This window comes from Streptomyces diastatochromogenes (genome assembly GCF_002242805.1).
In the GTDB taxonomy this organism is placed as follows: Bacteria; Actinomycetota; Actinomycetes; order Streptomycetales; family Streptomycetaceae; genus Streptomyces; species Streptomyces diastatochromogenes.
This window is the reverse complement of the sequence record NZ_MCGQ01000009.1, coordinates 171,118-226,277: the sequence shown is the minus strand read 5'-3', so window position 1 is coordinate 226,277 and position 55,160 is coordinate 171,118. Positions and strand designations below refer to the sequence as shown.

Annotated in this window: 57 protein-coding genes (1 of these 57 running past the window's edge); 31 read left to right on the top strand and 26 right to left on the bottom strand. The window is 71.5% G+C overall.

The window, feature by feature from the left end; genetic code table 11:
- Window positions 1-116: the start of a WhiB family transcriptional regulator gene (locus BEK98_RS10685; RefSeq protein ID WP_016639615.1), read on the bottom strand. It extends 142 nt beyond the left edge of the window; the window shows 116 of its 258 coding nt (coding positions 1-116); its start codon is at window positions 114-116; its stop codon lies off the left edge, out of view.
- A gap of 320 nt (window positions 117-436) precedes the next feature.
- Window positions 437-1,405 (bottom strand): diacylglycerol/lipid kinase family protein, encoded by a 969-nt coding sequence (locus tag BEK98_RS10680; RefSeq protein ID WP_094216190.1) that lies wholly within the window; start codon window positions 1,403-1,405, stop codon window positions 437-439.
- Between the two features lie 146 nt (window positions 1,406-1,551).
- On the opposite strand from BEK98_RS10680, the gene BEK98_RS10675 reads away from it, so the two are divergent.
- Window positions 1,552-1,995 carry a hypothetical protein gene (locus tag BEK98_RS10675; RefSeq protein WP_094216189.1) on the top strand — a complete coding sequence of 148 codons (444 nt, stop codon included), beginning with the start codon at window positions 1,552-1,554 and terminating at the stop codon, window positions 1,993-1,995.
- A gap of 3 nt (window positions 1,996-1,998) precedes the next feature.
- Here BEK98_RS10675 and BEK98_RS10670 read toward each other — a convergent pair whose 3' ends face one another.
- The 3 genes from BEK98_RS10670 to BEK98_RS10660 form a co-directional block, all read right to left on the bottom strand.
- A complete protein-coding gene (locus BEK98_RS10670) occupies window positions 1,999-3,069 on the bottom strand; it encodes an RNA polymerase sigma factor SigF (protein WP_425276600.1) in 1,071 nt (356 codons plus the stop codon).
- A 17-nt stretch (window positions 3,070-3,086) separates the two neighbouring features.
- Entirely contained in the window at window positions 3,087-3,500 is a 414-nt protein-coding gene (locus BEK98_RS10665) for an ATP-binding protein (RefSeq protein WP_004925829.1), read from the bottom strand.
- A 272-nt stretch (window positions 3,501-3,772) separates the two neighbouring features.
- Entirely contained in the window at window positions 3,773-4,033 is a 261-nt protein-coding gene (locus tag BEK98_RS10660) for a UBP-type zinc finger domain-containing protein (RefSeq protein WP_094216187.1), read from the bottom strand.
- Window positions 4,034-4,095: 62 nt separating this feature from the next.
- Between BEK98_RS10660 and BEK98_RS10655 the strand changes: the two genes are divergently transcribed.
- Window positions 4,096-5,688 (top strand): Na+/H+ antiporter, encoded by a 1,593-nt coding sequence (locus BEK98_RS10655; RefSeq protein ID WP_094216186.1) that lies wholly within the window; start codon window positions 4,096-4,098, stop codon window positions 5,686-5,688.
- On the opposite strand, the gene BEK98_RS10650 is transcribed toward BEK98_RS10655, so the two are convergent.
- Entirely contained in the window at window positions 5,685-6,584 is a 900-nt protein-coding gene (locus BEK98_RS10650; protein WP_094216185.1) for a 1-aminocyclopropane-1-carboxylate deaminase/D-cysteine desulfhydrase, read from the bottom strand. The genes BEK98_RS10655 and BEK98_RS10650 overlap by 4 nt on opposite strands.
- A 43-nt stretch (window positions 6,585-6,627) precedes the next feature.
- On the bottom strand, window positions 6,628-7,221 hold the full coding sequence (locus BEK98_RS10645) for an N-acetylmuramoyl-L-alanine amidase (protein ID WP_094216184.1): 594 nt from the start codon (window positions 7,219-7,221) through the stop codon (window positions 6,628-6,630).
- A 301-nt stretch (window positions 7,222-7,522) separates the two neighbouring features.
- On the opposite strand from BEK98_RS10645, the gene BEK98_RS10640 reads away from it, so the two are divergent.
- Both BEK98_RS10640 and BEK98_RS10635 read left to right on the top strand, forming a co-directional pair.
- Complete coding sequence (locus BEK98_RS10640; RefSeq protein WP_094216183.1) at window positions 7,523-8,929, top strand: family 2B encapsulin nanocompartment shell protein; 1,407 nt, start codon at window positions 7,523-7,525, stop codon at window positions 8,927-8,929.
- A 124-nt stretch (window positions 8,930-9,053) separates the two neighbouring features.
- Window positions 9,054-10,172: a family 2 encapsulin nanocompartment cargo protein polyprenyl transferase gene (locus tag BEK98_RS10635; RefSeq protein ID WP_094216251.1), complete on the top strand. Its 1,119-nt coding sequence runs from the start codon at window positions 9,054-9,056 to the stop codon at window positions 10,170-10,172.
- Window positions 10,173-10,339: 167 nt separating this feature from the next.
- On the opposite strand, the gene BEK98_RS10630 is transcribed toward BEK98_RS10635, so the two are convergent.
- A complete protein-coding gene (locus tag BEK98_RS10630) occupies window positions 10,340-10,930 on the bottom strand; it encodes a TetR/AcrR family transcriptional regulator (RefSeq protein ID WP_094216182.1) in 591 nt (196 codons plus the stop codon).
- 142 nt (window positions 10,931-11,072) lie between these two features.
- Here BEK98_RS10630 and BEK98_RS10625 point away from each other — a divergent pair, with 142 nt between their 5' ends.
- From BEK98_RS10625 to BEK98_RS10605, 5 genes are all read left to right on the top strand, one after another.
- Complete coding sequence (locus tag BEK98_RS10625) at window positions 11,073-11,657, top strand: dihydrofolate reductase family protein (protein WP_094216181.1); 585 nt, start codon at window positions 11,073-11,075, stop codon at window positions 11,655-11,657.
- A 26-nt stretch (window positions 11,658-11,683) separates the two neighbouring features.
- Complete coding sequence (locus tag BEK98_RS10620; protein ID WP_094216180.1) at window positions 11,684-11,881, top strand: hypothetical protein; 198 nt, start codon at window positions 11,684-11,686, stop codon at window positions 11,879-11,881.
- 85 nt (window positions 11,882-11,966) lie between these two features.
- Window positions 11,967-12,389 carry a YciI family protein gene (locus BEK98_RS10615; protein ID WP_094216179.1) on the top strand — a complete coding sequence of 141 codons (423 nt, stop codon included), beginning with the start codon at window positions 11,967-11,969 and terminating at the stop codon, window positions 12,387-12,389.
- A 30-nt stretch (window positions 12,390-12,419) separates the two neighbouring features.
- Window positions 12,420-12,752: a DUF952 domain-containing protein gene (locus BEK98_RS10610; protein ID WP_094216178.1), complete on the top strand. Its 333-nt coding sequence runs from the start codon at window positions 12,420-12,422 to the stop codon at window positions 12,750-12,752.
- Complete coding sequence (locus BEK98_RS10605; protein ID WP_094216177.1) at window positions 12,749-13,012, top strand: hypothetical protein; 264 nt, start codon at window positions 12,749-12,751, stop codon at window positions 13,010-13,012. Before BEK98_RS10610 ends, BEK98_RS10605 begins: the two co-directional genes overlap by 4 nt.
- Here BEK98_RS10605 and BEK98_RS10600 read toward each other — a convergent pair.
- Genes BEK98_RS10600 through BEK98_RS10590 form a run of 3 tightly spaced genes read right to left on the bottom strand, consistent with a single transcriptional unit; the run spans window position 12,999 to window position 14,641 of the window.
- Complete coding sequence (locus BEK98_RS10600) at window positions 12,999-13,748, bottom strand: VOC family protein (protein WP_094216176.1); 750 nt, start codon at window positions 13,746-13,748, stop codon at window positions 12,999-13,001. The genes BEK98_RS10605 and BEK98_RS10600 overlap by 14 nt on opposite strands.
- Window positions 13,749-13,791: 43 nt before the next feature.
- A complete protein-coding gene (locus BEK98_RS10595) occupies window positions 13,792-14,208 on the bottom strand; it encodes a VOC family protein (RefSeq protein ID WP_094216175.1) in 417 nt (138 codons plus the stop codon).
- Window positions 14,209-14,242: 34 nt separating this feature from the next.
- Window positions 14,243-14,641, bottom strand: a complete 399-nt coding sequence (locus BEK98_RS10590) for a helix-turn-helix transcriptional regulator (RefSeq protein WP_094216174.1) — start codon at window positions 14,639-14,641, stop codon at window positions 14,243-14,245.
- Window positions 14,642-14,778: 137 nt separating this feature from the next.
- On the opposite strand from BEK98_RS10590, the gene BEK98_RS10585 reads away from it, so the two are divergent.
- From BEK98_RS10585 to BEK98_RS10565, 5 genes are all read left to right on the top strand, one after another.
- Window positions 14,779-15,933 (top strand): inorganic phosphate transporter, encoded by a 1,155-nt coding sequence (locus BEK98_RS10585; protein WP_094216173.1) that lies wholly within the window; start codon window positions 14,779-14,781, stop codon window positions 15,931-15,933.
- Window positions 15,934-15,949: 16 nt separating this feature from the next.
- Window positions 15,950-16,183, top strand: coding sequence for a hypothetical protein (locus tag BEK98_RS10580; RefSeq protein WP_094216172.1), 234 nt, complete (start codon window positions 15,950-15,952; stop codon window positions 16,181-16,183).
- Window positions 16,184-16,238: 55 nt separating this feature from the next.
- A complete protein-coding gene (gene ppk2 / locus BEK98_RS10575) occupies window positions 16,239-17,165 on the top strand; it encodes a polyphosphate kinase 2 (RefSeq protein ID WP_244201825.1) in 927 nt (308 codons plus the stop codon).
- 321 nt (window positions 17,166-17,486) lie between these two features.
- Window positions 17,487-17,696 (top strand): hypothetical protein, encoded by a 210-nt coding sequence (locus BEK98_RS10570; protein WP_094216171.1) that lies wholly within the window; start codon window positions 17,487-17,489, stop codon window positions 17,694-17,696.
- Between the two features lie 43 nt (window positions 17,697-17,739).
- Window positions 17,740-18,012: a hypothetical protein gene (locus BEK98_RS10565; protein ID WP_094216170.1), complete on the top strand. Its 273-nt coding sequence runs from the start codon at window positions 17,740-17,742 to the stop codon at window positions 18,010-18,012.
- Window positions 18,013-18,197: 185 nt separating this feature from the next.
- Here BEK98_RS10565 and BEK98_RS10560 read toward each other — a convergent pair whose 3' ends face one another.
- The 4 genes from BEK98_RS10560 to BEK98_RS10545 all read right to left on the bottom strand — a co-directional run bounded on the left by BEK98_RS10560 (window position 18,198) and on the right by BEK98_RS10545 (window position 21,470).
- On the bottom strand, window positions 18,198-19,466 hold the full coding sequence (locus BEK98_RS10560) for an ATP-binding protein (RefSeq protein WP_094216169.1): 1,269 nt from the start codon (window positions 19,464-19,466) through the stop codon (window positions 18,198-18,200).
- Between the two features lie 113 nt (window positions 19,467-19,579).
- Complete coding sequence (locus tag BEK98_RS10555; RefSeq protein WP_094216168.1) at window positions 19,580-20,434, bottom strand: slipin family protein; 855 nt, start codon at window positions 20,432-20,434, stop codon at window positions 19,580-19,582.
- A 150-nt stretch (window positions 20,435-20,584) separates the two neighbouring features.
- Window positions 20,585-20,770: a hypothetical protein gene (locus BEK98_RS10550; RefSeq protein WP_094216167.1), complete on the bottom strand. Its 186-nt coding sequence runs from the start codon at window positions 20,768-20,770 to the stop codon at window positions 20,585-20,587.
- A gap of 10 nt (window positions 20,771-20,780) precedes the next feature.
- Entirely contained in the window at window positions 20,781-21,470 is a 690-nt protein-coding gene (locus BEK98_RS10545; protein ID WP_094216166.1) for a DUF5994 family protein, read from the bottom strand.
- A gap of 191 nt (window positions 21,471-21,661) precedes the next feature.
- Between BEK98_RS10545 and BEK98_RS10540 the strand changes: the two genes are divergently transcribed.
- Both BEK98_RS10540 and BEK98_RS48925 read left to right on the top strand, forming a co-directional pair.
- Entirely contained in the window at window positions 21,662-22,267 is a 606-nt protein-coding gene (locus BEK98_RS10540; protein WP_094216165.1) for a DUF5994 family protein, read from the top strand.
- 5 nt (window positions 22,268-22,272) lie between these two features.
- Window positions 22,273-22,434 (top strand): hypothetical protein, encoded by a 162-nt coding sequence (locus BEK98_RS48925; protein WP_167444126.1) that lies wholly within the window; start codon window positions 22,273-22,275, stop codon window positions 22,432-22,434.
- Window positions 22,435-22,617: 183 nt separating this feature from the next.
- Here the strand turns inward: BEK98_RS48925 and sodN are convergent, their stop codons facing one another.
- Window positions 22,618-23,013, bottom strand: a complete 396-nt coding sequence (gene sodN, locus BEK98_RS10535) for a superoxide dismutase, Ni (protein WP_019075224.1) — start codon at window positions 23,011-23,013, stop codon at window positions 22,618-22,620.
- A gap of 145 nt (window positions 23,014-23,158) precedes the next feature.
- Here sodN and sodX point away from each other — a divergent pair, with 145 nt between their 5' ends.
- On the top strand, window positions 23,159-23,593 hold the full coding sequence (gene sodX, locus BEK98_RS10530) for a nickel-type superoxide dismutase maturation protease (protein ID WP_094216250.1): 435 nt from the start codon (window positions 23,159-23,161) through the stop codon (window positions 23,591-23,593).
- On the opposite strand, the gene BEK98_RS10525 is transcribed toward sodX, so the two are convergent.
- Window positions 23,497-24,126, bottom strand: coding sequence for a CGNR zinc finger domain-containing protein (locus BEK98_RS10525; protein ID WP_094216164.1), 630 nt, complete (start codon window positions 24,124-24,126; stop codon window positions 23,497-23,499). The two genes, sodX and BEK98_RS10525, sit on opposite strands and share 97 nt — an antisense overlap.
- Before the next feature lie 100 nt (window positions 24,127-24,226).
- On the opposite strand from BEK98_RS10525, the gene BEK98_RS10520 reads away from it, so the two are divergent.
- Window positions 24,227-24,985: a class I SAM-dependent methyltransferase gene (locus BEK98_RS10520; RefSeq protein WP_094216163.1), complete on the top strand. Its 759-nt coding sequence runs from the start codon at window positions 24,227-24,229 to the stop codon at window positions 24,983-24,985.
- A 73-nt stretch (window positions 24,986-25,058) separates the two neighbouring features.
- Here BEK98_RS10520 and BEK98_RS10515 read toward each other — a convergent pair whose 3' ends face one another.
- Genes BEK98_RS10515 through BEK98_RS10505 form a run of 3 tightly spaced genes read right to left on the bottom strand, consistent with a single transcriptional unit; the run spans window position 25,059 to window position 27,794 of the window.
- Window positions 25,059-25,811, bottom strand: a complete 753-nt coding sequence (locus tag BEK98_RS10515) for an amino acid ABC transporter ATP-binding protein (RefSeq protein ID WP_094216249.1) — start codon at window positions 25,809-25,811, stop codon at window positions 25,059-25,061.
- Between the two features lie 50 nt (window positions 25,812-25,861).
- Window positions 25,862-26,797, bottom strand: coding sequence for an amino acid ABC transporter permease (locus BEK98_RS10510; RefSeq protein ID WP_094216162.1), 936 nt, complete (start codon window positions 26,795-26,797; stop codon window positions 25,862-25,864).
- Window positions 26,798-26,834: 37 nt separating this feature from the next.
- The gene (locus tag BEK98_RS10505) at window positions 26,835-27,794 is read right to left on the bottom strand and encodes an ABC transporter substrate-binding protein (RefSeq protein ID WP_094216161.1); all 960 of its coding nucleotides are present in this window, start codon (window positions 27,792-27,794) and stop codon (window positions 26,835-26,837) included.
- Between the two features lie 572 nt (window positions 27,795-28,366).
- On the opposite strand from BEK98_RS10505, the gene BEK98_RS10500 reads away from it, so the two are divergent.
- Window positions 28,367-29,587 carry an NAD(P)-dependent malic enzyme gene (locus BEK98_RS10500; protein ID WP_094216160.1) on the top strand — a complete coding sequence of 407 codons (1,221 nt, stop codon included), beginning with the start codon at window positions 28,367-28,369 and terminating at the stop codon, window positions 29,585-29,587.
- Window positions 29,588-29,831: 244 nt separating this feature from the next.
- Window positions 29,832-30,797: a zinc-binding dehydrogenase gene (locus BEK98_RS10495; RefSeq protein ID WP_094216159.1), complete on the top strand. Its 966-nt coding sequence runs from the start codon at window positions 29,832-29,834 to the stop codon at window positions 30,795-30,797.
- A gap of 69 nt (window positions 30,798-30,866) precedes the next feature.
- On the opposite strand, the gene BEK98_RS10490 is transcribed toward BEK98_RS10495, so the two are convergent.
- Entirely contained in the window at window positions 30,867-31,943 is a 1,077-nt protein-coding gene (locus BEK98_RS10490) for a PadR family transcriptional regulator (protein WP_094216158.1), read from the bottom strand.
- Between the two features lies 1 nt (window position 31,944).
- Window positions 31,945-32,901, bottom strand: coding sequence for a DUF4097 family beta strand repeat-containing protein (locus tag BEK98_RS10485; protein ID WP_094216157.1), 957 nt, complete (start codon window positions 32,899-32,901; stop codon window positions 31,945-31,947).
- A gap of 164 nt (window positions 32,902-33,065) precedes the next feature.
- Here BEK98_RS10485 and BEK98_RS10480 point away from each other — a divergent pair, with 164 nt between their 5' ends.
- From BEK98_RS10480 to fxsT, 9 genes are all read left to right on the top strand, one after another.
- Entirely contained in the window at window positions 33,066-33,947 is an 882-nt protein-coding gene (locus BEK98_RS10480; protein ID WP_094216156.1) for a hypothetical protein, read from the top strand.
- A gap of 309 nt (window positions 33,948-34,256) precedes the next feature.
- Complete coding sequence (locus BEK98_RS10475; RefSeq protein ID WP_003992906.1) at window positions 34,257-34,436, top strand: DUF6104 family protein; 180 nt, start codon at window positions 34,257-34,259, stop codon at window positions 34,434-34,436.
- 125 nt (window positions 34,437-34,561) lie between these two features.
- Window positions 34,562-34,972 (top strand): CU044_2847 family protein, encoded by a 411-nt coding sequence (locus tag BEK98_RS10470; protein ID WP_244201824.1) that lies wholly within the window; start codon window positions 34,562-34,564, stop codon window positions 34,970-34,972.
- On the top strand, window positions 34,969-37,131 hold the full coding sequence (locus BEK98_RS10465) for a VMAP-C domain-containing protein (RefSeq protein WP_094216155.1): 2,163 nt from the start codon (window positions 34,969-34,971) through the stop codon (window positions 37,129-37,131). Before BEK98_RS10470 ends, BEK98_RS10465 begins: the two co-directional genes overlap by 4 nt.
- A gap of 178 nt (window positions 37,132-37,309) precedes the next feature.
- Window positions 37,310-38,323, top strand: a complete 1,014-nt coding sequence (locus BEK98_RS10460) for an AAA family ATPase (protein WP_094216154.1) — start codon at window positions 37,310-37,312, stop codon at window positions 38,321-38,323.
- 7 nt (window positions 38,324-38,330) lie between these two features.
- Window positions 38,331-42,026, top strand: a complete 3,696-nt coding sequence (locus BEK98_RS49920) for an SAV_2336 N-terminal domain-related protein (RefSeq protein ID WP_244201823.1) — start codon at window positions 38,331-38,333, stop codon at window positions 42,024-42,026.
- A gap of 91 nt (window positions 42,027-42,117) precedes the next feature.
- Window positions 42,118-42,390, top strand: coding sequence for a hypothetical protein (locus tag BEK98_RS10445; RefSeq protein ID WP_143690585.1), 273 nt, complete (start codon window positions 42,118-42,120; stop codon window positions 42,388-42,390).
- On the top strand, window positions 42,387-43,676 hold the full coding sequence (locus tag BEK98_RS10440) for an aKG-HExxH-type peptide beta-hydroxylase (protein WP_094216152.1): 1,290 nt from the start codon (window positions 42,387-42,389) through the stop codon (window positions 43,674-43,676). Before BEK98_RS10445 ends, BEK98_RS10440 begins: the two co-directional genes overlap by 4 nt.
- 78 nt (window positions 43,677-43,754) lie before the next feature.
- Window positions 43,755-46,757, top strand: a complete 3,003-nt coding sequence (gene fxsT / locus BEK98_RS10435; protein WP_094216151.1) for an FxSxx-COOH system tetratricopeptide repeat protein — start codon at window positions 43,755-43,757, stop codon at window positions 46,755-46,757.
- Between the two features lie 181 nt (window positions 46,758-46,938).
- Here fxsT and BEK98_RS10430 read toward each other — a convergent pair whose 3' ends face one another.
- From BEK98_RS10430 to BEK98_RS10415, 4 genes are all read right to left on the bottom strand, one after another.
- Window positions 46,939-50,757 carry a multifunctional oxoglutarate decarboxylase/oxoglutarate dehydrogenase thiamine pyrophosphate-binding subunit/dihydrolipoyllysine-residue succinyltransferase subunit gene (locus tag BEK98_RS10430; RefSeq protein WP_094216247.1) on the bottom strand — a complete coding sequence of 1,273 codons (3,819 nt, stop codon included), beginning with the start codon at window positions 50,755-50,757 and terminating at the stop codon, window positions 46,939-46,941.
- A 302-nt stretch (window positions 50,758-51,059) separates the two neighbouring features.
- The gene (locus tag BEK98_RS10425; protein WP_094216150.1) at window positions 51,060-52,172 is read right to left on the bottom strand and encodes a HAMP domain-containing sensor histidine kinase; all 1,113 of its coding nucleotides are present in this window, start codon (window positions 52,170-52,172) and stop codon (window positions 51,060-51,062) included.
- On the bottom strand, window positions 52,169-52,909 hold the full coding sequence (locus tag BEK98_RS10420; protein WP_094216149.1) for a response regulator transcription factor: 741 nt from the start codon (window positions 52,907-52,909) through the stop codon (window positions 52,169-52,171). Before BEK98_RS10420 ends, BEK98_RS10425 begins: the two co-directional genes overlap by 4 nt.
- 109 nt (window positions 52,910-53,018) lie before the next feature.
- The gene (locus tag BEK98_RS10415; protein WP_094216148.1) at window positions 53,019-53,702 is read right to left on the bottom strand and encodes a spermine/spermidine synthase domain-containing protein; all 684 of its coding nucleotides are present in this window, start codon (window positions 53,700-53,702) and stop codon (window positions 53,019-53,021) included.
- A gap of 266 nt (window positions 53,703-53,968) precedes the next feature.
- On the opposite strand from BEK98_RS10415, the gene BEK98_RS10410 reads away from it, so the two are divergent.
- Window positions 53,969-54,202: a hypothetical protein gene (locus BEK98_RS10410; protein ID WP_094216147.1), complete on the top strand. Its 234-nt coding sequence runs from the start codon at window positions 53,969-53,971 to the stop codon at window positions 54,200-54,202.
- 127 nt (window positions 54,203-54,329) lie between these two features.
- Window positions 54,330-55,103, top strand: coding sequence for a rhomboid-like protein (locus tag BEK98_RS10405; RefSeq protein WP_094216146.1), 774 nt, complete (start codon window positions 54,330-54,332; stop codon window positions 55,101-55,103).
- Window positions 55,104-55,160: the final 57 nt, after the last annotated feature.

The window sequence follows — 55,160 nt, the reverse complement described above, 5'->3', positions numbered from 1 at the left end:
CGACGGCAGACGGCCTTGGCTTCCTCGATCTGCAGCAGCGCAGGACCGGTGTTGCCGATGGGGAAGAAGAGCTCGGGGTCTTCCTCGCGGCAAACGGCGTTGTGACGCCAGTCCATGGCTGCTACCTCTCCTTGGTATTACGTGCAAGTTGCTTGTGAATGTGAACGCTTTCACGAATCCCTCAACAAGTGAAGGGCCGACCGCCGAGTCTTCCCCGGCGTGGTCCTTGGTTTGAAGAGGGGTTCCGGTGATCAGTGGAGGCCGGTGTTGCGGGCCGTCCCGATCGCCACGTAGAGACTCGCAAACCTCAGCGGCGGATACAACCCCTTCCGGAAAGTTTTTTTTGATTCCTCGGTGTCGACTGGGTCACAGCCGTACTTCCATGGGGTGGATCCTGGCCTAAACGTTCGAGTGAAAGGACTTTGGCCCGTTCCGCTCACACAATCACACGCAGTGCGCGGCGTACGCCTGTGAACGTCACGCTCGTACGCAGTCCGAGGTGGTCGCCGTCCATCTGAAGGGGGAGGGGGGCCTTCGAATGCAAGGTGAACTGGTCCAGGTCGTGCAGCGACACCGCATGCCTGCCATGGGGTCCCCGCTCGGGGGACGAAGTGAGCAACTGGGTGCCATATCGGGCAACCGCGGCCGTCGACAGACGGCTGAGACCGAGCACGTCGATGCCCGTATCGAACGACGCCTTAGGTGACGTGTACATCGGGCGATTGCCGAGATACGTCCAAGGGGACGTGTTCGAGACTATGGCGACAACAAGATCCTTGATCGCGTCGGCGCCGGGCCGCTCCAGAGTGATCGCGCCGTGCCGGCGGTGCTGCTCGCCGAGGAACTGCCGGACCACCTGCCGCACGTACAGCCCGTGGGTCGACTTCTTGCCGCGCTCGCGCTGCTGCTCGACCCGGCCTACCACGCCCGCGTCGAAGCCGAGTCCGGCGTTGAAGGTGAACCAGCGGTCCGGCACCGCCTCGTCGTCGGTGCCGGGCGTGCCCGAGGTCAGGCCGAGCCCGACCACCCGCTCGGTTCCGTCGCGCAGCGCGTCCAGCAGGGCGCCGGTGGCCTCGACCGGGTCGTTGGGCAGGCCCAGGGCGCGGGCGAAGACATTGGTGGAGCCGCCGGGGACCACGGCCAGGCCCGGCAGACGGTCCAGGTCGGGGCCGGCGTGCAGGAGGCCGTTGACGACCTCGTTGACGGTGCCGTCGCCGCCGAGGGCCACGACCAGGTCGATGTCGTCGCTCTCCGCGGCCTGCCGGCCCAGGTCGCGCGCATGGCCGCGGTACTCGGTGGTGACCGCCTCCAGCTTCATCTCGCTGGCGAGCGCATGGATCAGGACGTCACGCCTGCGTGCGCTTGTGGTGGTTGCCGCCGGATTGACCACGAGAAGTGCACGCATGGATGGCAGCGTACCTACTGGGGGGTACCCGGCCCAGACCGAGGTAGGGATCCGGTAAGAGACCAGGGCGTGAGCCTGGACACCCACGACCGCGCTGCGCGCGGGGCGGAGGCGGCCGCCGTACGGTGCGGGGCTACGATTCTGGGGTGAGCAGTGAGCAGAAATCCGCCCCCGAAACGGCCGAAGCCGCCGAGCCCCGTCCGCGTCGGCTGACGTACGCGGCGGTGCTGGCCGCGCTGGAGGGGGCCGCCCTGGTGATCGGCGGCGTCTGGATCCTCGTCCTCGGACTCACGGGCGACCCCGACGACCGGCAGCAGGCCGTGACCGGCGGGATCACCCTGGTGGTGCTCGGGCTGCTGCCGCTGCTCGCCGCGCGTGGTCTGCTGCTCAGGCGCAGCTGGAGCCGTGGCCCCGCCGTGATCACGCAGATCATGGCGCTGCCGGTGGCCTACAACCTGCTCAAGGCCGACAGCATGGCCATCCCGGGCGGTATCGCCCTGGCCGTCGTGGCCGTCGCCGCGCTGGTGCTGCTGGTGAACCCGGCGACGACCCGGGCCCTCGGGATCAAGGGACCGGGCCGGGCCGAGTAGGGCTCACTCCTCGACGAGCAGCTTCTCGCGCAGCTGGGCGAGGGTCCGGGCGAGCAGCCGGGAGACGTGCATCTGCGAGATGCCGACCTCCTGCGCGATCTGCGACTGGGTCATGTTCCCGAAGAAGCGCAGCAGCAGGATCCGCTTCTCGCGCGGCGGCAGGTCCTCCAGCAGCGGCTTGAGGGACTCGCGGTACTCCACGCCCTCCAGCGCCTCGTCCTCGGCGCCGAGGGTGTCGGCGACCGCCGGGGACTCGTCGTCGGTGTCGGGGACGTCCAGGGACAGCGTGGAGTACGCGTTGGCGGACTCCAGGCCCTCCAGGACCTCCTCCTCGGAGATGGCGAGCTTCTCGGCCAGCTCGTGGACCGTGGGGGAGCGGCCGTGCTGCTGGGACAGCTCGGCCGTCGCCGTCGTCAGCGCGAGACGCAGCTCCTGCAGCCTGCGCGGCACGCGGACCGCCCAGCCCTTGTCGCGGAAGTGCCGCTTGATCTCGCCGACGACGGTCGGGGTGGCGTACGTGGAGAACTCCACGCCGCGCTCCGGGTCGAAGCGGTCGACCGACTTGATCAGGCCGATCGTGGCGACCTGGGTGAGGTCGTCCAGCGGCTCGCCGCGGTTGCGGAAGCGGCGCGCCAGGTGCTCGACGAGCGGCAGGTGCATACGGACCAGCTGGTTGCGCAGCTCCGCGTACTCCGGGCTGCCCTGGTTCAGCTTGCGCAGCTCGACGAACATCGCACGCGCCCCGCTGCGGTCCTGGGGGTCGTGCCGGGTGGCCTGCACGGCCTCCGCGCCCAGCGCGGCGTCCTCGGCGTGTCGCTCGTGCTCGCTCATCGTCCCGCCCGTAGCCCTTCCCCGAGCCCTCGCCTCCGCGCGGGCGGCGGATCCGATCCCGCCTCCCTGCGAAGACGCGCTCTGCATGGCACCGTCGCTGCCGGCCTCAGCGGAGTCCTCCTCCGGATGCGGCCTGGCCTGCTCGGGGATGCCGTCGATGCCGTCCGCCATGCGTCGGGAACCGTCCGTGGGGCCTGCGTCCCCCGTCGGCAGCTCCCGTGTGCCGCGCTCTTCGTCCCGCACCGGCCCGTCCCCGTTCCTCACGCCGGCCCGGGGCCCGCGCCGCGCTGTTTGTAGAGGCTGATCGACACGGTTTTGTCCTCGTCGACGGCGGACGAGACCTTGCCCGCGAGGGCGGAGAGGACCGTCCAGGCGAAGGTGTCCCGCGAGGGGGCGTGGCCGTCGGTGGTCGGCGCCGACACCGTGACCTCCAGCGAGTCGTCGACGAGCCGGAAGACGCAGCTGAGCACGGAGCCGGGCACGGCCTGCTGCAGCAGGATCGCGCAGGCCTCGTCCACGGCGATGCGCAGGTCCTCGATCTCGTCCAGGGTGAAGTCCAAGCGGGCGGCGAGACCGGCCGTGGCCGTCCGCAGCACCGACAGGTAGGCACCCGCAGCCGGCAGCCGGACTTCCACGAAGTCCTGGGTCGCGGGCTCGCCTGCGATCTGGGACACCCTCACCTCCATGGTGGTACAAGCTTTACGGGGCCGAGGGTCGCCCCCCGGGGTAACGGATACGTGGTTCCGCGGTGACGCTATCGCGCTCCGAACGGTCCTGTCCCCGGGACCCCAACCCCCTGGCGTCACTCACAGTAAAGCTGTGGATACGCTCCGTGTCTAGAGGGTTTGCGGGCCCAAATGGGAAGAGCGCGCGCCGGGTTGACGTACCCCGGTGTCAGGCGCTCGAACCGTCGACCGCCGCGGCCGTATGCCGTGTCAGTGCAGTGTCACACGAGAACGTGGTCGACGAAGCACCACCGCCAGTCCTCACCGGGTTCGAAAGTCCGCATCACCGGGTGACCTGACGTCTCGTGGTGCTCCGTCGCGTGTCTGCCGGGTGAGGAGTCGCAGCAGCCGACGTGGCCACACGACAGGCAGAGCCGCAGCTGCACCGGATGCGTCCCGCGCGCGAGACACTCCGGGCAGGTCTCGCTCAGCGCCTCAGGCTCCGGGTGCGGCAGCGCGTCGGCGTGCGTGCACTGTTTCATGATTGCCAGATTACGACGGGTGTGCGGGTGGCCGCGCGGAAAAACGAGGGTGGGCGAAGACCATGGACGTATTGCCCCTGCTGTTGCTGGTGGCGGGCAGTGCCGCGGTGGCGGGGGCCGCCCGGCGCACACCGGTGCCGGCGCCGCTGCTGCTGGTCGCGGTGGCCCTGGCGATCTCCTACGTCCCCGGGGTGCCGGACTACACCCTCGACCCCAAGATCGTCCTGCCGCTGCTGCTGCCCCCGCTGCTGTACACCTCGGCGACCGACAGCTCCTACCTCGACCTGCGGGCCCAGTTCAGGCCCGTGGCGCTGCTGTCGGTGGGCTATGTGCTCTTCGCGACCGTCGTCGTCGGCTGGGCCGCCTATGTGCTCATCCCCGGGATGCCGCTGACCGCCGCCCTGGTGCTCGGCGCGGTGGTGGCGCCGCCGGACGCGGTGGCCGCCACGGCGGTCGCGCGCCGGGTCGGCCTGCCGTCCCGGATCACGACGATCCTGCAGGGCGAGTCGCTGCTGAACGACGCCACCGCGATCACCGCCTACAAGGTGGCCGTCGCCGCGGTCGTCGGCGAGGGCGCCACCTGGGCGGGCGGGATCCGCGAGTTCCTGCTCGCGGCGGTCGGCGGCGTCGGCGTCGGCCTCGTCCTCATGGCACCCCTGCACTGGCTGCGCACCCACCTGACGGAACCCCTGCTGCAGAACACCCTCTCCCTGCTGATCCCGTTCGTCGCCTACGGCGTCGCCGAGCAGCTGCACGCCTCCGGAGTCCTCGCGGTCGTGGTCGTCGCCCTCTACCTCGGCCACCGCGCGTGGGAGGTCGACTTCGCCACCCGGCTGCAGGAGGAGGCGGTGTGGAAGATGGTCGCCTTCATCCTGGAGTCGGCGGTCTTCGCCCTGATCGGCCTGCAGCTGCCGGTCGTCCTCAAGGGGCTGGGGGGCTACGAGGGCGCCAAGGCGACCTGGTACGCCGTCGCCCTCTTCCTCGTCGTCGTCCTCGCCCGGTTCGTCTGGGTGTATCCGGCAACCTTCCTGCCCCGCGTGCTGTCGGCGCGCATCAGGGAACGCGAGGAGGACCCCACCTGGCGGGGCGCGATGGTCACCTCGTGGGCCGGTATGCGCGGTGTGGTCTCCCTGGCCATCGCCTTCTCCATCCCGACCGTGCACGACGGCCACCCCTTCCCGCAGCGCAACCTGATCCTGTTCCTGACCTTCACCACCGTCATCGGCACCCTGGTCGTGCAGGGCCTGTCCCTGCCCCCGCTGATCGGCCTGCTGAAGTTCCCCGGCCGCGACCGGCAGGCCGAGACGCTCGCCGAGGCCAACGCCCAGGCGCAGGCATCCCGGGCCGCCGAGAGCCGCCTGGACGAACTCCTCTCCGACGAGCGCAACGCCCTGCCCCCGCCGCTCGCCGACCGCCTGCGCACGGTCCTGGAGCGCCGCCGCAACGCCGTCTGGGAACGGCTCGGCCAGGTCAACCCGGTCACCGGCGAGTCCGTGGACGACACCTACCGCCGCCTGTCCCGCGAGATGATCGGCGCCGAACGCGAGGTCTTCGTGCGGCTCCGCGACCACCGCTACATCGACGACGAGATGCTTCGCGCCCTGCTCCGCAGACTCGACCTGGAGGAGGCGGCGGCCTACCGGGAGGCCGGTTAGGCCTCGGGGAAGGGCCGCCCGGTGACGACCGCCGCGATCGAGGTCCCGGGCGTGAAGGCGCCCTCCTCGGCCAGGGCGACAAGGGCGTACAGCAACTTGGCGACATAGAGACGTTCGACGGGCAGGCCGTGCCGGTGTTCGAAGCGCTCGGCGAAGGTGTCGAGTTCGGGGGTCGTACGGGCGTAGCCGCCGAAGTGGAAGCGGTCGTCGAGGGACCAGGTGCCGGTGCGGGCGCCGAAGGCGTGCTCCTGGAGGGCCTGTATGTCGGCCTCCAGGAAGCCGCCCTTGAGCACCGGTACGCCGAGCGCGCGCTGTCCGGGGGCCAGCCCGGCGGCGAGTCCGGCGAGGGTGCCGCCGGTGCCGCAGGCCACCGCGATGACGTCGGCGCGGCCGCGCAGTTCCTCACCGAGGGCCCGGCAGCCGCGTACGGCCGCGGCGTTGCTGCCGCCCTCCGGGACGACGTACGCCCCCTCGGCGCCGGCCGCGCGCAGGATCGCGGCCAGGGTCTCCGGCTCGCTCTTGTGCCGGTACGTCGATCTGTCGACGAAATGCAGCCGCATGCCGTCGGCCGCGCAGCGGGACAGGGACGGGTTGAGCGGGCGGTCGGCCAGCTCCTGGCCGCGGACCACGCCGACCGTGGGCAGACCCAGGAGGCGGCCCGCGGCGGCGGTGGCCCGCAGATGGTTGGAGTAGGCCCCGCCGAACGTGACCACCTGCCGCCCCGCCGCCGCCTCCAGGTTCGGCGCCAGCTTGCGCCACTTGTTGCCGATCAGCTGCGGGTGGATCAGGTCGTCCCGCTTGAGCAGCAGGCGCAGGCCGTGCCGCACGAACCGGCCGTCCCGGATCTCCACCAGCGGAGAGGGAAGGCGCGGGGCGAGCGGGCCGGTGCTGGTCACTGCCTCATTGTCGCCCGGCTCCGGCCCGGTCCGGCAACAACTCCTACGCCTTCAGGCGCTCCTCGACCCGCTCCCGCAGCCACGCCATCGAGAATCCGCGCGGGTCCACCTTGCCCGGCTGCCACTCCAGGTGGCCGACGACCGAGTGCTCCGTCCAGCCGTGGTGGCGGCACACCGCCGCGGCTGCGCGCACGATCGCGTCCAGCTGCGCCTCGGGCCAGGGATCCTCGTCGTCGCCCATGTTCTCGCACTCGAAGCCGTAGAAGTGCCGGTTGCCGTCGGTGTTCGCCTCGTTCTCCGGCGGCAGCCGCTTCTCGGCGATCACCGCGCGCAGGACGTCGTCGTCGCCGAGGCCGGCGTGGTTGGCGCGGCCGTAGCCGACCAGGTGGACCGTGCCGTCCTTGGTGATCACCCCATGGCACAGCGGGCCCGGCAGCTCCGCGTGGCCGGTGCGGCAGAGCTCCACGGTGGGGGCGCTGCCCCGGGTCACCGTGTGGTGGATCATCACGCCGTGGACGGGGCCCCAGGGGCCCTTGTGATTGCGGTTGTGGTTCTGCCAGTCGCCGACCTCCACGACCTCGACGCCCTCCGCTCGGAGCGCGTCCAGGAACCCGTTCGCGGACATGGGTGGGGCCATGACCGCCTCCTTCGTGCCGTGCCCGTGGCCGCAGGTCGCGGCCCTGTCGTACCGGTGCTTCTACCGAAACCGGACCGCCCGGACTACATCGTTCGCACGCTGTGCGAGCCGATCCGGACAGGCCGCGCGAGGCGGGGCACCGGACGCGGGGCACTGGACAAGGTCCCTCTTTCTGCCCACTAGTCCGATGATCCATTCCCGCTCTTTCGGGTAATGGCGCGAGCACTTTCCGTAATGGAAGGCTCGCTCGCGAGACCGGTGTGCGATTCGGCGCCGGACATACAGGAGAGGGCATTTTCTTATGTCGGTAGGCGAAGAGATCCGCACGTCGCAGGAGAAGCCGCAGCAGTCTCTCGGCACGGCGGCGGCGCGGAACCTGGCCACCACGACCAAGTCCGCCCCGCAGATGCAGGAGATCACCTCCCGCTGGCTGCTGCGGACGCTGCCCTGGGTGGATGTACAGGGCGGCACGTACCGCGTGAACCGGCGACTGACGTTCGCCGTCGGCGACGGCCGTATCACCTTCGTGAAGACCGGGGACCAGGTGGAGGTGATCCCCGCCGAACTCGGCGAGCTCCCGGCGCTGCGCTCGTACGAGGACGAGGAGGTGCTGACCGAGCTGGCCCGGCGCTGCCGCCAGCGGGACTTCGCGCCCGGCGAGGTCATCGCGTCCTTCGGCAACCAGACCGACGAGGTGTACCTGCTGGCCCACGGCAGGGTCGAGAAGATCGGCACGGGCCCGTACGGCGACGACGCGGTCCTCGGTGTGCTCGCCGACGGCGCCTACTTCGGCGAGGCATCGCTGCTCGACCCGGACGCCATCTGGGAGTACACGGCCCGCGCGGACACCGCCTGCACGGTGCTGATCCTCGGCCGCCAGGACTTCGAGCAGGTCGCGGAGCGCTCCGACTCGCTGCGCGCCCACGTCCAGCAGCTGCGCGCGCTCCCGGAGCAGGCGACCAACAAGTACGGCGAGAAGGAGGTCGCGCTGGCGGCCGGCCACAGCGGCGAGCCGGACATCCCGCACACCTTCGTCGACTACGACGCCCGGCCGCGCGAGTACGAGCTGAGCATCGCCCAGACCGTGCTGCGCATCCACACGCGCGTGGCCGACCTGTACAACCAGCCGATGAACCAGACCGAGCACCAGCTGCGGCTCACGGTCGAGGCGCTGAAGGAGCGCCAGGAGCACGAGCTGGTCAACAACCGCGAGTTCGGGCTGCTGAACAACTGCGAGTACGACCAGCGGCTCCAGCCGCACGACGGCGTGCCCAGCCCGGACGACATGGACGAGCTGCTCAGCCGCCGGCGTGGCACCAAGCTCTTCCTCGCCCACCCGCGCGCGATCGCCGCGTTCGGGCGCGAGCTGAACAAGCGCGGACTGGTCCCGGAGACCGTCGAGATCGGCGGCAACCGCATCCCCACCTGGCGCGGGGTGCCGATCTACCCCTGCAACAAGATCCCCGTCACCCCGGAGCGCACGACCTCGATCATCGCCATGCGTACCGGCGAGGACGAGCAGGGCGTCATCGGCCTGCGGCAGTCCGGCATCCCGGACGAGATCGAGCCGAGCCTGTCCGTGCGGTTCATGGGCATCAACGAACAGGCCGTCATCAACTACCTGGTGACGGCGTACTACTCGGCCGCCGTGCTGGTGCCCGACGCGCTCGGTGTGCTGGAGAACGTCGAGATCGGCCGGTGGAGGTGACGTTTCCGCACTTCGCGGCCGTGTTCCCGCCCTTCGGGGCGGGTAGTCCCTCGGGGTATGCGTCCAGCCGGAGCGGAAGCACCACCGTCCGCGGACTGTGCGAGGGGGACTCGTGGCCGAGTTCATGACGGAGACCAAACAGCGCTCACCCGCGACGGGTGAGCGGCGGGGGCCCGCCGGTGACGCCGGGGCCGGCCCCTTCGACGGGCAGGAGGCGGCAGCACTGCTGGAGCGGACCCGGGCCCTCGTCGACCCGGAGCTGCGTGCGGCGGTCGAGTCGCTGCCCGGCTCGATGCGCCGGATCGCGCTCTACCACTTCGGGTGGGAGCACGCGGACGGCACTCCGGCGACGGGCAACGCGGGCAAGGCCATAAGGCCCGCGCTGGTCCTGGCCGCGGCCGCCGCGCTCGGCGGCCCGCGGGCGCGGAAGGCGGCCGTCCGGGCGGCCGTGGCGGTCGAACTGGTCCACAACTTCACACTGCTGCACGACGACGTGATGGACCGGGACACCTCCCGCAGGCACCGGCCCACGGCCTGGACCGTCTTCGGTGACGCGGACGCCATCCTCGCCGGGGACGCCCTGCAGGCGCTGGCCCTGCGGCTGCTCGCCGAGGATCCGCACCCGGCCTCCGGCGCGGCCGCGGTCCGGCTCGCCGACTGTGTCATGGAGCTGTGCGCCGGACAGCACACCGACACGGCGATGGAGCACCGAGCGCCGGACGAGGTCACGCTGGACGAGGTGCTGGCCATGGCCGAGGCGAAGACCGGTGCGCTGCTGGGCTGCGCCTGTGCGCTCGGCGCGCTGTACGCGGGCGCCGGAGCGCAGGAGGTGGCGGCGCTGGACGGCTTCGGGCGGCAGGCGGGGCTCGCCTTCCAGCTGATCGACGACGTGATCGGCATATGGGGGGATCCGCGGCGCACCGGCAAGCCGGCCGGGGCGGATCTCGCGGTCCGCAAGAAGTCCCTGCCGGTGGTGGCCGCGCTGGCGTCCGGCACCCCGGCGGCGGCGGAACTCGCCGCGCTGTACGGGAAGCCGTACGTGAAGGGGGAGCCCGGGGACGGCGCGGAGATCGCGCGGACGGCCCTGGCCGTGGAGCAGGCCGGCGGCCGGGACTGGGCGCAGGCCGAGGCGGCCGACCGCATGGCCCGGGCCATGCAGGAGCTGGCCCGCGCCGTGCCCGTGCCGGAGGCGGCGGGCGGTCTGCTGGCCCTGGCCGAGTTCGTGACCCGGCGCAGCAGTTGAGGCCGCCGTGACCGCGGCCGTGTGAAGACCCCGGAGCCACCGGGACCGTGCGGTTCCTGACCCCGCACGACGACCGGTGGCTCCGGCCGGCGGGCCCCGCGCATCCCCACGGTGTGCGGGGCCCGCCGATTGTCCCGGTGAGCTGCTGGGGCGAGTGGTCCGCCGGGCTACCCCTCGGGCACGATCGTCGTCACGATCCGCTCCACCAGCCCCTCCGGCACGCTCACCCCCTCCAGGACTCCGTCCAGGACACCGGGCAGGGTCAGGTGCTCCAGGATGAGGCCGAGCATCGCGAGGTAGAGCACGGTGACCGTCTCGTCGCCGCCGGGCAGGCCGGCCTCCCGGTGGAATCCGATGCCCTGCTCCAGGTCCCCGCGCACCGACTTGGTGAAGGAGGCCCGCAGTTCGGGGCGCCGGGTGGCCTCCAGGCGCATCTCCAGCAGGGCCAGGTAGCCGGGCCGGTCGCGGGTCGCGCGGTCCATGATGTCCTGCATGAAGGCCCTGACCAGGGAGCGGTCGCGGGGCCGGCCCAGCAGTGTCTCCATCACCTCCGGATCCGGTGCGAGCCGGACGTGCAGCCGGGCGTCGATCTGGCGGAGCAGGTCGTCGCGGCTGGCGAAGTAGTTGGATGCGGTGCCGGTGGGCACGCCCGCCTCGCCGTCCACCGCGCGGAACGTCAGCCCGCGCGCGCCCTCCCGCGCCAGCACCGCGATGCCGGCGTCCACCAGCGCCGCCCGCCGTTCCGGATTGCCCGCCATGCGGAATCCCTCCTCCTACTTGTCCTCGCTGCCCACAGCATCCCGGAAAAAGCTTGCCACCACTACAGCCGGAGTACTACAACTGAAGCACTACAAGCGGAGTGGTCAACCGACCGCCCGCAGCCTACGGAAAGAGACCGGCTTGCGAAAGCTCACGTACTTCATCGCCTGCTCGCTCGACGGCTTCATCGGCGACGAACACGGCGACGGCACCGCGATGCTCCGCTTCCTGGACGAGGAGTACTTCGACTTCCTCAAGGCGGAGTTCGCGGAGACCCTGCCCACCCATGTCCGCCGGCAGCTCGGCCTGGACCACCTGGAGAACCGGCGGTTCGACACCGTCATCCAGGGCCGGGCCAGCTACGAGGTGGCGCTGAAGGAGGGCATCACCAGCCCCTTCGCCCACCTGCGCGAGTACGTCGCCTCGCGCACCCTGGGCACCTCGCCCGACCCGCACGTCGAGATCGTCGACGGCGACCTGACCGGCCGGGTCCGCGAACTCAAGGCGGAGGACGGCGGGTTGGACATCTTCCTCTGCGGAGGCTCCCAGGTCGCCGGAGCCCTGCTCGACGAGATCGACGAACTCGTCATCAAGACCTACCCGATCGTCTACGGCACCGGCATGCCGATGTTCGGCACGGGCCTCGACATCAAGGAGTTCACCCTGGACTCGGTGCGCACCTTCGGCAACGGCGCGCTCGTGCGGACGTACCGCAGGAAGCGCTGAACCCGCGCCCGCCCTACCCTGGGGGCATGGACAGCGAAGAACACGTCTGTCCCGTCTGCGGACAGCCTGTCGACACGGTCGTCCGGCGCCACAAGACGCTGGGCATCTGGGTGCCGGTGTGGGGCCCCGGCCCCTGCCACAACCCGAAGTGCGCGGCCTGCGCCGGCCTCGCCGCCTGGCAGGGGCACCTTGCCCCGCAGGACCCTGCCGCGAAGAACTCCTGAGCCCGTGTCGAGAATCCCGGCCCGGCTCCGACGTCCCCGGTGAGAGCCGCCCGCGGGAGGCGGCCCCGAGCCGAAGGAGCGGACCGTGAAGTACCTGGTGATGGTGCAGGGCACGCAGGCGGACTACGACGCGATGGCCGGCAAGCCCTCCGCGCACGCCCCGGCCTGGACCGAGGCGCAGCTCAAGGCCATGTACCTGTACATGGGTGCGATCAGCGACGACCTCGCCGAGTCCGGCGAACTCGTCGACGCCGAGGGCCTGGCCGAGCCCGCCCGGACCCGGCTGGTCACGCGCGGCAAGGACGGCGAGACCGTGATCACCGACGGCCCGTACGGCGAGACCGAGGCGCTGATGGCCGGCTACTGGGTGGTGGACTGCGCGAGCCTGGACCGGGTCACCGAGATCGCCGAACGCGTCACCCACTGCCCCGGCTCCGAGGGCCTGACCGAGTACCCCGTGGTGATCCGGCCCGTCATGGAGGGCGCCGAGGACATCGGCGCCGTATGACCGGCCCGGCCGAGGCCGTAGCGTGGCCGCATGCCGAAACTCGATCACATCGTCCACATCACCGAGCGCTCCCTGTGGGAGGCGGCCCGCGCACACGGCACCTACGAGGTGTCCACCCGTGGCCGCACCCTCCAGGAGGAGGGGTTCATCCACTTCTCCACCCGCGAGCAACTCCCGCGCATCGCGGCCTTCCTGTACGGCGACTACGAGGGCCCCGACGAGCTGGTGGTGCTGGTCGTGGACCCGGCCCTGCTCGACGTACCGCTGAAGTACGAGGCCATGCCGCCGAACGGCGAGGAGTTCCCGCACGTGTACGGGCCGGTGCCCGTCGACGCCGTGGTGGACGTGGAGACCTGGGGGTGAGCGAACAGGGGGGTGCGCGCCGCCGCCGGTTATGGCGCTGGGCCGTCTGCGCCTGGGCCGTGGCGGTGGTCGCCGGGGGCGGGCTCACCGTGTGGCTCCAGGACTCGGTCCGGCCGCAGGAGCCGTACGGCAGTACGCCTCGCCCGCTCGACACGTCGGGCCTGGACGACGTCGGGTGCCCGCCGAGCCCGGAGCCCGAGCCGATCCAGGGGGCGGGGCGGACAGCCGTCGCCTGCCTGTACGTGACTACGCGCCGCTGACCGCCGCCGGCAGCCCGCCCGTCTCGGGGTCCCGGCCGGTCAGGCAGTACGTGCCGCCGACCGGGTCGCGCATCACCGCCCAGTGCCGGCCCTGGTGGACGCGGACGGCACCCAGTCGCTCGTGCCGGGCCCGGGTCGCCGCGATGTCAGCGCAGGCGAGGTCCAGGTGGGCGGAGGCCAGGCGTTCGTCGTCGAGCCGCTGGAGCAGGATCCGGACGGGCAGGCCCGCGGGCGGCCTGAGCACCCGGAACTCCGGCAGGGAACCCGCCAGCAGGTCCCAGCCGGTCAGCGCGGCCCAGAACGCGGTCTCGGTGTCGTACACCGAGGGCGGGATGTCCAGGCACACCTGGTCCAGGCGGCTGCCGTCGACCACCGGTGGCCGTACCGTCTCCCCGTGCCAGGGTCCGACGCAGAACGACTGCCCGGCGGGTGAACGGAGCACGGCCCAGTCACGGTGCTCGGCGACCACGTCCGCACCGAGGCCGCCGGCCGACTCCGTGAACGCCCGTACGTCCTCGACGAAGAAGTCGAGATGGGCCCCGCCGTCCCCGTCGAGGACTCCCTGGAGCTTCACGCAGGCGTCCGCCCCGTCCGGCAGCAGTGTCACGAACTCCTGTCGTTCGCCCCGGAACTCGGACAGCCGAGTGCCCGTGACGGCCGTCCAGAAGGCGCGGGCCTCGGCGAGACGGTCGATGGGGCGGTCGATGAAGGCATACGTCCAGCGGATGGTGTTCATGGCGGGGATCGTAGGCAGCAGTCCCCGCCGCGTCGGCGGAATTTCAGTCCGCGGGCCGCTCCAGGAACCGCAGCATGTTCCCGGCCGGGTCCCGGAAGGCGCAGTCGCGGACCCCGTACGGCTGGTCCGTCGGCTCCTGGAGCACATCGCCGCCGGCCTCCCGGACCCGCTCGTACAGGGCGTCGCAGTCGGCGGTGGTGAAGATGACCCCGCGCAGCAGCCCCTTGGCGAGCAGTTCGGCGATCGCCTGCTTGTCGGCCGGGGAGATGTCCGGGCTCGCGCCCGGCGGCTCCAGCACGATCTCCACGTCCGGCTGGAGCGGCGAGCCCACGGTGACCCAGCGCATCCCCTCGAAGCCCACGTCGTTGCGGACCTCCATGCCGAGCACGTCACAGTAGAAGTGGAGCGCCTTGTCGTGGTCGTCCACGGCGATGAAGCACTGCTTGAGTTTCAGGTCCATGGCTTCACGCTAGGCGAGGCCCGGCCGGAGTGCTTCAGTACGGGCGGCGGCGCGGGCGGGTGAAGGAGCGGGCCACGCAGGACGGGATCACCGCGCTCTCCTCGTGCGGGCGGGCCCGGTAGGCGCTCGGCGTCTCACCGACCAGCTCGGTGAACCGGGAGCTGAAGGAGCCGAGGGAGGTACAGCCGACGGCGAAGCACACCTCGGTCACGGTGAGGTCGCCGCGGCGCAGCAGCGCCTTGGCCCGCTCGACCCGGCGGGTCATCAGATAGCTGTACGGCGTCTCCCCGTACGCCTTGCGGAAGCTGCGCTGGAAGTGGCCGGGCGACATATGGGCGCCACGGGCCAGCTCGGTCATGTCGAGCGGCTCGGCGTACTCGCGGTCCATGCGGTCGCGCACCCGCCGCAGCCGTACCAGGTCCTCCAGAGTCACCTCCCCAGCTTGGCACAGAACACCGTCGGCCCTGTCGCACTCATTCACACAGGAACGCACAACAGAGACCCACGAGTTCGACCCGGCCTTCGCCTTCGGTTCGCCTGGCATTGGCCTGTGCTTGCTTTCCTCTGGGGATGGACCACATCACGTTCCTCGTGGCGGTCGTCATCGTCACGGCGCTGGCCTTCGACTTCACCAACGGATTCCACGACACGGCGAACGCGATGGCGACGTCCATCGCGACCGGGGCGCTGAAACCACGGACGGCGGTCCTGGTGAGCGGCGTCCTGAACATCGTCGGCGCCTTCCTGTCCACCGAGGTCGCCAAGACGATCTCGGGCGGCATCGTGGACGACACGCTCGTCACCCCGGCGATGATCTTCGCCGGTCTGGTGGGGGCGATCCTGTGGAACCTCCTGACCTGGCTCGCCGGGCTGCCGTCCAGCTCCTCGCACGCCCTGTTCGGCGGGCTCGTCGGGGCCGTCTGGGTCGGTGCCGGGTCCGACGGCGTGCACTTCGACAAGGTGGTCGAGAAGGTGCTGATCCCGGCCGTGGTCTCGCCGGTGGTCGCGGGTGTGGCAGCGCTGATCGCCACCTACCTCGCCTACCGGCTCACCGAGCGGGCCCGCAAGGAGTCGGTGACCAAGGGCTTCCGGATCGGCCAGATCGCCTCGGCCTCGCTGGTCTCGCTGGCGCACGGCACGAACGACGCGCAGAAGACGATGGGCGTCATCACGCTCACCCTGATCTCCGCGGGCGCCCTCGGCCACGAGGCGGGCCCGCCGCTCTGGGTGATCGGTTCCGCGGGCCTCGCCATCGGCCTCGGCACCTACCTGGGCGGCTGGCGGATCATCCGCACCATGGGCAAGGGCCTCACCGAGATCCAGTCCCCGCAGGGCTTCGCGGCCGAGACGGCGTCCACGACCGTGATCCTCACCTCCGCCCACCTCGGCTTCGCCCTGTCCACCACCCAGGTCGCCTCGGGCTCCATCCTCGGCGCGGGCCTGGGCCGCCGTCTGGCGGAGGTCCGCTGGGGGGTCGCCGGCCGCATGGTGGCCGCCTGGCTGATCACCCTGCCCGCGGCCGCCCTGGTCGGAGGGCTCGCCGCGAGCGTGGTCAAGCACGGCGGCAACGCCGGTACGGCGGTGATCGCGCTGGTCGCCGTCGCCCTCGCGACGGTCATCGTCCTCGCCTCGCGCCGCAACCCCGTGCACGCGAACAACGTCAACGACCACCACGAGGTCACCATCCGCACCACCGCGCCGACCGACGTCGACACGGCCGCCTGAGCCACGGAGAGCTGACATGCATCTGGACTGGACCGCCCTCGGCCAGGTCACCGCGGTGAGCATCGGAGTCACCGTCGCCGTGGTCGCCGTCTTCGCCCTCGGCGTGCTGGGCCTCGCCCGCGTCGAGGGTTCCCGTGAACACCCGGGCGCCGGCCGGGCGTTGGGTATCACCCAGGCGGGACTGTGCTTCCTCGCCTGCGTGGCGGTGGTGGCGTACGGGCTCTATCTGATCGTGCCGCAGTTCCACTGACCGCGACGAAGGGGGACGAGACGAGATGACACCTCTGACACCTCTGATGCCTCTGATGACGGAGGGCCTGCGGGTCGACTACACCGACCCCGACGACCCCGTGCTGATCCGGCCCGACGGCAGCCCGGTGGACACCTGGCGCGAGAACTACCCGTACGACCTGCGGATGGAGCGCAAGGAGTACGAGTGGCACAAGCGGCTCCAGCAGATCGAACTGCTGAAGCTGCAGAGCTGGATCAAGGAGAGCGGGCGCCGGCTGGTCATCGTCTTCGAGGGGCGGGACGCGGCGGGCAAGGGCGGCACCATCAAGCGGTTCACCGAGCACCTCAATCCGCGCGGCGCGCGGGTGGTGGCGCTGGAGAAGCCGACCGAGCGCGAACGGGGGCAGTGGTACTTCCAGCGCTACGTCGAACACCTGCCGACCGCCGGAGAGATCGTGCTCTTCGACCGCTCCTGGTACAACAGGGCCGGTGTCGAGCGGGTGATGGACTTCTGCTCGGGCGACGAGTACCGGCGCTTCATGCGGCAGGCACCCCTGTTCGAACGGATGCTCGTCGACGACGGCGTCGACCTGCTCAAGTTCTGGTTCTCGGTGTCCCAGGGCGAGCAGCGCACCCGCTTCACGATCCGTCAGGTCGACCCCGTACGGCAGTGGAAGCTCAGCCCGATGGACCTGGCCTCGCTGGACCGCTGGGACGACTACACCGCCGCGAAGGTCGCCATGTTCCGCGAGACGGACACCGACCACGCCCCCTGGACCGTGGTCAAGAGCAACGACAAGAAACGCGCCCGAGTCGAGGCCATGCGCAGCGTCCTGGCCCGCTTCGCCTACACCGACAAGGACGAGGAGGTCGTCGGCACACCCGACCCGCGCGTGGTGGGGGCGGCGGCGGGGCTGCTGGAGGCGGGGGAGGACGATCGGGAGCACCCCTGGGGGCGGGCCGAGTCCGAGGGGGCCGCCCGGCCGACGGGCCGGCTCTGACCAGTCACTCCCGAGCCGGGAAAATAGCTGGTCATGCGCACTTTTTCGGGCTCGGGAGCGGAGTAGAGTGAAGTCACCGGGAGTTCTTCGCATGCCGGTTTCCCTGCGGTGTCGTTCCCGGTGATGAACAACGCCGGGCTGTCGCAGACGAGCCCGGGGGCAGGTCCGCGCCATGACCGTGACCATCGACCGTACGCCACCGAGTGAGCGCGCGCCCTCGTCGACGGCCCGCCTCTCCCTGACGCCGGCGAGCCCGGTGCCGCGCCCCATGGGATCGCCAGGGCGGGCGTCCGCCCTCCGGCCAACGGATGTGAGAGAACCATGACTCTCATCGCCGTGGCTGTGTTGCTTGTCGTGATCGCCGTCGGAGTCGTTCTCATCCACCGGCTCAACGCTCAGCACAACAAACGGATCGCTGCCTTCCACTACAGCGATGCCCTGCCGGGGATCGGTCGCCGGCTCCGGAGGCACCGCCGACGGGCTGCGGACGGGACCGCCGACACGCCCAATGGCGACAGCGACCGCCGATGACATCGACTCGGGCCCGACCGGGGGCGGCAGAGGAAGGCACGTCATGGCGATATTGCGAGACCGGAAGACGTACCGCGAGAGGATCATGCAGGCTCTGTACCAAGCCGCCGAGGGCAATCGCCTCCTGGGCGTCGATGGGGCGAAGCTCCGCAACGACCTCGGTATCCCTGAGCAGGACATGGCCGCTGCCTGTATGTACCTGGCGGGCGAAGGCTGGGTCGTCGTGGACTGGGCGAGGGGCAACACGCCCGCGATGATCACGCTGACGCACCAGGGGATCCGACAGATGGAGACAGAAGAGGAAGGACGTGGCTGAGTCGCCGCGTCGGCTTCTCGGACCGAAGTGAACCCTCGCAAGGATTGCTTATGCCGGAGTAATCCCTTTGGCGTAATGTGGGAACCGGGTCGGCGCACGCTCACGTGCAATGACCCGGAAGGGCGGCTCCGGCGGGTATACGCCGGAGCCGTTGCCTGTCTCCGGAACCGCCGTCGGTCCGGACGCTAGATGCGGGCGAACTTCTCCGTCTGCTGGGCGAATTCCTGGGCCATGGCGGCGCTGACCGTGGGCTTGGTATCGCGGATCGTGTCCAGGTAGTCGTCGGTGGTGGGGGCGGTCCGGGCTCCGGTGTCGAAGGTGCGCTCGAACTGGGCCTGGGAGACGGTGCGCGCCGCGTGGGCGATGTCGGCGGGGGTGAACCCCTCGCTGGCGGACGCAAGAACCGTGCTGTCGGCCCGCGCGCCCGCTCGGGCCAGGTAGCTCTCCCACAGCGCGGTCCTGGCGGTGTGGTCGGGAGGGCCGATCGGCAGCACGTAGTCGAAGCGGCCGTGTCGCAGGAACGCGGAGTCGAGCGTGGTCACGTTGTTCGTGGCACAGACGAGCAGCCGTCCGTCCTGGCTTCGGAACCGGACGATCGCCTTGAGCAGTTCGTTGACGACGCCGACAGCGGTCGCGTCCGCGCCGCCGCGTTCGCCGGCGATCTCCTCGACCTCGTCGATGAAGACGAGGACGTGGTCGAGCCGGGCGATCTCGTCGAAGCGCCGGTTCAGCCCGGTCGCCAGGCCGTACTCGGCGGCCAGACGTGCGGGGAACAGCTCGAGGAAGGGCCATCCCAGGCGGCTGGCGATCGCGTGCGCGAATGTGCTCTTGCCGGTCCCGGGCGGGCCGAACAGCATCACCGCCCGCGGCAGTTCCACTCCGTGCTGGGCGGCCAGTTCGGGATGGGCCAGTGGCAGGACCAGGCGCCGCTCGATGAGCTGCTTCTCCCGTTGCATGCCCGCGACCTTCTGCCACAGTCCTCCCGGCGGCAGCTCCGCTCCGAGCGAGGACAGCGTGCCGGCCGACTGCGGGGTCACCGGCCCGCGCTTTTCGAAGAAGACCAGCCCGGGGCGGGCACCGAAGTCGCAGTTGCGCAGGGCGGCGGCGCCGGTCTCGCCCTCGGGCAGGACGGCGTGCACCGCCCGGACGCCGACGGCGAAGAGCCGTTGCTCAAGGGCGGTGATCAGGGCACTGCCCAGCCCGCGCTGCCGCCAGCCGGGCGCCATGCAGATGCGCAGGATCCATGCCCGTTCGCCCTCCACCCTGCTCACCGCCGCGCCGATCAGCACGTCGTCGGCCGTGGCCACCACAGCCGGGTGGCGGGCCTGGAGGGCCGTCACGGCGTCCGAGAGCGGGAAGAGCGGCGGTTCCTCGGTCGTGCCGCTCTCCATGTCGACACGGATCAGCGCTTCGAGATCGTCCTGGGTGTAGTCCCTGACCCGCCAACCCGTCATGATCAGCTCCGCGTGTTCGGCCGTACTCCCATCATCAGCCGATGCCCGGAGGACGCGCGCGACAGGCGTCGGCCACGAGTCCGCCCTGGTGGCACGGATCGGCCGTAGTCGGGTCACGCCGCGGTGCCGGGCGCGTTGCCGGCCGGGCTGAGGGACTTGTCGGTGCGGCCGGTGCCGGCCAGTGGCGCTGCCGCGGCGGCCGCGGTTTCCCGGGCGAGGAAGGAGCCGAGCTCGCCGATCGTGCTCATGAGGGGGGCCGGGAAGACGACGGTGGTGTTCTGGTCGACACCGATCTCCACCAGGCTCTGGAGATTGCGCAGTTGAAGCGCCAGGGGGTGGGCCATCATGGTGTCCGAGGCGTCGCCGAGCGCGGCTGCTGCCAGCGACTCGCCCTCCGCGTTGATGATCTTCGCTCGCTTCTCCCGCTCGGCCTCGGCCTGGCGGGCCATGGCGCGCTTCATGGTGTCGGGCAGTTGGATGTCCTTCAGCTCGACCAGCGTGACCTGCACCCCCCAGTCGACGGTGGCGACGTCGAGGATCTGGCGGATGTCCAGGTTGATACGGTCCGTCTCCGACAGCGTCTCGTCGAGCGTGTGCCGGCCGACGACCTTCCGCAGGGTTGTCTGGGCGATCTGGTTGATCGCCGCGTTGACGTTCTCGACGGCGATGACCGACTTCACGGCGTCGACGACCCGGAAGTAGGCGACCGCCGACACGTCCACGCTCACGTTGTCCCGGGTGATGATGCCCTGGGACTGGATCGGCATGGTGACGACCCGCAGCGACACCCGGTGCAGGACGTCGACGAACGGGATGATGAACCGCAGCCCCGGGGAGCGTGTTCCGACGAGTCGGCCGAAGCGGAACAGCACTCCCTTCTCGTACTGCTTGACGACCCTCACGGAAAAGACGAGGGCCAGGACGGCCAGGAGGCCGATCACGACGATGAGAATGATCAGGGCCTGCATGTGCTGCTCCTCGGGACGAGGACCACGTGGGGCGGGGACCCGCCGGTCGAGATCCCTGCATGTGCCCGCGTCGGTTCGTGAGGCAGGGCCGAAACCCGTCGGTACGGGCCGCGCCGACGGTCGGTGCGCGGGGCCGGGGACATCGCCTCGTCACCCGTGGTGAGTGGCGCGGTCGCGGCGGCGGCGTGGTGGGAAGCGGCACGGGCCGCCGGGCAGGGCGCGACTGTACCGGTGCACGGCGATCCTTTCCGCGTGCTCGATGGTGAGCCGGTGGATCACGAACGCCGCCGCTGCGATGAGGATCAGGAAGGCGGCGGTCGTCAGGAGGGTGTTCATGGCGGCTGTCTCACATGCCGATGATCAGGCGACTGACCCGACCGGTCTGTGCCGGAACGGCCGCAGAGGAGGGGCCGCCCTCGTACTTCCCTGCCTCGTCCGGTTCGAGTGGCCGGTCGGCAGCGGAGACCGCGCGCCGGGTCTCGTCCGCGGCGATGAGAGCGCTTGCGGTCAGCGGCGGACCGTCGTGGTCGGACGCGGCCGCCATCAGGCGGGCCGCCGACTCCGCCCCGGTCTCGGGCGGGATGACCAGCAGATCCCAGCGGCCGGTGCCATAGGAGAGCAGCAGCAGCTTGTGCGGGTCGATCTCCGGGGTGAACCAGCCGACCTTGACGACATGACCGCCCACGGGGATCTCGTGCGGGATGACCGGCCAGTACTTCGGGTTGACGGCGATGCGGGTGATGTGGCCCCACAAGGGGTCCAGCACATCGGTCAGTGCGGGCAGTTCGCTCAACAGGTCCCGGGAGCGGGGCCACCAGGCACCGTCCAGGAGGCCGCGCGACGTGCCGTCGGTCTTCAGCGCGAGACGTGCGGCCGGGGCTGCGACGGGCTCGTGGTGTGGCAGGGGTTGGTGCAAGGTCGCCGACATGATGCGGACCCGTCTCCGGGCCGCCTGCGCGGCGACCCGGGTTTCATCTCTCACCGAGAACGACCCGGCGTGGAAGCCGGTGTGCGAAATGCCCTCGGTGTTCTCCACGGTACTCCGCACACGCCGGGGCGGTTCGTGTTCCGTTCAGCCCGTCGCTCCCCATCAGTCCGCCGGGCGTCGGCGAGGAGTATCCTGGTGATTACCGAGAGCATCTCGTACACCGGCTTCCACGCCGGGTCGTTCTCGGCGATTCATGACAACCGGGCCGGCCGTGACCGGCCCGGGGTTGGGTCCGCATCATGACCGCGACCATTCTGTTGACGCCCGCGGTCGAGGAGCGGACCCCTTCTTCGTTGCCGCCCCGACTCGTGCTGGCACCCGCCGACACCGCTCCGGCCCTGATCGACGGTGCCTGGTGGCCCCGCTCCCGCGACCTGAAGGCGGAGCTTCCGGCGCTCATCGAGGTGCTCGACCCGCTGTGGGGGCGGATCACCCGGGTAACGGTGAACCCCCGGTTCTGGCCGGTCATCCCGCGAAAGGTGCCCGTTCACGGGCACGTGGTGCACGTCGGCTGGTTCGATGCCGAGCAAGACCCGCACAAGCTGCTGCTGCTCTCCTACACCGTCGGCCGCTGGGACCTGCTGGTGATCCCACCGGAGACAGCGCCGTCCACCGCGGCTCGGCTCATGGCCACGGCCACCGACCCATCGCGGAGCCTCACGGCGACCGGCCTGATCCATGAGGCCGAACGCTTCCGGACCGCGGCAGAGGCAGCGGCCGACTCGGACTCGTTCCGGGAGGCGGTCTGGGACTCCGAAGGCGGACATGACGCCCGCCACCCGGCCTCACGTACTCCTGCTGAAGCGGTCATCTGCCACGTGCCGACCCGGGCAGTAGGAGTGTGAGGGGCGTGGACACCTTCGCGACGGTGAGCGTGCTCCTCGCTGTGATCGTCTTGGGCGTGATCGTGATTCAGCTGTTCACCGCGAGCCGCGGTGATCGCATGGCGACCCTGCCCTCCGGCCGTTCCCGGCGGTGGCGGCTTTGGCCGTGGCACCGTACGGAGAAGTGATCCCGTCCAAGGAGGATCGCGGATCCGGCTCCGCTGGTAGGGCGTTCGCGGGCAGGGGCGAGAGGGGAACGGTCTGCGTGCCGTCGGCGTTGATCCGTGGCCGGGGGAGAAAACACCACACCCGGTCCCTCGGACGCGCCGTGTTCGGCGGTCCGGGGGACCGGGTGCGGGCAGGCGGGGTGCTCAGGCCTTCTTGGTCTCCCAGAAGATCTTGTCGATCTGGGCGATGTAGTCCAGCGCCTTCTGGCCGGTGGCCGGGTCGGTGGACGCCTTGGCGGCCGAGAGGGCCTTCAGGGTGTCGTTCACCAGCTGGTGCAGCTCCGGGTACTTCTCGAAGTGCGGGGGCTTGAAGTAGTCGCTCCAGAGCACGGAGACGTGGTGCTTGGCCAGCTCCGCGCGCTGCTCCTTGATGACGGTGGCACGCGCCTGGAAGTGCGGGTCGTCGTTGGCGGCCATCTTGTCCTGGACGGCCTTCACGGACTCCGCCTCGATGCGGGCCTGGGCCGGGTCGTACACACCGCAGGGCAGGTCGCAGTGCGCGCTGACCTTGACCTTGGGGGCAAACAGGCGGGAAAGCATGGAGCATTCCTTCCTCGTGATCGTCTTCTCAGGTGCGACATTACTCCCTGAGGGACGGGTTTTCGTGAGGGCCCCCTAGGGCTTAGGACAAAAGTCCAGGGTCAGACTGGGACTGGTGGAGGAACGGACCGGGGAGGTGCCGGGGATGCCGGAGCTGTCGCAGGAGACCGAGCGGGGGAGGGCCGGGGCGCCCTTCGGGGTGGCCGAGGTGACGGGCCCGTCCATGGTCCCCACACTGCGTCACGGGGACCGGCTGCTGCTGCAGTACGGGGCCGGGATCAGGCCGGGGGACGTCGTGGTCCTGCGTCACCCCTTCCAGCAGGACCTGCTGGTCGTCAAGCGTGCCGTGGAGCGGCGCGAGGGCGGCTGGTGGGTGCTCGGGGACAATCCGTACGCGGGTGGAGACAGCACGGATTACGGGGTCGTGCCCGAGGAGCTGATTCTGGGGAAGGCGTGGTTCCGGTACCGGCCGCGCAAGAGCGGTCAGCGATCGCCGCTGGCGCTCGCCCGCTGGGTGTTCTCGGCCGCCAGGCCGCTGCTGCCCGACCGGTCGGCCTCCAGGCGCTTGCGGGCCCGGTAGGCGGCCACGTTGGCGCGGGTGGCGCAGCGGTCCGAGCAGTAGCGCCGGGAGCGGTTCGTGGACGTGTCGAGGTAGGCGTTGCGGCAGGGGGCGGCCTCGCACAGGCCGAGGCGGTCGACGCCGTACTCCGTGAGGTGGAAGGCCAGGCCCATCGCCGCGATCGCCGCGTAGCCCGCGGTGGCGTTGGACGGGTGGTCGGCCAGGTGCATGTGCCACAGCGGGCGGCCGTCCTCGTCCCGGTGGTCGTGCCCGGAGATCTGGGGGCTGACCGGGAACTCCAGGAGGAGTGAGTTCAGCAGGTCCACGGCCAGGGTCTCGTCGCCCTGGTCCGCCGCCTCGAACACCGCGCGCAGCCTGCCCCGTACCGAGCGGAAGCGCGTGACGTCGGCGTCGGTGGCACGGCGGGCCGCCGACGAGTTCCCGCCGAAGAGGTCGCGGATGGCCTCGACCGAGGTCAGCGAGTCCTTGCCCCGGACCGGTTCCTCGCTGTTGACGAGGCGTACGGCGTAATCCGAGTAATAGGCCAGTTCCACTTGTAGTCCTTACGGAGGCGCTCTATGGTCATGTCTGCGGTCGGGTAACAGCCGGTCGTGCTTCCAGGGTATTACGCATGCATGAGGGGACGGGGCATCCATGACCACCAGTACCGGAACCGACTGGGCCGCCTGGCAGGAGAGCTGGGACCGGCAGCAGGAGTGGTACATGCCGGACCGCGAGGAGCGGTTCCGGATCATGCTCGACATGGTCGAGGCGCTCGTCGGCAACGCCCCGCGCGTGCTCGACCTCGCCTGCGGCACCGGGAGCATCACCGCCCGGCTGCTGGCGCGGTTCCCCGAGGCCACCAGCACCGGGGTCGACCTCGACCCGGCCCTGCTCGCCATCGCGCGGGGCACCTTCGAGGGCGACGACCGCGTCTCCTTCGTCACCGCCGACCTCAAGGACCCCGACTGGCCGACGGCACTGCCGTACGACTCCTACGACGCGGTCCTGACCGCCACGGCCCTGCACTGGCTGCACAGCGAACCCCTCGCGGCCCTCTACGGTCAGGTCGCGGGGCTGGTCCGCGACGGCGGCGTCTTCATGAACGCGGACCACATGATCGACGAGAGCACGCCCCGGATCAACGCGGCGGAGCGTGCCCAGCGGCACGCCCGCATGGATCAGGCCAAGCAGGGCGGCGCCCTGGACTGGGCCGAGTGGTGGCAGGTGGCCGCGCAGGACCCGGTCCTCGCCGAGCCCACCGCCCGCCGCTTCGAGATCTACGGCGAGCATGCCGACGGGGACATGCCGTCCGCGGCGTGGCACGCGCGCGTGCTGCGCGAGAAGGGCTTCGCCGAGGCCCGGCCGGTGTGGTGCTCGCCGTCGGACACGTTGCTCCTCGCGGTCAAGTAGGCGCACTCCAGCAGGCGCACTCATGGAGAAGGGCGGTACGGGGAGCCCGTACCGCCCTTCTCGCAGTGGTGTGTCAGAGCACCTTGGACAGGAACGACTGCGTCCGCTCGTGCTGAGGGTTCGTCAGGACGTCACGGGGATGGCCGGATTCGACCACCACGCCGCCGTCCATGAACACCAGGCTGTCGCCCACCTCGCGGGCGAAGCCCATCTCGTGGGTGACGACGACCATCGTCATGCCCGACTCGGCGAGGTCGCGCATGACGTCCAGGACGTCACCGACCAGCTCCGGGTCGAGGGCCGAGGTCGGCTCGTCGAACAGCATCAGCTTCGGGTCCATGGCGAGGGCCCGGGCGATGGCGACGCGCTGCTGCTGGCCGCCGGAGAGCTGCGAGGGGTAGTTCCCGGCCTTGTCGGCCAGGCCCACGCGCTCCAGGAGCTGCATGGCGCGCTCCCTGGCCTGGGCCTTGCCGGCGCCCTTGACCTGGACCGGCGCCTCGATGACGTTCTCCACGGCCGTCATGTGCGGGAACAGGTTGAAGCGCTGGAAGACCATGCCGATGTCCCGGCGCTTGAGCGCGACCTCGCTGTCCTTCAGCTCGTACAGCTTGTCGCCCTTCTGGCGGTAGCCGACCAGCTCGCCGTCCACGTACAGACGGCCCGCGTTGACCTTCTCGAGGTGGTTGATGCACCGCAGGAAGGTCGACTTGCCGGAGCCGGAGGGGCCGATGAGGCAGAACACCTCGCCCGGCTTCACCTCCAGGTCGATGCCCTTGAGGACCTCGACGGGACCGAAGGACTTGTGCACGCCCTCGGACTTGACCATCGGGACGGACGAGTGCTGCGGGGCGGAGTCCGTCTTGCTCAGCTTGTCGGTCATGCTGCCGTGACCTTCCTGCTCGAGAAGGTCGTCAGGTGCGCCCTGACCTTCTGCCACGGGGTGGGCGGCAGGCTGCGGCTGGAACCGCGGGCGTAGTACCGCTCGATGTAGTACTGACCGACGCTGAGGATCGACGTCATGATCAGGTACCAGGCCGCGGCCAGGAAGTACATCTCCACCGGGGCGCCGGAGTTCTGGCCGATGTCCTGGGCGTAACGGAACAGCTCCGGATACTGGACGGCCGCCACGAGCGAGGTCGTCTTCAGCATGTTGATGACTTCGTTGCCGGTCGGCGGCACGATCACCCGCATCGCCTGCGGGATGACGATCCGGCGCAGCGTCTTGCCGTGGCTCATGCCCAGCGCGTGGGCCGCCTCGGTCTGGCCCTCGTCCACCGCGAGCAGACCGGCGCGGCAGATCTCGGCCATGTACGCGGCCTCGTTCAGGCCGAGTCCGAGCAGCGCCGTCAGCAGCGGCGTCATGAAGTCCGACCAGTAGTTCTTGTAGATCGGACCGAGGTTGATGTACTCGAAGACCAGGCCCAGGTTGAACCACAGGAACAGCTGGACCAGGACCGGGGTGCCGCGGAAGAACCAGATGTAGAACCACGCGATCGACGAGGTCACCGGGTTCTTCGACAGGCGCATCACGGCGAGGCCGATGCCGCCGAGGATGCCGATCAGCATCGACAGGACCGTCAGCAGGAGGGTCTTGTAGACACCGGTCAGGATCCGGTCGTCGAAGAAGTAGTCCGGAACCGCGTGCCAGTTGATCTTGCCCTGGCCGAACGCGTAGATGATCGCGACGAGGAGCGCGATCGCGATGACGGCGGTGACGTACCGCCCGTAGTGCCGGACCGGGATGGCCTTGATGGCCTCCGCGCCGGCCGGGGGCGTGTCCGCCGGGTCCGCCGTCTTCTCGATGTCAGTCACGGGTGTTGCCTCTCAGTGGCCGCTCGGGTGCCGCGGGTCACTTGCCGCCGTTGATCGCGGACTCCTTGACGGCGCCGTCCTGGGCGCCCCACTTCTCGAGGATCTTCTCGTACTCGCCGCTCTTGATGACCGCGTTCAGCGCGGCCTGGAGCGCGTCCCGCAGCTGGGTGTCGCTCTTGGCGACGGCGATGCCGTACGGGGCTGCCTCGACCTGGTCGCCGACGATCTCGAAGTCCTTGCCGCCGCCCGAGGTCTTCACCGCGTACGCGGCGACCGGGAAGTCGGAGGAGGCCGCGTCCACGCCGCCCGAGCGCAGGCGGGTCTGGGACTGCTGGTCGTCGTCGAACGCCTCGATGGTGAGCTTCTTGCCGCTCGGACACTTCTTGGCCTCCTGCTTGGCCAGGTCCTCCGAGACGGTGCCGCGCTCGACGGCGATCTTCTTGCCGCACAGGTCCGCCCAGGACGTGATGCCCTTGGTGTCGCCCTTGCGCGTGTAGATCGAGACACCGGCGGTCAGGTAGTCGACGAAGTCGACGCCCTCGCCGACCTTCTTGCCGGTGTCCGGGTCGACACCCTCCTGACGGTTCTTGTTGTCCGTCATGGCCGACATCGCGATGTCGTAGCGGCCGGAGCGCAGGCCGGTGAGCAGGGCGTCGAAGGTGCCGTTCTCGAACGTGAGCTTCACGCCGAGCTGCTTGCCCATGGCCGCCGCGAGGTCGGGGTCGAGGCCGACGACGTTGCCGGAGGAGTCCTTGAACTCCACCGGGGCGTAGGCGATGTCCGAACCGACCTTGATCTCACCCTTGTCGCGGATCTCCTTGGGGAGCTTGTCGGCCAGCGGGGCGTTGCTGGTGGACGCGCTGCCGGAGCCGTTGTCCTTGCCCTTGGTCTGGTCACCGCAGCCCGTGAGCAGCAGGGCGCCTGCGACCGCGATCGCACCGACCGCGGTGAGCCGGGAGTACGCGGCGGTCGTACGACGGGTGGAGCTTGCGGTCATCGTGGTTCCTCCGGCGGATGGGAAGAGGTGCCGATGGGTCGACGGAAACACACACCATCGGGTGTCGCGACCTCGTGGGTTTACGGCATCTTGCCATTCGGACTACGCCATTCAGGGGCGTGACTATGTCAAAATCGCATAACGGGTGACCCCCGAACCGTGTCAGGTCCCGTCAGGACGGGACTTCAGGGCCGCAGATCTGCGGAAATCCATCACTCCGGCCGGAAAATCTTCGGGCCATCTCACGATGTGGTCCATCGTTGCGCGGTGTCCGGCCAGGTCCGGGTTACCCCCGAGTCACATCCGTGTCGTGCTCGTGTCAGCCGCGTGTCATGCACGTGTGGCGTTCTGGTCCGGAGATGTGACCTTGCACCTAATGGACTCGTCGTGAGCGCCGTCCGTCCGGTAAGAAGGTTCTTTACACCCCTCATCCGGGGCTCAGGGCGCGTGTGCGGCGCGCCCGTCGCGTCTGTGCTCGTACGTATCAGCAATCGGGCCTTACGCGGTGCCCGCCCACCCCTCACCAGGAGTGGTCGACCCTCAAACCATGCATACCTAAGGGGTAAAACAAAGTGGCAGCGGAGATCGTCAATCCTCGCAGCGACAGCAGTACGGATCAGGAAGGGGCCGAGCCCCTCGATTCCTTCGATCCGGCGTTCGCGCTGCACCGTGGCGGCAAGATGGCCGTGCAGGCCACCGTGCCGGTCCGCGACAAGGACGACCTTTCCCTCGCGTACACGCCCGGCGTCGCGCGCGTGTGCACCGCGATCGCGGAGCAGCCTGACCTGGTCAACGACTACACCTGGAAGTCCTCCGTGGTGGCTGTCGTGACCGACGGCACGGCCGTGCTCGGACTCGGGGACATCGGTCCCCAGGCCTCCCTCCCCGTGATGGAGGGCAAGGCGATCCTGTTCAAGCAGTTCGGTGGCGTCGACGCGGTGCCGATCGCGCTCGACTGCACGGGCGTGGACGAGATCGTGGAGACCGTGGTCCGGCTCGCTCCCTCCTTCGGCGGAGTGAACCTGGAGGACATCTCGGCACCCCGGTGCTTCGAGATCGAGAAGCAGCTCCAGGAGCGGCTCGACATCCCGGTCTTCCACGACGACCAGCACGGCACGGCCGTCGTGACCCTCGCGGCGCTGCGGAACGCGGCGCGGCTGAGCGGGCGCGAGATCGGGCAGCTGCGGGCCGTCATCTCGGGTGCCGGCGCGGCCGGTGTCGCCATCGCCAAGATGCTGGTCGAGGCCGGCATCGGGGACGTGGCGGTGGCGGACCGCAAGGGCGTCGTGTCGGCGGACCGGGAGGACCTCACCTCGGTCAAGCGGGAGCTCGCGGGCTTCACCAACAAGGCCGGCATCACCGGTTCGCTGGAGGACGCCCTCGCGGGCGCCGACGTCTTCATCGGCGTCTCCGGCGGTACGGTCCCGGAGGAGGCCGTGGCCTCCATGGCGGAGGGTGCCTTCGTGTTCGCGATGGCCAACCCGAACCCGGAGGTGCACCCCGACGTGGCGCACAAGTACGCGGCGGTCGTCGCGACCGGGCGCTCGGACTTCCCGAACCAGATCAACAACGTGCTGGCCTTCCCCGGGATCTTCGCGGGCGCGCTGCAGGTGCGGGCCACTCGGATCACCGAGGGCATGAAGATCGCCGCCGCGGAGGCGCTGGCCGCTGTGGTCGGGGACGATCTTGCCGCCGACTACGTGATTCCGTCGCCGTTCGATGAGCGGGTTGCTCCCGCGGTGACCGCGGCGGTGGCCGCCGCTGCTCGTGCCGAGGGCGTTGCCCGTCGGTGACGTTGCGCTGAATGGCCCCGTCCGTTTGGGCGGGGCCATTCTTTTGCCCACCGGCCCGCCCGATCGGGTGTTGACCAGGGCGCCCTCTGCCCTGGGGGCTGCGCCCCCAGACCCCCGGTCGGCCTTGCGGCCTCGTCCTCAAGCGCCGGACGGGCTGGTGGGGTGGGCGCGTCGTCACGCAAGAGGGTATGTGTCACAGCGCGGTGTAGTTCCGTCGGCTGCACAGCACACTTATCGTCGAGCCATGTTCGCTGCCTACGCCGCCCGAATCGACCGCGACCAGCCGCTCTCCGGCCTTGAGTTGGGGGAGCGCCCCGCCCCCGAGGCCCGGTCCGGCTGGAGCACGATCACTGTGCGGGCCGCCTCCCTCAACCATCACGACCTCTGGTCCCTGCGGGGCGTCGGGCTTCCGGAGGACCGGCTGCCGATGATCCTCGGCTGCGACGCCGCCGGGATCGACGAGGACGGCAACGAGGTCGTCCTGCACTCCGTCATCGGCCAGACCGGCCACGGCGTCGGCCCCAAGGAGCCGCGCTCCATCCTCACCGAGCGCTACCAGGGCACCTTCGCCGAGCAGGTCGCCGTGCCGACCTGGAACGTTCTGCCCAAGCCGAAGGAGCTGTCCTTCGCGGAAGCCGCCTGCCTGCCGACGGCCTGGCTGACGGCGTACCGGATGCTGTTCACCAACGCCGGGGTACGACCCGGCGACTCGGTCCTCGTGCAGGGCGCGGGCGGCGGTGTCGCCACGGCCGCGATCGTGCTGGGCAAGGCGGCCGGCCTGCGGGTCTTCGCCACCAGCCGGGACGAGGCGAAGCGGAAGCGGGCCTTGGAACTGGGGGCGGTCGAGGCGGTGGAGCCGGGGGCCCGGCTGCCGCAGCGGGTGGACGCCGTCATCGAGACCGTCGGCGCCGCCACCTGGTCCCACTCCGTGAAGTCCCTGCGGCCCGGCGGCACGATCGTCATCTCCGGTGCCACCAGCGGCGACCGTCCCTCGCACGCCGAGCTGACCCGGATCTTCTTCCTGGAGCTGAAGGTCGTCGGCTCCACCATGGGCACCAAGGAGGAGCTGGAGGACCTGCTCTCCTTCTGCGCCGCGACCGGCGTACGACCCGTCATCGACGAGGTGCTGCCCCTGGACCGGGCCCGTGAGGGCTTCGAACGGCTGGAATCCGGCGACCAGTTCGGAAAGATCGTCCTGACGAACGGCTGAGGCTGCTCCGTCCGGCAGCGTGTCCCGGGTCTCCGGGGCACGCTGCCGGGGTGGCCGGTCCTCGGTGGGTCAGACCTTCGGGCCGCGCAGCAGCGCTCCGATGCGGGCCGCCGCCGTCGACAGGTGGTGGCGGGCGTCGCGGAGCTGGTCGGCGGTGACGCCGTGGTCGCGGGCCGCGTCGCGGATGTCGTCGCGGAAGCGGTCGAGAAGGCGGTCCAGGTCCCGGGTGGGGTCGCCGGTGCCGTCCTCGTGGGCCCAGGACGGCTCGTACTCGGCCGGGAAGTCCTCCGGGGCGGCGGAGATGTCCGGTCCCGGCGCGGGGGCCGACTTGCGCGCGCCCTGGCCCGGCTCCCCGGCGGTGCGGCCGAAGCCCCAGTCCTTGCCGAACTCCTTCCCGTAGTCCTTCCCGAACTCGCCGAACTCCTTGGCCAGTTCGGTCAGACCCTCCCGGACGCCGGTCGGCCAGTCGCCGCGCGTGAAGTGGTCCTGCACGCGATCCTGGACGTGGCGGGCGATGCGCTGCATCTCCTCCTGGGCCTGGGCCCGCGCCCGCGCCTGGGCCTCCTGGGCCTGGTGGCGGGCCCGCTGGGCCTCCTCGCGGGCCCGGCGGCTCTCGTCCTTGGCGCGGCGGGCCTGTTCCTTCCACTCCTGCTTGACCCGGCGCATCTCCTCCTTGGCGGCCCGCCAGGCCTCCTTGTCGGTGAGGTCGCCGTACTCCGCGAAGGGGCCCGCCTCGCCGCCGCCCGCCTTGGTGCCCCGGCGAGCTTCGGAGGCGGCCGCGCGCATCTCGCGCCGCAGGTCGCCCGCCGCACCGCGCACGTCCGCCCTTATCTCGGCGGCGAGTTCCGCGACGGACTCGCGGATCTCCAGCTCCAGGTCGGCCAGTTCGCCACTGCGGTCGGCCAGCTCGGCGCGGCCGGCGTCCGTGATGGCGTACACCTTGCGGCCGCCCTCGGTGGTGTGCGTGACCAGGCCCTCGGCCTCCAGCTTGGCCAGGCGGGGGTAGACCGTGCCCGCCGAGGGCGCGTACAGGCCCTGGAAGCGTTCTTCGAGGAGCCTGATCACTTCGTAGCCGTGGCGCGGGGCCTCGTCGAGCAGCTTGAGCAGGTAGAGGCGGAGGCGGCCGTGGGCGAAGACGGGGGGCATGTCAGAGCACCTTCTTTTCGGTCGTGCCGTCGGCCGGGGCGTCGGGGGCGGTGGCGTCCTGGCCGGAGACGGAATTGTCCCCCGAGGCGGTCTTGGGTTCGGTCGCCGGGTCGGTGGGCGGCTTGGTCTCCCTCGGGGTGTCGTGCTCGTCCTCCCCCGGCGGGCGGCGCAGCAGGGCGATGGAGCCGGAGACCGTGGTGGCGCGGAGCTTGCCGTTGCCCGCGCCGAGGCGGCCGGTGATCTTGTGGGCGCCCCACTGGCCGTGCACCCGCAGGCCGTCGAAGGCGTTGGAGATCGTGCCGCTCGCGGTGTTCGCCTCCACGTCCGCGTCCGCCGGGTGCGGCAGGCGGATGGCGATCTCGCCGGAGACGCTGGTCAGCCGGACGTCGGTGGGGCCGTCCGGGTCCAGGTCGATGATCATCGAGCCGCTGACGGAGTCGGCGCGGACGGAGGGGCCCGAGCCCTCGACCACGGTCAGGTCGCCCGAGATCGAGTTGAACCGCAGGTCTCCCGTGACGGCCTGGGCCTCCAGGTTCCCCGACACGGTGTCGGCGCGGACCGTGCCGGAGAGGCCCACGAGAGTCGTGTCGCCGTTGACGCCCTTGATCACCGAGGGGCCGCTGAGGCCGGAGACGACCGCGCCGGCGCCGACCACACCGACCTCCACGCGCGTGTCGGCGGGGACCGCGAGGGAGACGACGGCGCTGCGCCGCCAGCCCTTGCGGTCGAGCCACTTGAGGAAGCCCTTCCAGGGCAGGTCCTCGTAGGCCACCGTGAGGGTGCCGCCCTCCTGGGTGACGGTCAGGGGTGGACCCTCGATGGCCGAGACCTCCAGGCGGGCGGAACCTTCGTCCGTGCCCACGACGTTCACCGTTCCGTTGACGATGCGCACGTGCAGGTCGCTCACCTGGGTGTCGAAGGTGAGCTTCTGCGGCTCGGCGACGGACCACTCGGACATGGGGAGCCTCCTCGGCGGGACACGGTCGCGCTGCCGCGACACGCCATATCGCGTCTTCTGTTAAACACGATATATCGCGGTCGGGGAAAGTCAAGACACCCTTTCGTGCGACCCATCCCCGTCCACATCGGGCGATTGACGGACAAATTGCCTAGCGTGTTGCCATGTCGACGGACCCGTTCCCTCGCGGCTCCCGGGCCGCCTCCGCACCCGGCGCCCTGCTGCTGTGCCGCGCGGATCCGGAGTCCGTCGCCCCCCTCGCGCCGCTGCTGGGCGAACGGATGGTGCTCACGCGCGCGGGGGAGCGGTGGAGCGTGCTCGTGCCCGAGGGCGGGCCGTGGGAGGCGGCGGCCGGGGGTGGTGAGCCGGTCGACGGGGTGGTCGCGGGCTGGGCCGTCGCGCTCGCCGTCGGCTCGGCCTGGCCCGTGCTCGCGCTGTGGTGGGACGCCGACCGTGCCGGGTTCACCCTCGCCGCCGGTTTTCGCCGGCCCGTCGGCTATGTGTGGCTCGCCAACGGCACGCCCGTGGGGGAGGACGAGGCCATGCGCACCTTCGCGGCGCGGCTCGGGCTGGATCCCGTCCTCGACATGCAGTCCCTGGAGCGGCTGACGGCGGCGGACTCCGAGGCGGATGCGCGGGCTCGGCTGCGGGGGCTGATCGCGGTGCTCACGCGCGCGGGGGTGGAGTTGCCGGACGGGCTGACACCGGGGGTGTCCGCCGAACGGCTGTCGTCTGCCGTGGCCGGGGTTCCGGATGGGGTGCGGTCGGTCGAGGGGGCGGGGTGGCGGGAGGCGGTGCGGGCGGAGTTCGAGCCGGGGGAGGGCGGGCGGCTCGGGGCGTGGCTGCCGGGGTCGGGGGATCCGCGGGCTCGGCGGCTGGGCCTGGCGCAGGTCGTGACGGGCGTGCCGGCCATGGCGTGGGGGGTGTGGCGGCGCCGTGGGGGGTGGGTGGCGGCGGGGATGCTGCTCCTGGCGCATGGGGCGCTGGGGCTGGCGTACGAAGGGGTGCGCGGGCGTGGGTGGGGCATGCGCGGGGGTACGGCTTGATGCTGGGCGGGGGTTGTTCGGTGCGCGGTGTTGGTGCGTGCTGCTCGACTGGGCTTGCGTGGCCCCCGGTACTGCGGCCGGCCGGGGGTGGGTCTCGCTCGCCCGCGCTTGCGGGGTGCCGCTGCGCCCACCCGTGCCGCCCCAAGCGGCACGACTGCCCGCAGCTAGGCAGGCCCGGCGGTGCGGCTGATCGCAGCTAGGCAGGCCTGGCGGCGCGACTGCCCGCAGCTATGCAGATGTGCACGCACGCGACGCGTTCCCCGTTGCATAGGCTGTCCCTGGACGACGTACACGCAGGAAAGGCAGCCCATGTACTTCACCGACCGCGGGATCGAGGAGTTGGAGAAGCGGCGCGGCGAGGAAGAGGTCACGTTCGAGTGGCTTGCCGAGCAGCTGCGCACGTTCGTGGATCTGAATCCGGACTTCGAGGTGCCCGTCGAGCGACTCGCGACCTGGCTCGCCCGGCTCGATGACGAGGACGACGAGTAGACGACGGGTAGCAGGGGTCACTCCCGTCACGGTAGGGGCGATCATCGGCCTTATCGTTCGATGACCCTCCCCCTCCGCTTTTTCCGGAGTTAGCCTTCTCCTCCCATTCAGCGAACGGGGGCGTCATGGGTGGAGGAGTCGAACGTATACGGCTCGACGACGGAACCGTCGTCTGGGCCAGGATCGGCGCGGCCGACGAGGCGGCGCTGGACGAGGGCGGGTACTGGGACACCGGGCTCGGGGACCGGGTCATCGACATGGCGGGCGGGCTCGCCGGCACGGTCGGGGGCGTCGTGCGCTCCCTGCGCGCCGGTCTGGACACACCCGCCCCGGTCGAGGTGTCCGTCAGCTTCGGAATCGAACTGACGGCGCAGTCCGGCAAGATCGTGAGCGCCATCGCGGAGGGCGGCGGCAAGTCCTCCCTGACGGTGTCCCTGACCTGGACCGAACCGGCCACGACGGCGGACGGCACGGATCCCGGGGCGCCCGCCGGCGCCGTCGTACCGCCCAGGTCCCCGGCCTCCGGCGCCGTATGAGCGCCTTCGACGAGTTGGTGCGCCCCTCGCTCGTACGCATCGGCGCACCGGGTGACGGGTATGCAACGGACCGTGACCTGTACTGGGGGTCGGGGTTCTTCATCGCCCCGGGCTGGCTGTTGACCTGCGCCCACGTCGTGGGGAAGGGGGGAGCCGCGGTGTGCCGAGGGGAGAGCGCCATGCGCGTGACCTGGCAGGAGCGCACCGCCGCCGGCGCCTGGGTGGAGCGGACGGGCACCGGGACGGCCGTGCTCCTCGCGCCGACACCCGAGACCTCGCAGTCGTTCCGCGACCCCTGGCCGTTTCCTGACCTCGCGCTCGTCAACGTCGCCGGCGCGGACGACGTGCGCTGCCTCTGGCTGAGCGACCGGGAGCCCGGCGCCCGCGCCCCGATCGAGCTGTACGGCTGGTCCGTGCAGACCGGCGAGCTGGGCATCCGGCACGGCACCGGCGAGCTGGCGGGCTCCGACGCGCGGGCGCTGCTGCTCGGCGGCAGCCTGCCGATCGGCGGGCTGTCCGGCGGGCCCGTCCTGGACCGGCGGCACGGGTCCGTCATCGGCGTGATCAAGGGGCGCCGCCGCGAGGAGGGGGTCGCCGTCCCTGTCACCGCGCTGCACGAGCTGCTGGACCTGCGCGGGGGCCCCGCCGTCCTGCACGAGGTCCTGCGCGCACACGACCTGCACCACCTCCGCCTCCTCGACGACCCGTCGCCGTACGCCGACTGGACCACGCTCCAGGCCACCCTGCCCGCTCTCGCGCCCCCGGCCTCCGGGATCACCGCCGACCTCCGCGCCCGGCTCTACGGCCATCTCGCCGAGCTGCCGCCGCCCGCCGGAGCGGGCGAGATCGTCCACCTCGTGGAGGAGGTCAAGGAGCAGGTGCGCGGCGAGCGGCTGCGCTCGCTGGTGCTGCAGAACGTGCGCACCTGGCGTGAGGGCGCCGGGCTGCTGCACGGGCTGCGCACGCTGGAACCCGGCGGCGGCGGAACGCTGGTCGACCTGGACGCCGTCCTGCTGTACGCGGCCAAGGTGGTCCGCAAGGTCGTACGGGAGCGGCCCGACGAGGTGGATCCCGCGCGGCTGGGCGCGTTCGCCCGCTGGCTCGGCGGGCAGGCCGACGGCCACCGGAACTGGGCGGTGGGCGAGGCCGTCCGGGGGCTGCTGGAGGGGGTCGGCGTCCAGGAGGGCGACGACGGCCGCCCCGCCGCGCCCGAGGCCCCGCCCGTCGTCGTACGGCCGCCCGCCACCCGGACCGACGTCCTCGTCAAGGTGGGCCCGCCCATGTACGACGGCCGCTACCCGTGGAGCGTGCAGCTGATCTACGACGGCCTGGACGTCACCCCGGTCGGCGCCGACGACCGGGGTGTCCGCGTCGAGGAGCTGGCCGCGGTGCTGCGCGAGCCGCTGGCCCAGGCGCTCAGCCAGGGCGACCACGGCGAGCATCTGGCCGCGCTGGAGGTCTTCCTGCCCCGCAAGCTGTTCGATCTGCCGGTGGACGAGTGGCAGTTGCTGCCGGGTTCCGAGGCCATGGAGACGGATGAGGACGACGGGGAGGACGAGGCCGACGACGACGGGGACTTCTTCGACGAGCGGTCCATGCCGCTCGGGATGCGCCGGACCGTCGTCATCCGGGACGCGCGGCGCAACAACCGTCCGCCCACCCCGGAGTGGCGCAGACGCTGGCGCGGCGCGGTCCAGGGGCCGCTCGCGCACGAGTCGCTGCACGGCCGGGCCCCGGCCGACGGCCACCCCGTCGGGGCCCGCTCCGCGGGCAAGTACCCGTACTACGGCGCCCTGTCGTCGATGGACGACCCGTGCGTTCCGGTCTACTGCGGCCCCGTCGGCAGCGGAGAGGGGCAGACGGCGATGAGGGACGCGCTGATGGCCGGCCACTCGGTGGTGCTCTGGCGCCGGGACCGGCACGACCACGACGAGTGCAAGGACTTCCACCGGCAGGCCGCCCATGTGCTGGGCATGGCCCGGCACGCCGAAGGCCTGCACGGCCCGGTGCGTGACCTGCGCATCCGCCTGTACGACCCGGAATCGGCCCGGGCTCAGGGCCTGCGCGGGAAGCTGGCCGTCCTCTTCGACCCGCCGGACCGGCCACCGTACGGCACCGAGACGATGCGGCCGCCGCCGCTGGCCGCCCCCGGCGGCTGACCCGTCCGGCGTCCGCGCCGGACACCCCGTCAAGCCGCTTGACTCGCAAGGCTGTTCGGCGGGCCGGAAGTGTACGCCGGACACCCCGAACCTCGGCAGACACGGTCGCCTGACGGTAGCCTCGTACGTCGAACGGCCGGGCCCGCTGCATGATCACCAAAGCCGGGAGGAGCCCAAGGTGAACGACTGGCGGATCTACCGCGGAGTGGGTCAGCCGCACGACGGCATGCTGCGGTTGCCGGCACCGCCGCCCTGGCGCGACTTCGCGGCCTCCCGGGAGGGCGTGGAGGCCGGCCCGGAGGACCCGAGCAGCGCCCGGCGGCTCGGCGTCCGCCGCCGCCTGGTCGAGAACTACGCGCCCCGGCCCGCCGAGGTGGACGCGGTCAACGCGGCCCTGTATCTGCGCCGGCCCCTGCTGGTGACCGGCAACCCGGGCACGGGCAAGTCGACCCTGGCGTACGCGATCGCCCATGAACTCGGCCTCGGCAGGGTGCTGCGCTGGCCCATAGTCAGCCGCACCACCCTCCAGGACGGCCTGTACCGGTACGACGCGATAGGCCGCCTCCAGGACGTCCAGCTGGAGCGGGCCCGCGGCGCCGAGGGGGCCGCGGCCGCCCCCGGCATCGGGTCGTACATCCGGCTCGGCCCGCTCGGCACCGCGCTGCTGCCCGCCGAGCGGCCCCGTGTGCTGCTCATCGACGAACTCGACAAGAGCGACCTCGACCTGCCCAACGACCTGCTCAACACCTTGGAGGAGGGCGAGTTCTCGATCCCCGAGCTGGAGCGGCTCGCCGACCGCGAACCCGACGTCGAGGTGCTCACCCACGACGGCGACCGGGTCGCCGTGCACGGCGGACGGATCGCCTGCACCGCCTTCCCGGTGATCGTCCTGACCTCCAACGGCGAACGGGACTTCCCCGCCCCGCTGCTACGGCGCTGCATCCAGCTGGAGCTGGACCCGCCCGGCGAGGAGCAGCTCACCGCCATGGTCGAGGCACACCTCGGCGCGGACGGTGTCGACTCCGGCGCGGATCTCGTCCGCCGGTTCCTGGAGCGCGAGCCGGGCGAGGTGCTCGCCGCCGACCAGCTCCTCAACGCCCTGTTCCTCACCCGGCACGACCCGCGCGCGCAGAGCCTCACCCGGGAGCGGATCGCCGAGATGCTCATGCAGCCGCTCGACCGTACGAGGTGAGGGGCGGATGCCCGGGATGCGCCTGGACGAGCTGATCGGCAAGCTGCGCCAGGGCGGGCTCGACCTCACCGCGGAGGACGTGGCGGACGCGGTCTGGCTGGCCCGGCGGCTCGGCGCGGCCGCGCCCCGCGACGCGCCCGTACGGCCCGACACGGCACTGTCCGGCCAGGTCGACGGGGATCCGGAGGCGTTACCTTCCGACTCCTCCGAGCCGCCGATCGCCCATCCGCCCCGGCCCCCGGCGGACGCCCCCGCCGCCCCGGTCCCGCTACTCACCCCCGGCCTCACGCCGCGCCTGCGGGCCGACTCCGGCGAGCCCGCCGCGTTTCCCGTCCGCGCCCCCGCCGCCGGCGCCCTGCCGGGACTGCTCGGCCTGGAGAAGGCGCTGCGCGCCCTCGGCCGCTACCGGGTCGCCTCCGTCCGCTCCGAGGACGAGCCGATCGACGAGGAGGCCACCGCCGACCGCGCCGCCGCCAGCGGCATCCTGCTCCCCGTCACCCGGCCCGGCCGCCGCCGGCGCTGCGACGTCCAGCTGCTCATGGACACCGGGCCCGCCATGGCCGTCTGGGGTCAGCTGGTCGAGGAGCTGCGCCAGGCCTGCCAGCAGTCCGGCGCGTTCGCCTCCGTGCGCGTCCACCATCTCTACGCCGACGACTCCGGCGCGCCCCTCATCGGTACGACCGCCGGTCCCGGCCGGCACACCCGGCTGCGCCCCGCCGACGAACTGCACGACCCCACCGGCCGCCGGCTCACCTTCGTCATCAGCGACTGTGTGGGCCCCCTGTGGCAGAACGGCAGCGCACAGCGCCTGCTGCACCAGTGGCCGCGCACCGCCCCGCTGGCCGTCGTCCAGCCGCTGCCGCCCCGCCTGTGGGGCCGTACCGCGCTGCCCGCCGAGCCCGGCCTGCTGCTGCGCCCCGCCGAGGTGGGCGGCCGCCTCGGCTTCCGGCCCGACGACGAGCCCTGGGAGGAACCGGCGCCGGGCGCCCGGCCCGTTCCGGTGCTGCAGCCCACCCCGGAGGCCTTCGAGGCCTTCGCCCGTCTGCTCGGCGGCGCGGGCCCCACCCGCGAACGCGCCTGGGCGGCCCTCACCGACCCGGGTACGACCCCGGCGGCCGCCCCCGCCGGTACGGCCCCGCGCAGCGACGACGACCTGCTGCGCGCCTTCCGCGCCGGAGCCTCACCCGGCGCCCTGCGCCTGGCCGGCTACCTCGCCGCGGCCCCCCTCACGCTCCCCGTGATGCAACTGGTCCAGCGGGCGATGCTGCCCGACACCGGCCCCATGGAACTGGCCGAGGTGCTGCTCGGCGGGCTGCTCCGGCAGCTCCCCGGCACCGAGGCCCAGCCCTGCTTCGCCTACTCGGGCCGGGTGCAGGACCTGCTCCTGTCCTCCCTCGACCAGGACACGGCCGGCCTCGTGCTCAAGCACTGCTCGGCTTATGTGGAACGGCACTTCGGCAGAGGCACCCGCAACTTCGCCGCCCTCGCCGCGGCCCGTCTCGCCGACCACGGCCCGGCCGGCGGAGCCGCGCCCCTGCCCGAGGAGGGCGGCTCGGCGGAGGGCGGCGGCAGCGTCGAGGCCGAGCTGTTCGCCCGTATCCCGGCCCGGGTCCTGCGCTTCTACCTGCCGGACCTGGTCACGCCCGACCCGCTGACCGAGGCCGAGCGCCTGCTCGACCAGTGGCACCACCTGGCCGACCCGGAGGTACTGCGCCGCGCCCGCGAACAGGCCCTCGCGGCAGCCGTCCCCGGCACGGCCCCCGGTACCGACCTGCGGTCCCACCTGGTCCTCGGCCGCATCCTGCGCGCCGAGGCGGGCACGGCGGCGGCGCGTACGGCGGGGAGGCGCGCCGAGCTGCTGCGCGAGGCCGCGGCCGCCCTCGCCGCGGCCCACGCGACGGCCCCCGCCGACAGCCGCGAGCGAGCCGATGCCGCGCTGGAACTCGCCTCCTGCCGCCGCGAGTTGTGGCAGCTGACAGCGGAGAGCGACCATCTCACGGCCGCCCTGGAGGTCTTGGACCCCGAGCCGGCGCCCTGGCCCGGGCTGACGGAGCGTGCGCGGGCCTGGTTCCGCGCGTGGCACCGAGGGGACGCGGACACCGGGGCTGGGCTCGGCGATGCCGGGCGGAGGGAGCCGGGGGGCGGCTCCGCCTCATCGGCGGGCGGGAAGGGGGCCGGTGGCGGCTCTGCGGACGCTGCGGCGCCGGGGTCCGGGCGGGAGGGTTCCGGGGATGGCTCGGGCGGGTTCGTGGGGCCGGGGTCCGGGCGGGAGGGCTCCGGGGGTGGCTCGGGCGGATTGACGGCGCCGGGGTCTGGGTTGGGCGGCTTGGGTGAGGCTGGGGCGCCGGGGTCCGGGGTGGACGGCCTCGGTGAGGCTGCGGTGCCGGGGTCCGGGCCAGGTGGCTCGGGCGGGTTCGTGGGGTCGGGGTCCGGGGTGGACCGCTTCGGTGAGGCTGATGCGCCCCGGTCCGGGCCGGGAGGCGCCGGAGTCGGCCCCGGTGACCCCGTTGCGTCCGGGTCTTCGCAGGGCGACGCAGAGAACGGTCGGAGTCACAGCCCGGCGGGCGATGCACCCGGCACACAGCCGGCCGTCGGGCGGGGTGACGTGCCCTGGCCCGTCGCCGCGCACCGGTCGCGGCTGCTGCTGCGCGGGCGGATCCTGCTCGATCTGCGGCACCCCGGTGCGGCCATCGAGGAACTCCGGGAAGCCTGCGGGATCCTGGACGTCGAGGAAGCCGCCGATGCCGTACGCGGGCCCGCGTTGCTGGATCTGGCGCGGGCGCTGCGGGAGTCGGGGGCCGAGGACGGCGAGACACGGCGGGCGCTGCTGCGGGCCCAGCGGGCCGCCGGGGACGACCCCGAGCTGCTGCTGCCCTGCCTGGCGGCGCTGGCCGCGTTCCACGACGCTGCGGGGGAGGCCAGGGAGGCCGACGAGACGTACGAGCGGGCCGTGCTGCTCGCGCCCGCCGACGGCGCCCTGCGCTGCCAACTCCTCACCGCCTGGGGCGAGTCGCTGCTGCGGCGGGCCTCGACCCCGGACGGCGCGGGCATCGTGGACCGGGCCGAGTACGTGCTGCGCGAGGCGCTGAAGTCACTGCCCGCCCGGTCCGCCCAGCGCGGACGGCTCCAGGGCCTGGTCGGCAGCGCGCTGGCCCAGCGGTTCCGCCATCTCGGCTTCCTGCCCGACCTGTTCGAGAGCCGGCACCTGCTCGGCCAGGCCGTGCGCGCCGCGGCCGACGCGGCCGTACGGGCCGAGGTGTGGCTGCAGTTGGGGCGGGTGCGCCTCGAGGGCTGGCATCACGCCGGTGCGCCGGTGCTGATGGACGCGCTGCAGGCGTACGAGAGCGCCGAGCGGGAGGCACAGGCCGCCCACGGCAGCGACCCGGGCTCGGTGACGGCCGCACGGGCGCGGCACGGCAGCGGGGCGGTGCTCGCGCTGATGGGACGGCCCGGGGCGGCCCGCGGCGCCTACCGGGCGGCCCGGGAGCAGTGGCAGCGGCTGGTGGGGGCGCTGCGCGAGGTCGACTGGGCGGATGTGGAACTGACCCGGCGGGTGGACTCGGAGCAGGCGACGGGGGAGGGACGGACACGTGCGGAACGGGAACTGCGGGACCGGGAAGAAGGGGACTGGGAGCGGGTGGCTCCGCCCTGGTGGCCGTGGACCGGAGAATGGATCAACTGGTCGGAATTCGACCGGAGTTGATCTGCCCTTGGTTTCCCCCTGCGGGCTGTCGGGAAGAACTGGGCAGCCACGGCGACGGAGCGGGCCGGACGCCGGCAGGGAGGAGCCGAGTGTGGCGGAGCAGCGGAGAGGGGTGGCCACCCCCGGTCGGGACGCCGGACGTGCCGCGCGCCTACCCGACCTCACCCACGTCGACCTGCGGACCCTGCGCGTCCTGGACGATCCCGCCCTCACCGCCGAAGTCGAGCGCGTCCTGCGGAACGCCGCCGAGTGCCAGGAGGTCTGGCACAGCGGTGAGGGCGAGGGCGAGCTGCAACCCTCCGTCGTACGAACATTTTCGGCCGGACTCGCGGAGGCCGGCCGGCTCCCGGACGAGCGGGGATGACACCGGCAGCGGTACCGGCCGAGGTCTTCCCGGCGCTGGCGGGCACCCGCCCCACGCCCCGGGGTACGGAGGCACTGCGTGCCGCGGTCCACGCGCGTCGCATGCTGCTCCTCAAGTCCCTCCTCGTCCGCAGCGACCGGCAGCACCACCTGCTCGGCCCCGCCGCGCGCCGGCACTTCGAGCAGGCCTGGGCGCTGCTGGTGGCCGCGGAACGGACCGACCCGGCCGCGGTGCGCGACGTCCTCGACTACCCGACGACCGGGGCCTGGCTCGCCGTAGCGCTCGCCGCGCCCCCGGGTGTCGCGTTCGAGCGGCAGTCGGCCCACCTCGGTGGTGTGGCCGTCGCCGCCGCCGTCCGCGCGGGTCACGCGGTGGACGGGACCCTCGTGGTGCCCACGGGCCTCCTGGTGCTGCCCGGCCTCGGCGTGCTGCACTGTCCGTCCGGCCGCGTCCGGCTGAGCAGCGGACCGGGCTGGTCGAGGATCGCCGACGACACCGGGCACGGCGAAGTGGTCCTGGCGCGTCCGGCCGTCCGGCCCGGGCCCGGCGCGTCCCGGCGGGCGGGCGGCGGGAGGGGCTGGTTCGCGCTGCGGACGCTGCCCGGCGGCACGATCCGCCTCGACGACCTCGATCCGTACCGGCTGCCCTCGCCCGACACCGGCCGCGGAGCGCTCCGTGCCGCCGACCGCTCCGACGCCCCCTGGGGGACGTGGGCCCGGCGCTGGCGGCAGGCCTTCGAACTGCTGACCGCGGTCGACGGGCAGCGCGCCGCCGAGACCGCGGCCGTGCTGCGTGCCGTCGTACCGCTGGCCGCCCCCGGTGCGGGCGCCACCCCGGTGGGGGCCACGCTCCGGGCCGCACCGGGCGCCGCACTGATCCAGCTGCCCGGCACGGCGCGGGAACTCGCCGAGTCGCTGGTGCACGAGACCCACCACACCAAGCTGGCGGCCCTGGACGAACTCGTCCCGCTGTGCCGGCCCGGCGGCGGCGCCGTGCACCGGGTCGGGTGGCGCCCCGACCCCCGCCCGGCCTCGGCCGTGCTGCAGGGCGCCTACGCGCATCTGGCGCTCACCGACCTGTGGTGGAGGGTGCGGACCGGCGCCGCGGCCGCCCCGGCGTGGCGACGACGGGCCGGAGAGAGGTTCGAGGCGTACCGCGCCGAGGTGGGGCAGGCCTTGTCCCTCCTGCTGGAATCCGATGAACTGACCACTGCGGGAAGGGAGTTCGTCCAGGGCATGGAGCGCCACCACGCCGGACTCGGCGTGACGGCCCAAAACGTCCTGTGACGCTCCGCAGGGGAGTAATTTCTGTGCGTTAGCGTGTGCCGTGAAAGTGCGGTGGCACGGGAGATCAGGGAGCGTGCGATGGCGGAACTGCGGCGGTCGGGCGGGGACGGTGCCTCGGCATCCGAACGCATCCTGGTGGTCTTCCCCGGCTACCACCGCGCCTGGGCGGCGTGGATCGCCCAGTGCCTGGAGAGCCACGGACACCAGGCCACGCTGCAACGCTGGGACCCGCCACGCGAGATTCCCCTGGAGGACTCCCTGGCCGACCTGCTGCTGGCCTCGGGCCCGGTGCTGCTCGTCCTCGACGACTGGTTCTTCGAACTCGGGCCGCGCCCGGCGGGCGAGTGGAACGACGCCCTGCGCGGGTTCGTCGCGGCGAACTCCGACCGGTTCGCCGCCGTCAACCTCACCAACCGGTCGCTGCTGCCGGCCACCGCGGTCCTGGAACCGGCCAGCCTGTGGGGCCTGAGCGAGGAGGCCGCCGAAGAACGCCTGATGCGCCGGCTGGGCCTGGAGCGCCGGCGCGTCCCGAGGCCGTCCGCGGGCCGGGCCCGCTATCCCGAGACCCGCTGCGAGATCTGGGGCGAGGTCCCGCGCCGCAACCCGCGCTTCACCGGCCGCGACGACCTGCTCACCACCCTCCACCAGCGGCTGGCCGACGCCGACCGCGGCGCCGCCGTCTGCACCCTGCTCGGGATGTCCGGCATCGGCAAGACCCAGCTGGCCGCCGAGTACGCCCACCGCTTCAGCCCCGACTACGACGTGGTGTGGTGGGTCAACTCCGACGACCGCAACATCCAGCGCGACCGGCTCGGCGAACTCGCCGTGGAACTGGGCCTCCGGGTCGGCAACGAGCCCGGCGAGCGCATCCGCGCCGTCCGGGAGGCCCTGCGCCGCGGCGAACCCTACGGCCGCTGGCTGCTGATCTTCGACGGCTGGGACGACACCGAGGGCATCGCCACCCTGCTGCCGCAGGGCGCGGGCCACGTCCTCGTCACCTCCCGCAACCGCGGCTGGAGCGAGCACACCGAGATCCTGGAGATCCCCGCCTTCCTGCGCGCCGAGTCCACCGCCTACCTGCTGCGCCGCGCCCCGCACATCAGCTCGGCCGAGGCCGACGAGGTCGCCGCCGAGTTCGGTGACGTACCGCTGCCCCTCGTCCAGGCCGCCTCCTGGCTCGGCGAGTCCCGTATGGAGGTGCCCGAGTACCTGCGCATGGTGCGGGAGCGCCGGCTGTCCACCGTGGACGAGCCCGCCACCGGGGAGGGCTTCCCGCAGTCGTCCATGACGTCCTGGTCGATACTGCTCAACCGGCTGCGCGGCGCCCAGCCACAGGCGATCGACGTCCTCGGCCTGTGCACCTCGTTCGCCCCGGGGCGCATCCCGCTCGGCCTCATCCGGGCGTACCCGCACGCCGACCTGCCCGAGGAACTGCGGTGGATGGCCACCGACCTGCCCGCCTGGACCCGCGCCCTGGACACGCTGGTCAACTACTCGGTGCTCACCCGTGAGACCCGCGGCCCGGTCGGCGTCGAGATGGGCCCGCACCAGGAGTCGGTCCACATGCACCGGCTGGTCCACGACATCGTCTCCAAGCTGACCAGTGAGGACAGCCGGGTCGTGCACCGCCAGGCGGTCCGCACCCTGCTGGCCCAGGCCGACCCCGGCAACCCCCTGGACAGCCGCAACTGGCCCCGGTACGCGGAGCTGCTGCCCCACCTGGAGCCCTCGGGCGCGCTGAGCAGCGCCCAGCCGCGCGTCCAGGAGACCGTCCTGAACTGTCTGCGCTACTGCTACCGCAGCGGCGAGTACAAGGGCGGCCTGGACCTGGCCCGCCGGATCCGCGACCACTGGTCCCGGATCATGGACCCGCTGGCCCAGCCCATGCTCGACCTCACCACGCAGGAGAGCAACATCCTGCGGGCGAGCGGCAGGTTCCGCGACGCGTACGAGCTCGACCGCTCCGTCCACCAGCGGCTGGGCACCGCCGAGCCGCGCAGCGAGCTGGCCGAGCTGTCCACCAAGGGCGCCATGGCCGCCAGCCTGCGCCACCTCGGCCGCTACGACGAGGCACACGAACTCCAGCTGGAGGTCCTCGACGGCTACGGCAGACTGCTCGGACCGGACGAGGGCCTCGCCCTGATCGCCCGGCACAACCTGGGCGTCGGCCTGCGGCTGCTCGGCCGGTACCAGGACGGGTACGAACTCGATCTCGACACGCTCGCCAAGCGGGAGAACGTGCTGCGGGCCCGGCACATCAGCACCCTCAACTCCGGTGGTGCCGTCGCGCACGACCTGCGGCTGCTCGGCAAGTACCGGGATGCGCTGGCCCGTCAGGAACCCGTGGTCCGGCTCCATCTGCAGGTGCTCGGCGCCCGGCATCCGCAGACCCTGTCGGCCCGCGGACAGCTGGTCATGTGCCGCCGCCGCGAGGGGGGCCACACACAGGACGTGGGGCCCGAGATGGCCAGCCTCCTCGACCAGCTGGCGCAGGTGCACGGCCGCGGGCACTACCGCACCCTGGCCTTCATCACCAACTACGGCAACTTCCTGCGGGAACACGGCGATCTCTCCCAGGCCCGGGAGCTGATCGACGAGGCCGAGGCCGGTTACCGGGCCCTGCTCGGCCCGGCCCACCCGGTCGCCACCGGCATGCTCTCCAACACTGGTCTCGTGATGCAGGCCGCCGGTGAACGTGCCGAGGCCATGTCGATGTTCGAGGCGTCCTTCGCGGGCCTCACCGCCACCCTCGGCGCCGACCATCCCTGGGTCCTCGGCTGCGCCCTCAACGCGGCCAGCGCCCGCAACCTGAACGGCCGGATCGCCGACTCCGTCGAGCTGAGCCGGGACACCCTGCGCCGGGCCCGGCACACGCTGGGGCACGAGCATCCGCTCACGCTCTCCTGCCAGGTCGCCCTCGCCGCCGACCTGCGGGCCGCCCGTGAACACGAGGAGGCCGGAAAGCTGGAGGACGACGGCCTCCTCGGCCTCACCCGCACCCTGGGCGCCCAGCACCCCCACACCATCTCCGCCCGCCAACGCACCCGCCCCTACTGGGACTTCGAGCCGTACCTGGGCTGAGCCGACGGCGCGATACAGGTACGGCAGCTGCAACTCCCCAGGGGCGCGGGGAACTGCGCGACCGGCCCCCAGGCACCCGCAGCCGCGTACGGTCTCAACCCGTCCAATGGGTAGGCAAAGGGCCCGGTACCGAGTAAGAACTCGGTACCGGGCCCCGTCAGTCGGCTGAACCGCCGGAGGCTTACGCCTCGAACACCTCACGCACCAGCTGCTCCTGCTCAGCCTGGTGGCGCTTGGCGGAGCCCACCGCCGGGGACGAGCCGTGCGGACGCGAGATGCGCCGCAGCCGCTCGCCGGCCGGGATGTCCGCGCCGACCGCCAGGTCGAGGTGGTCGATCAGGTTGAGCGCGATGAACGGCCAGGCACCCTGGTTCGCCGGCTCCTCCTGGGCCCACAGGTACTTCTCGACGTTCGGGTACTTGTTGACCTCCGCCTGGAGCTCGGCACCCGGCAGCGGGTACAGGCGCTCGACGCGGATGATCGCCGTGTCGGTGACGCCGCGCTTGGTGCGCTCGGCCTCCAGGTCGTAGTACAGCTTGCCGGCCACGAAGACGACCTTGCGGACCGCGGCCGGGTCCACTGCCGAGTCGCCGATGACGGGGCGGAACTGACCCGACGTGAACTCCTCCGTCTTCGACGCGGCGGCCTTGAGGCGCAGCATCGACTTCGGGGTGAAGACCACCAGCGGCTTGTGGTGCGGGTTGTGCACCTGCCACCGCAGGAGGTGGAAGTAGTTCGACGGGAGGGTCGGCATGGCGACCGTCATGTTGTTCTGGGCGCAGAGCTGGAGGAAGCGCTCGACGCGGGCCGAGGAGTGGTCCGGGCCCTGGCCCTCGTAGCCGTGGGGGAGGAGGAGCGTCACGCCGCTCGTCTGGCCCCACTTCTGCTCGGCCGCCGAGATGTACTCGTCGACCACCGTCTGCGCGCCGTTGACGAAGTCGCCGAACTGCGCCTCCCACATCACGAGCGCGTCGGGGCGGGCCAGCGAGTAGCCGTACTCGAAGCCCATGACCGCGTACTCGGACAGGAGGGAGTTGTAGACGTTGTAGCGCGCCTGGTCCTCGGCGAGGTACTGGAGCGGGGTGTGCTCCTCGCCCGTCTCGCGGTCGATGAGGACCGCGTGGCGCTGGCCGAAGGTGCCGCGCTGGGAGTCCTGGCCGGACAGGCGGACCGGGGTGCCCTCCAGCAGGAGGGAGCCGACCGCGAGGGTCTCGCCCATGCCCCAGTCGATCGTGCCGTCCTCGACCATCGTCGCCCGGCGCTGCAGCTGCGGCAGCAGACGCGGGTGCACATGGAAGGAGTCGGGGATGTTGACCTGCGACTCGGCGATCCGCTTCACGACCTCCGCGGAGATCGCGGTCGGGACCGCGATCGGGAAGCCGTCCTGCGGCGCGTGGGCGTCCACGGCGGCCGGCTGGGACGTAGCCTCGCGAACCTCCGTGAAGACCTTCTCCAGCTGGCCCTGGTAGTCCTGCAGCGCCTGCTCGGCCTCTTCCACGGTGATGTCGCCGCGACCGATCAGGGACTCGGTGTACAGCTTGCGCACCGAGCGCTTCTTGTCGATCAGGTCGTACATCAGCGGCTGGGTGAAGGCCGGGTTGTCCGACTCGTTGTGACCGCGGCGGCGGTAGCAGATGAGGTCGATCACCACGTCCTTGTTGAACGCCTGGCGGAACTCGAAGGCCAGGCGGGCAACGCGGACGACGGCCTCGGGGTCGTCGCCGTTCACGTGGAAGATCGGGGCCTCGATCATGCGGGCCACGTCCGTCGCGTACATGGAGGAACGCGAGGACTCGGGGGCCGCGGTGAAGCCGACCTGGTTGTTGATGACGATGTGGACCGTGCCGCCGGTGCGGTAGCCGCGCAGCTGCGACATGTTCAGGGTCTCGGCCACCACGCCCTGGCCCGCGAAGGCCGCGTCACCGTGCAGGGCGACCGGCAGGACCGTGAAGTCCGTACCGCCCTTGTTGATGATGTCCTGCTTGGCGCGGGAGATGCCCTCGATGACCGGGTCGACCGTCTCCAGGTGGGACGGGTTGGCGGCCAGGGAGACCGTGATCTGCTCGCCGTCCAGGCCCGTGAAGGTGCCCTCGGCGCCCAGGTGGTACTTCACGTCGCCGGAGCCGTGCATCGACTTCGGGTCGAGGTTGCCCTCGAACTCGCGGAAGATCTGCGCGTACGACTTGCCGACGATGTTGGCCAGGACGTTCAGCCGGCCGCGGTGGGCCATGCCGATGACGACCTCGTCCAGGCGCGACTCGGCGGCGCTGTCGATGACCGCGTCCAGCAGCGGGATGACGGACTCGCCGCCCTCCAGGGAGAAGCGCTTCTGGCCGACGTACTTCGTCTGCAGGAAGGTCTCGAAGGCCTCGGCGGCGTTCAGCCGGCGCAGGATGCGCAGCTGCTCCTCACGCTCCGGCTTGGTGTGCGGGCGCTCGACGCGGTCCTGGATCCACTTGCGCTGCTTGGGGTCCTGGATGTGCATGAACTCGATGCCGATGGTGCGGCAGTACGAGTCGCGCAGCACGCCGAGGATGTCGCGCAGCTTCATCAGGGACTTGCCGGAGAAGCCGCCGACGGCGAACTCGCGCTCCAGGTCCCACAGGGTGAGGCCGTGCTCGGTGATGTCCAGGTCGGGGTGCTTGCGCTGGCGGTACTCCAGCGGGTCGGTGTCGGCCATGACGTGGCCGCGGACCCGGTAGGAGTGGATCAGCTCGAAGACCCGGGCGGCCTTGGTGACGTCGTCGTCGTGCGAGGCGTCGATGTCCTTGAGCCAGCGGACCGGCTCGTAGGGGATGCGCAGCGCCTCGAAGATGTCGTCGTAGAAGCCGCTCTCGCCGAGCAGCAGGTTCGCGACCTGGCGCAGGAACTCGCCGGAGGCGGCGCCCTGGATCACCCGGTGGTCGTAGGTCGACGTGAGCGTCATGACCTTCGAGATGCCGAGCTTGTTCAGGGTGTCCTGGCTGGTGCCCTGGAACTCCGCGGGGTAGTCCATGGAGCCGACGCCCATGATGACCGACTGGCCGGGCATCAGACGCGGGACCGAGTGGACGGTGCCGAGGCCGCCGGGGTTGGTCAGGGAGACCGTGACACCGGTGAAGTCGTCCATCGTCAGCTTGTTGTCGCGAGCGCGACGGACGATGTCCTCGTAGGCCTGCCAGAACTCGAAGAAGTTCAGCGTCTCGGCCTTCTTGATCGCCGCGACGACCAGCTGGCGGTCGCCGTTGGGCTTGACCAGGTCGATGGCGAGGCCGAGGTTGACGTGGGCCGGCTTGACGAGGGTCGGCTTGCCGTCCTTCTCGCCGAACGACCAGTTCATCGACGGCATGGCCTTGATGGCCTGCACCATCGCGAAGCCGATCAGGTGCGTGAAGGAGATCTTCCCGCCCCGGGCGCGCTTCAGGTGGTTGTTGATGACGATCCGGTTGTCGAACAGCAGCTTCACCGGGACCGCGCGGACCGAGGTGGCCGTCGGCAGCTCCAGCGAGGCGTTCATGTTCTTCGCGACGGCCGCGGACGGACCGCGCAGCGTCACGTACTCCGGACCCTCGGGGGCCTGCGTGGCCGGGGCGGCCTTGGCCTTCGGCTGGGCCGGCGCCTGTGCGGGCGTCGCCGGCTTGGCCGGGGCGGGGGCCGCGGGCTGCGCCGCGGGAGCGGGGGCCGGAGCCGGGGCCGCGGCGGCGGCGGGCTTCGGAGCTGCGGGGGCGGGCGCGGGAGCAGCCGGCGGGGCCGCGGGCGCGCTCGGGGCGGCAGGAGCAGTGGTGGTGGTCCCTGCGGCCCCCGCGGCCGCAGTACCCGCCGCAGCCGTGGCGGCAGGAGCGCCCGGCTTGTAGTCGGCGAAGAAGTCCCACCAGGCTCGGTCTACCGAATTCGGGTCCTGGAGGTACTGCTGATAGATCTCGTCGACGAGCCACTCGTTGGGACCGAACGCAGCAGCGGGGTTCTTCCCGGCTTGGTCGTCGGTCGAGATGCTCGAGTTACTGGGGGACTGTGGCGACACGGCGGCAACCGCCCTCTTCCGCTTCACAAGGTGATGGACAGCGGGAATAAAGGCTACGCCTCCATGGCCGGGAAGGTCAGGTCGAGCAAGGTCATCGTCGCGTAAGTCACATCAGAAATCTTGTTTCAGGGCTTGATATGGCGGGAAACAAGCGTGGTTCCGCATGTGAGCGAGAGTGTGCGGGATCGCCGAGCGGGGCCCGGCGCGACTGGGTCGGATGCGCTGCGCGGGCCTGTCCCTGATCACACGTGTCCGGCTGCGTGGACGCTCGTGGATCTTCTGGCTCCGCTTCGGACTTTACGTCAACTTGGGACGGAAGTCAGTCCCGGAAGAGTGACGATGATCCTGCATCCCCGGTCGGATTCGGCCACACCGATTCGGCCGCCGTGCAGATCCACCGCCCACCGGGCGATCGCGAGGCCGAGCCCGGTGCCGCCGTCGCTGCCCGGACCGTGCGGCCGCATCACCGCACCGCGGTTGAACCGCTCGAACACCCGGTGCCACTCCGACCTGGGGATTCCGGGCCCCTCGTCCAGCACCTCCAGCTCCAGCGACTCCGGCTGCGGCCCGCGCCGCGCCTTCACGGTGACCCGCCCGTGCGCCGGGCTGTGCTTGACCGCGTTGTCGATCAGGTTGGCGACGACCTGGTGGATGCGCTCGGGGTCCGCGCGCGCGGTCAGCTCCGGCGGGGAGACGTCCAGGTGCAGGTGTACGTCCGTACGCGTGTGGCTTCCGGAGCCGGAGGCGATGCCCGCGCGCGCGGAGGCGACCATGTTGGCCTCCTTCAGCACGCCCGAGAGGTACGGCCACACCTCGAAGCGGCGCAGCTTCAGCGGTACGACGCCGTTGTCGAGCCGGGAGAGGTCCAGCAGGGTCTCGACGAGCCGGCCGAGCCGCTCGGTCTGCTTCAGGGCCGTCCGCATGGTCTCCTGGTCGGCCTCGGTGACCCCGTCGACGATGTTCTCCAGCACCGCGCGCAGGCCCGCGATCGGGGTGCGCAGCTCGTGCGAGACGTTCGCCACCAGCTCCTTGCGCTGGCGGTCCTGGGCCTCCAGCTCGTCGGCCATGACGTTGATCGTCTGGGCCAGGTCGCCCAGTTCGTCGCGGCGGTTCTCGCGGACCCGGCGGGTGTAGTCGCCCTGCGAGATCGAGCGGGCCACGAGGTTCATCTCGTCCAGCGGCGAGGTGAGCGAATGGGCCACGAACTGCGTTATCAGCAGTGTGGCGATCATCGAGAAGACCGTGATGAAGCGCAGCTCCGTCTTGGTGTGCACCGCGATCATCGACAGACCGGTGGTGATCAGCACCGAGATGACGACCAGCGCGCCCAGCTTGGTCTTGATCGAGAACGGGCGTACGCCGCCCCAGGGGTCCTCCCCGGGGCTCCTCCGTGCGGCCTCCCGCCCCTTGCTCATGGCGTCGGTGTCTCCAGCGCGTAGCCCACGCCGTGCACGGTACGGATCCGCTCGGCGCCGATCTTCCGCCGCAGCGCCTTGATGTGGCTGTCCACGGTCCGGGTGCCGGAGGCGTCGGCCCAGTCCCACACCTCGGCCAGCAGCTGCTCCCGGGAGAGCACCGCGCGCGGGGTGTTCGCCAGGCACACCAGCAGGTCGAACTCGGTGGGCGTGAGGTGGACGTCCTCGGACTTCACCCGCACCCGGCGCTGCGCGTGGTCGATCTCCAGCTCGCCGAGGCGCAGGATGCCCGAGCGGGGCGTGGACGCGGCGATGGCCGCCCGCTCCACGCGCCGCAGCAGGACGTGCACCCGCGCGGCCAGCTCCCGCATGGAGAACGGCTTGGTCATGTAGTCGTCGGCGCCGACGCCGAGCCCGACCAGCATGTCCGTCTCGTCGTCCCGCGCGGTGAGCATCAGCACCGGCACCGGGCGCTGGGCCTGCACGCGCCGGCAGACCTCCAGGCCGTCGAAGCCGGGCAGCATGATGTCGAGGATCAGCAGGTCGGGCTGCCAGGCCTCGGCCGTGTCGACCGCCGCGGGGCCATCGGACGCGGTCTGCACGAGGAATCCCTCGGCGCGGAGCCGGGCCGCGATGGCGTCCACGATCGTCGGGTCGTCCTCGACGACCAGCACCCGGCGCTGAGCGCCCTGGGTCGTCGTGGCCGCGCCGCTCTGGGAGGTGTGTGTCTGCTCCATCGCCCGCCCCTGTTGCTTTCCGGAACCCGTGGGGTGATCCCATGACTGCGATTGACGCTTGAATGATCGGCGTCAGGGCAGCACCCTACGGGGACTCACCGCGCCGTCGCTATCCAGGTCGGACGGCGAGGTGCACGGCGTCCGGAACGCCCCGGGCAACGGGGACCTCTTCGGTACGCACCTGACGGAACCCGGCATTCCACATGGTTCCTTCAAATTCCGGAGAGGGTTCTGCCGACCATACCGCGAGCACCCCGCCCGGCCTCAACACCCTTGCGCAGGCAGCGAGTCCAGTCGGTGAGTAGAGGCCGTCGTTGTCCTCGGTGACGGTCCAGCCGGGGCCGTTGTCGATGTCGAGACACAGGGCGTCGAACGTGTCCGATGTCTCATTGACGTAAGTGACGAGATCCGCCTCGACGATCTCGGTACGGGGATCGGCGAGCGCGCCCGCGGAGACGGCCGACAGCGGCCCCTCGCTCCGGTGCCAGTCGATGACGGCGGGCTCCCGTTCGACAACGGTGATCCGCCCCCACCTGTGGTGACCCGCCGCGGCGTGTGCGAGCGAGAATCCCACCCCCAGCCCGCCGATCAGCACGTCCGGTGCCGGGCGGCCGTCCAGGGCGTCGTACGCGGCGTCGATCAGCAGCCGCTCCGAGCGGCCGTCGGAGGTGTCCATCAGGAAGCAGCCGTTGGCGATGATCTGCAGCAGCGCGCCGTGTCTGCGCAGCACCACCTCGCCGTACGGGCCTTCGCGACGGTCCAGGACCACGGGTGTGTCGTAGGCGGCAGTCATACGTCCATCCTGCTCGAACAAGGCGTTGCGTTCACGGGAATTGACCGCGAACCAGCGGGTAACGGGGGCTCTCCGTCGGGTCCGGCTGCGCCCCGGCTGCCGCCGCGCGCCGCCGCCGTGCGCCTCGCGTGCGCCGTCTGTCGTGCTGCGGTGAGAGCTGTGGGCGCGATGTACCCGTTCGTGGGACGCGCCGCGGGCAAGACCCGCACCGCCGATCTGAACCGCACGGTGACGGGCATCGGCCGCAACCTCGCGCAGGTGACCTCATGAGCACCGCCGACGTCACCCGGGTCAAGGAAGTCGCCGACCTCTTCGTACGGTTCCTGGAGACCAACACGGCCGGGACGCCCTCGTCGCGCTCCGCCGCCACAGCCACCCCGCCCTCGGCACCGCCCCGCGCCACCGCGTCGACGCCACGCCCCTCCGTCTACTGCACCGGCGACCGGTCCCCGGACATCCAGGCCGCGCACGCGAGGGAGGCGACCCTGCTGAGATCCTGAGGGCGGCCGGGGGCGGACGCGTACGAAGCTTCTGAGGTTGCTGTGAATCCGCTCTCGCGTGGCGTCGGTCATAGACAGCGGCCTCGGGAACACGAAGTGTGGGGCGCGACGGAAGGAGCGCCTCAGCGTGGAACGGACCGTGACCGGCCCTCAGACGGCCGCGTCCCCGCTACCTGACGTCTCCGGCCTGCTCGACGGGGTCCCGCGACAGCGCGAGCTGCCCGTCCGGTCCCCCGCCCCGGCGCCGGCTCCGGCCGCGGCCCACCCTTCGTTCCGCCCTTGGCACCTCCTGCCGACCCCCGCCGGCACCCCGTTCACCTTCGCCTACGCGGCCCTCCTCGCCCTCACCTCCCTGGTGGCGGCCTGGGCCGACCCCGCCCTGATGCACACGCTGTACCAGGACTCCAGCACCGACGTCGCCCACCTGGTGCGCACGCCGGTGCTGGTGCTGCTGGCGAGCGCGCTGTGGATCGCGGGCGGCATCGTGTCGACGTACGCGGCCGCGTTCGTGCTGGTGCTCACCGCGCTGGAGCGGCGGATAGGGGGAGCCCGGGCGGCCTGCGTGTTCCTGGCGGGCCACGTCCTGGCCACCCTCGCGACGGAGGTCCCGGTGGGCCTCGCGGTCCTGTTCGGCCACCTCCCGGACACCTCCCTGCACCGCCTCGACTACGGCATCAGCTTCGGCGTCGCCGCCAGCATCGGCGCCCTGTCCGGCCTGCTCACCCCCTGGGTCCGCTGGCCCCTCCTCACCCTGGTCGCGAGCCAGCTCGTGAGCGACCTGATCGCCTTCCAGGACCCGCTGACCAACTGGGGCCACCTGATCGCCCTCACCCTCGGCATCGCGGGCTGGCCACTGGTCCGCCGCTGGCGCCTTCCGGCGGTTTCCCCGGTTTCCGCGTAGACGTTCGGCCGATGGCGTAGCCCTGTCACATCCGGCCCGCACCCGCGCACCCACGCA

Coding starts and splice junctions, on each gene's coding strand:
- sodX (WP_094216250.1), top strand. CDS start 23,159: ATGCCGGAGCTGTCGCAGGAGACCGAGCGGGGGAGGGCCGGGGCGCCC.
- BEK98_RS10655 (WP_094216186.1), top strand. CDS start 4,096: ATGGACGTATTGCCCCTGCTGTTGCTGGTGGCGGGCAGTGCCGCGGTG.
- BEK98_RS10600 (WP_094216176.1), bottom strand. CDS start 13,748: ATGAACACCATCCGCTGGACGTATGCCTTCATCGACCGCCCCATCGAC.
- BEK98_RS10410 (WP_094216147.1), top strand. CDS start 53,969: ATGAGCACCGCCGACGTCACCCGGGTCAAGGAAGTCGCCGACCTCTTC.
- BEK98_RS10490 (WP_094216158.1), bottom strand. CDS start 31,943: ATGCCCCCCGTCTTCGCCCACGGCCGCCTCCGCCTCTACCTGCTCAAG.
- BEK98_RS10425 (WP_094216150.1), bottom strand. CDS start 52,172: ATGAGCAAGGGGCGGGAGGCCGCACGGAGGAGCCCCGGGGAGGACCCC.
- BEK98_RS10585 (WP_094216173.1), top strand. CDS start 14,779: ATGGACCACATCACGTTCCTCGTGGCGGTCGTCATCGTCACGGCGCTG.
- BEK98_RS10640 (WP_094216183.1), top strand. CDS start 7,523: ATGTCGGTAGGCGAAGAGATCCGCACGTCGCAGGAGAAGCCGCAGCAG.
- sodN (WP_019075224.1), bottom strand. CDS start 23,013: ATGCTTTCCCGCCTGTTTGCCCCCAAGGTCAAGGTCAGCGCGCACTGC.
- BEK98_RS10630 (WP_094216182.1), bottom strand. CDS start 10,930: ATGGCGGGCAATCCGGAACGGCGGGCGGCGCTGGTGGACGCCGGCATC.
- BEK98_RS10635 (WP_094216251.1), top strand. CDS start 9,054: ATGACGGAGACCAAACAGCGCTCACCCGCGACGGGTGAGCGGCGGGGG.
- BEK98_RS10570 (WP_094216171.1), top strand. CDS start 17,487: ATGACTCTCATCGCCGTGGCTGTGTTGCTTGTCGTGATCGCCGTCGGA.
- BEK98_RS10475 (WP_003992906.1), top strand. CDS start 34,257: ATGTACTTCACCGACCGCGGGATCGAGGAGTTGGAGAAGCGGCGCGGC.
- BEK98_RS10680 (WP_094216190.1), bottom strand. CDS start 1,405: ATGCGTGCACTTCTCGTGGTCAATCCGGCGGCAACCACCACAAGCGCA.
- BEK98_RS10610 (WP_094216178.1), top strand. CDS start 12,420: ATGCCGAAACTCGATCACATCGTCCACATCACCGAGCGCTCCCTGTGG.
- fxsT (WP_094216151.1), top strand. CDS start 43,755: ATGGCGGAACTGCGGCGGTCGGGCGGGGACGGTGCCTCGGCATCCGAA.
- BEK98_RS10550 (WP_094216167.1), bottom strand. CDS start 20,770: ATGAACACCCTCCTGACGACCGCCGCCTTCCTGATCCTCATCGCAGCG.
- BEK98_RS10505 (WP_094216161.1), bottom strand. CDS start 27,794: ATGACCGCAAGCTCCACCCGTCGTACGACCGCCGCGTACTCCCGGCTC.
- BEK98_RS10420 (WP_094216149.1), bottom strand. CDS start 52,909: ATGGAGCAGACACACACCTCCCAGAGCGGCGCGGCCACGACGACCCAG.
- BEK98_RS10470 (WP_244201824.1), top strand. CDS start 34,562: ATGGGTGGAGGAGTCGAACGTATACGGCTCGACGACGGAACCGTCGTC.
- BEK98_RS10595 (WP_094216175.1), bottom strand. CDS start 14,208: ATGGACCTGAAACTCAAGCAGTGCTTCATCGCCGTGGACGACCACGAC.
- BEK98_RS49920 (WP_244201823.1), top strand. CDS start 38,331: ATGCCCGGGATGCGCCTGGACGAGCTGATCGGCAAGCTGCGCCAGGGC.
- BEK98_RS10645 (WP_094216184.1), bottom strand. CDS start 7,221: ATGGCCCCACCCATGTCCGCGAACGGGTTCCTGGACGCGCTCCGAGCG.
- BEK98_RS10555 (WP_094216168.1), bottom strand. CDS start 20,434: ATGCAGGCCCTGATCATTCTCATCGTCGTGATCGGCCTCCTGGCCGTC.
- BEK98_RS10540 (WP_094216165.1), top strand. CDS start 21,662: ATGACCGCGACCATTCTGTTGACGCCCGCGGTCGAGGAGCGGACCCCT.
- ppk2 (WP_244201825.1), top strand. CDS start 16,239: ATGACGGAGGGCCTGCGGGTCGACTACACCGACCCCGACGACCCCGTG.
- BEK98_RS10520 (WP_094216163.1), top strand. CDS start 24,227: ATGACCACCAGTACCGGAACCGACTGGGCCGCCTGGCAGGAGAGCTGG.
- BEK98_RS10565 (WP_094216170.1), top strand. CDS start 17,740: ATGGCGATATTGCGAGACCGGAAGACGTACCGCGAGAGGATCATGCAG.
- BEK98_RS10485 (WP_094216157.1), bottom strand. CDS start 32,901: ATGTCCGAGTGGTCCGTCGCCGAGCCGCAGAAGCTCACCTTCGACACC.
- BEK98_RS10465 (WP_094216155.1), top strand. CDS start 34,969: ATGAGCGCCTTCGACGAGTTGGTGCGCCCCTCGCTCGTACGCATCGGC.
- BEK98_RS10480 (WP_094216156.1), top strand. CDS start 33,066: ATGTCGACGGACCCGTTCCCTCGCGGCTCCCGGGCCGCCTCCGCACCC.
- BEK98_RS10580 (WP_094216172.1), top strand. CDS start 15,950: ATGCATCTGGACTGGACCGCCCTCGGCCAGGTCACCGCGGTGAGCATC.
- BEK98_RS10515 (WP_094216249.1), bottom strand. CDS start 25,811: ATGGTCAAGTCCGAGGGCGTGCACAAGTCCTTCGGTCCCGTCGAGGTC.
- BEK98_RS10415 (WP_094216148.1), bottom strand. CDS start 53,702: ATGACTGCCGCCTACGACACACCCGTGGTCCTGGACCGTCGCGAAGGC.
- BEK98_RS10660 (WP_094216187.1), bottom strand. CDS start 4,033: ATGAAACAGTGCACGCACGCCGACGCGCTGCCGCACCCGGAGCCTGAG.
- BEK98_RS10440 (WP_094216152.1), top strand. CDS start 42,387: ATGACACCGGCAGCGGTACCGGCCGAGGTCTTCCCGGCGCTGGCGGGC.
- BEK98_RS10495 (WP_094216159.1), top strand. CDS start 29,832: ATGTTCGCTGCCTACGCCGCCCGAATCGACCGCGACCAGCCGCTCTCC.
- BEK98_RS10560 (WP_094216169.1), bottom strand. CDS start 19,466: ATGACGGGTTGGCGGGTCAGGGACTACACCCAGGACGATCTCGAAGCG.
- BEK98_RS10620 (WP_094216180.1), top strand. CDS start 11,684: ATGGACAGCGAAGAACACGTCTGTCCCGTCTGCGGACAGCCTGTCGAC.